The organism is Paenibacillus sp. CF384 (genome assembly GCF_900106745.1).
Taxonomy (GTDB): Bacteria; Bacillota; Bacilli; order Paenibacillales; family Paenibacillaceae; genus Paenibacillus_Z.
In genome coordinates this window covers 346029-398368 of the sequence record NZ_FNNV01000002.1, presented here as the reverse complement: position 1 = coordinate 398368, position 52340 = coordinate 346029, and the positions used below count along the sequence as shown (strand labels likewise).

Annotated in this window: 47 protein-coding genes, 16 tRNA genes and 1 rRNA gene (1 of these 64 only partly in view); 58 read left to right on the top strand and 6 right to left on the bottom strand. The window is 49.6% G+C overall.

Translation table 11 applies throughout. The annotated features are described in order from the left end of the window. The 23 genes from BLW29_RS07460 to BLW29_RS07350 form a co-directional block, all read left to right on the top strand. A 23S ribosomal RNA gene (locus tag BLW29_RS07460) occupies positions 1-88 on the top strand; the annotation flags it as partial. Between the two features lie 116 nt (positions 89-204). Continuing rightward, positions 205-280 (top strand) — tRNA-Asn (locus BLW29_RS07455). A 7-nt stretch (positions 281-287) separates the two neighbouring features. After that, positions 288-378: transfer RNA gene (locus BLW29_RS07450), tRNA-Ser, on the top strand. 5 nt (positions 379-383) lie between these two features. Then, a tRNA-Glu gene (locus BLW29_RS07445) sits at positions 384-458 on the top strand. A 78-nt stretch (positions 459-536) separates the two neighbouring features. Further along, positions 537-612 (top strand) — tRNA-Val (locus BLW29_RS07440). A gap of 30 nt (positions 613-642) precedes the next feature. Continuing rightward, positions 643-719, top strand: a tRNA-Met gene (locus BLW29_RS07435). A 38-nt stretch (positions 720-757) separates the two neighbouring features. Then, positions 758-834: transfer RNA gene (locus BLW29_RS07430), tRNA-Asp, on the top strand. Positions 835-848: 14 nt separating this feature from the next. Beyond that, positions 849-924: transfer RNA gene (locus tag BLW29_RS07425), tRNA-Phe, on the top strand. Positions 925-937: 13 nt separating this feature from the next. Beyond that, positions 938-1013 (top strand) — tRNA-Thr (locus BLW29_RS07420). Between the two features lie 5 nt (positions 1014-1018). Next, positions 1019-1102 (top strand) — tRNA-Tyr (locus tag BLW29_RS07415). Between the two features lie 12 nt (positions 1103-1114). Then, positions 1115-1188: transfer RNA gene (locus tag BLW29_RS07410), tRNA-Trp, on the top strand. Between the two features lie 16 nt (positions 1189-1204). Beyond that, positions 1205-1280: transfer RNA gene (locus BLW29_RS07405), tRNA-His, on the top strand. Positions 1281-1307: 27 nt separating this feature from the next. Beyond that, positions 1308-1382, top strand: a tRNA-Gln gene (locus BLW29_RS07400). A 6-nt stretch (positions 1383-1388) separates the two neighbouring features. Next, positions 1389-1463 (top strand) — tRNA-Gly (locus BLW29_RS07395). 8 nt (positions 1464-1471) lie between these two features. Then, positions 1472-1545 (top strand) — tRNA-Cys (locus BLW29_RS07390). A 23-nt stretch (positions 1546-1568) separates the two neighbouring features. Beyond that, positions 1569-1645: transfer RNA gene (locus BLW29_RS07385), tRNA-Arg, on the top strand. 7 nt (positions 1646-1652) lie between these two features. Next, positions 1653-1734: transfer RNA gene (locus BLW29_RS07380), tRNA-Leu, on the top strand. Between the two features lie 278 nt (positions 1735-2012). Continuing rightward, positions 2013-2306 carry a LiaF transmembrane domain-containing protein gene (locus tag BLW29_RS07375; RefSeq protein ID WP_090977777.1) on the top strand — a complete coding sequence of 98 codons (294 nt, stop codon included), beginning with the start codon at positions 2013-2015 and terminating at the stop codon, positions 2304-2306. A gap of 52 nt (positions 2307-2358) precedes the next feature. After that, positions 2359-3051 (top strand): PspA/IM30 family protein, encoded by a 693-nt coding sequence (locus BLW29_RS07370; RefSeq protein WP_090977775.1) that lies wholly within the window; start codon positions 2359-2361, stop codon positions 3049-3051. Further along, positions 3051-3521 carry a PspC domain-containing protein gene (locus BLW29_RS07365; RefSeq protein ID WP_090977773.1) on the top strand — a complete coding sequence of 157 codons (471 nt, stop codon included), beginning with the start codon at positions 3051-3053 and terminating at the stop codon, positions 3519-3521. Before BLW29_RS07370 ends, BLW29_RS07365 begins: the two co-directional genes overlap by 1 nt. 1 nt (position 3522) lies before the next feature. Next, on the top strand, positions 3523-4212 hold the full coding sequence (locus tag BLW29_RS07360; protein WP_090977771.1) for a PspA/IM30 family protein: 690 nt from the start codon (positions 3523-3525) through the stop codon (positions 4210-4212). Positions 4213-4337: 125 nt separating this feature from the next. Then, the gene (locus BLW29_RS07355) at positions 4338-5483 is read left to right on the top strand and encodes a sensor histidine kinase (RefSeq protein ID WP_256208429.1); all 1146 of its coding nucleotides are present in this window, start codon (positions 4338-4340) and stop codon (positions 5481-5483) included. Next, positions 5440-6117, top strand: coding sequence for a response regulator (locus BLW29_RS07350; protein ID WP_090977769.1), 678 nt, complete (start codon positions 5440-5442; stop codon positions 6115-6117). The genes BLW29_RS07355 and BLW29_RS07350 overlap by 44 nt, the downstream gene beginning before the upstream one ends. A gap of 73 nt (positions 6118-6190) precedes the next feature. On the opposite strand, the gene BLW29_RS07345 is transcribed toward BLW29_RS07350, so the two are convergent. Next, entirely contained in the window at positions 6191-7063 is an 873-nt protein-coding gene (locus tag BLW29_RS07345; protein WP_090977768.1) for an AraC family transcriptional regulator, read from the bottom strand. 162 nt (positions 7064-7225) lie between these two features. On the opposite strand from BLW29_RS07345, the gene BLW29_RS07340 reads away from it, so the two are divergent. From BLW29_RS07340 to BLW29_RS31365, 3 genes are read left to right on the top strand one after another with little or no spacing between them, the layout of a single operon-like run. After that, positions 7226-8740, top strand: a complete 1515-nt coding sequence (locus BLW29_RS07340; protein WP_090977766.1) for an L-fucose/L-arabinose isomerase family protein — start codon at positions 7226-7228, stop codon at positions 8738-8740. Between the two features lie 14 nt (positions 8741-8754). Then, entirely contained in the window at positions 8755-9075 is a 321-nt protein-coding gene (locus tag BLW29_RS07335) for an L-rhamnose mutarotase (RefSeq protein ID WP_090977765.1), read from the top strand. Beyond that, positions 9065-9247, top strand: coding sequence for a hypothetical protein (locus tag BLW29_RS31365; protein WP_177186520.1), 183 nt, complete (start codon positions 9065-9067; stop codon positions 9245-9247). The genes BLW29_RS07335 and BLW29_RS31365 overlap by 11 nt, the downstream gene beginning before the upstream one ends. A gap of 20 nt (positions 9248-9267) precedes the next feature. On the opposite strand, the gene mobB is transcribed toward BLW29_RS31365, so the two are convergent. Beyond that, entirely contained in the window at positions 9268-9783 is a 516-nt protein-coding gene (gene mobB / locus BLW29_RS07325) for a molybdopterin-guanine dinucleotide biosynthesis protein B (protein WP_177186519.1), read from the bottom strand. A gap of 321 nt (positions 9784-10104) precedes the next feature. On the opposite strand from mobB, the gene glp reads away from it, so the two are divergent. Continuing rightward, on the top strand, positions 10105-11388 hold the full coding sequence (gene glp / locus BLW29_RS07320) for a molybdopterin molybdotransferase MoeA (RefSeq protein ID WP_090977836.1): 1284 nt from the start codon (positions 10105-10107) through the stop codon (positions 11386-11388). A gap of 97 nt (positions 11389-11485) precedes the next feature. Here glp and fliD read toward each other — a convergent pair whose 3' ends face one another. Beyond that, the gene (gene fliD, locus BLW29_RS07315; protein ID WP_090977760.1) at positions 11486-12808 is read right to left on the bottom strand and encodes a flagellar filament capping protein FliD; all 1323 of its coding nucleotides are present in this window, start codon (positions 12806-12808) and stop codon (positions 11486-11488) included. Between the two features lie 178 nt (positions 12809-12986). Next, positions 12987-13391, bottom strand: a complete 405-nt coding sequence (locus BLW29_RS07310; RefSeq protein WP_090977758.1) for a hypothetical protein — start codon at positions 13389-13391, stop codon at positions 12987-12989. A gap of 94 nt (positions 13392-13485) precedes the next feature. On the opposite strand from BLW29_RS07310, the gene BLW29_RS07305 reads away from it, so the two are divergent. From BLW29_RS07305 to BLW29_RS07290, 4 genes are all read left to right on the top strand, one after another. Continuing rightward, positions 13486-14289 (top strand): YwmB family TATA-box binding protein, encoded by an 804-nt coding sequence (locus BLW29_RS07305; RefSeq protein WP_090977756.1) that lies wholly within the window; start codon positions 13486-13488, stop codon positions 14287-14289. 123 nt (positions 14290-14412) lie between these two features. Further along, positions 14413-15969, top strand: a complete 1557-nt coding sequence (gene zwf, locus BLW29_RS07300) for a glucose-6-phosphate dehydrogenase (protein ID WP_090977754.1) — start codon at positions 14413-14415, stop codon at positions 15967-15969. A gap of 32 nt (positions 15970-16001) precedes the next feature. Beyond that, positions 16002-16631, top strand: coding sequence for a cyclase family protein (locus tag BLW29_RS07295; protein ID WP_090977752.1), 630 nt, complete (start codon positions 16002-16004; stop codon positions 16629-16631). Between the two features lie 18 nt (positions 16632-16649). After that, positions 16650-18236 (top strand): peptide chain release factor 3, encoded by a 1587-nt coding sequence (locus tag BLW29_RS07290; protein ID WP_090977751.1) that lies wholly within the window; start codon positions 16650-16652, stop codon positions 18234-18236. Between the two features lie 358 nt (positions 18237-18594). Here BLW29_RS07290 and BLW29_RS07285 read toward each other — a convergent pair whose 3' ends face one another. Continuing rightward, positions 18595-19029, bottom strand: coding sequence for an NINE protein (locus BLW29_RS07285; RefSeq protein ID WP_090977747.1), 435 nt, complete (start codon positions 19027-19029; stop codon positions 18595-18597). A 147-nt stretch (positions 19030-19176) separates the two neighbouring features. Between BLW29_RS07285 and BLW29_RS07280 the strand changes: the two genes are divergently transcribed. From BLW29_RS07280 to BLW29_RS07255, 6 genes are all read left to right on the top strand, one after another. Then, entirely contained in the window at positions 19177-20214 is a 1038-nt protein-coding gene (locus BLW29_RS07280; RefSeq protein WP_090977745.1) for a LacI family DNA-binding transcriptional regulator, read from the top strand. A gap of 106 nt (positions 20215-20320) precedes the next feature. After that, positions 20321-21484: a Gfo/Idh/MocA family protein gene (locus tag BLW29_RS07275; RefSeq protein WP_090977743.1), complete on the top strand. Its 1164-nt coding sequence runs from the start codon at positions 20321-20323 to the stop codon at positions 21482-21484. A gap of 44 nt (positions 21485-21528) precedes the next feature. After that, positions 21529-22164 carry a ThuA domain-containing protein gene (locus tag BLW29_RS07270; protein ID WP_090977741.1) on the top strand — a complete coding sequence of 212 codons (636 nt, stop codon included), beginning with the start codon at positions 21529-21531 and terminating at the stop codon, positions 22162-22164. Between the two features lie 83 nt (positions 22165-22247). Then, the gene (locus tag BLW29_RS07265; RefSeq protein ID WP_090977739.1) at positions 22248-23342 is read left to right on the top strand and encodes a Gfo/Idh/MocA family protein; all 1095 of its coding nucleotides are present in this window, start codon (positions 22248-22250) and stop codon (positions 23340-23342) included. Positions 23343-23440: 98 nt separating this feature from the next. Beyond that, on the top strand, positions 23441-24541 hold the full coding sequence (locus tag BLW29_RS07260) for a Gfo/Idh/MocA family protein (RefSeq protein ID WP_090977737.1): 1101 nt from the start codon (positions 23441-23443) through the stop codon (positions 24539-24541). Positions 24542-24613: 72 nt separating this feature from the next. After that, positions 24614-25066, top strand: a complete 453-nt coding sequence (locus BLW29_RS07255; RefSeq protein WP_256208426.1) for a DinB family protein — start codon at positions 24614-24616, stop codon at positions 25064-25066. A gap of 8 nt (positions 25067-25074) precedes the next feature. On the opposite strand, the gene sspI is transcribed toward BLW29_RS07255, so the two are convergent. After that, complete coding sequence (gene sspI, locus BLW29_RS07250) at positions 25075-25314, bottom strand: small acid-soluble spore protein SspI (protein ID WP_090977736.1); 240 nt, start codon at positions 25312-25314, stop codon at positions 25075-25077. Positions 25315-25458: 144 nt separating this feature from the next. On the opposite strand from sspI, the gene BLW29_RS07245 reads away from it, so the two are divergent. The 21 genes from BLW29_RS07245 to BLW29_RS07145 form a co-directional block, all read left to right on the top strand. Further along, entirely contained in the window at positions 25459-26124 is a 666-nt protein-coding gene (locus tag BLW29_RS07245) for a potassium channel family protein (RefSeq protein WP_090977734.1), read from the top strand. A gap of 31 nt (positions 26125-26155) precedes the next feature. After that, entirely contained in the window at positions 26156-26944 is a 789-nt protein-coding gene (locus tag BLW29_RS07240; RefSeq protein ID WP_090977832.1) for a TrmH family RNA methyltransferase, read from the top strand. 233 nt (positions 26945-27177) lie between these two features. Then, positions 27178-27501, top strand: coding sequence for a helix-turn-helix domain-containing protein (locus BLW29_RS07235; RefSeq protein ID WP_090977732.1), 324 nt, complete (start codon positions 27178-27180; stop codon positions 27499-27501). Between the two features lie 503 nt (positions 27502-28004). Beyond that, on the top strand, positions 28005-29747 hold the full coding sequence (locus tag BLW29_RS07230; protein ID WP_090977730.1) for a sensor histidine kinase: 1743 nt from the start codon (positions 28005-28007) through the stop codon (positions 29745-29747). Beyond that, entirely contained in the window at positions 29744-30823 is a 1080-nt protein-coding gene (locus BLW29_RS07225; protein ID WP_090977728.1) for a response regulator, read from the top strand. The genes BLW29_RS07230 and BLW29_RS07225 overlap by 4 nt, the downstream gene beginning before the upstream one ends. 191 nt (positions 30824-31014) lie before the next feature. Then, positions 31015-32721 carry a type 2 periplasmic-binding domain-containing protein gene (locus BLW29_RS07220; RefSeq protein ID WP_090977726.1) on the top strand — a complete coding sequence of 569 codons (1707 nt, stop codon included), beginning with the start codon at positions 31015-31017 and terminating at the stop codon, positions 32719-32721. 246 nt (positions 32722-32967) lie between these two features. Continuing rightward, positions 32968-36570, top strand: a complete 3603-nt coding sequence (locus BLW29_RS31680; RefSeq protein WP_256208425.1) for a fibronectin type III domain-containing protein — start codon at positions 32968-32970, stop codon at positions 36568-36570. Positions 36571-36891: 321 nt separating this feature from the next. Then, a complete protein-coding gene (locus BLW29_RS07210; protein ID WP_090977724.1) occupies positions 36892-38577 on the top strand; it encodes a type 2 periplasmic-binding domain-containing protein in 1686 nt (561 codons plus the stop codon). 74 nt (positions 38578-38651) lie between these two features. Next, entirely contained in the window at positions 38652-39539 is an 888-nt protein-coding gene (locus BLW29_RS07205; RefSeq protein WP_090977722.1) for an ABC transporter permease, read from the top strand. A gap of 22 nt (positions 39540-39561) precedes the next feature. Beyond that, complete coding sequence (locus tag BLW29_RS07200) at positions 39562-40452, top strand: carbohydrate ABC transporter permease (RefSeq protein WP_256208424.1); 891 nt, start codon at positions 39562-39564, stop codon at positions 40450-40452. Between the two features lie 49 nt (positions 40453-40501). Beyond that, positions 40502-41839: a DUF4832 domain-containing protein gene (locus BLW29_RS07195; RefSeq protein WP_177186517.1), complete on the top strand. Its 1338-nt coding sequence runs from the start codon at positions 40502-40504 to the stop codon at positions 41837-41839. A gap of 141 nt (positions 41840-41980) precedes the next feature. After that, complete coding sequence (locus BLW29_RS07190) at positions 41981-43642, top strand: glycoside hydrolase family 140 protein (RefSeq protein WP_090977718.1); 1662 nt, start codon at positions 41981-41983, stop codon at positions 43640-43642. 36 nt (positions 43643-43678) lie between these two features. Continuing rightward, positions 43679-44383, top strand: a complete 705-nt coding sequence (locus BLW29_RS07185) for an SDR family NAD(P)-dependent oxidoreductase (RefSeq protein WP_090977716.1) — start codon at positions 43679-43681, stop codon at positions 44381-44383. Positions 44384-44407: 24 nt separating this feature from the next. Beyond that, a complete protein-coding gene (locus BLW29_RS07180) occupies positions 44408-45454 on the top strand; it encodes a Gfo/Idh/MocA family protein (protein ID WP_090977714.1) in 1047 nt (348 codons plus the stop codon). Positions 45455-45472: 18 nt separating this feature from the next. Then, the gene (locus BLW29_RS07175) at positions 45473-46501 is read left to right on the top strand and encodes a zinc-binding alcohol dehydrogenase family protein (RefSeq protein WP_090977711.1); all 1029 of its coding nucleotides are present in this window, start codon (positions 45473-45475) and stop codon (positions 46499-46501) included. A 53-nt stretch (positions 46502-46554) separates the two neighbouring features. Next, positions 46555-46953, top strand: a complete 399-nt coding sequence (locus BLW29_RS07170; protein ID WP_177186516.1) for a VOC family protein — start codon at positions 46555-46557, stop codon at positions 46951-46953. A gap of 5 nt (positions 46954-46958) precedes the next feature. Beyond that, positions 46959-48248, top strand: a complete 1290-nt coding sequence (locus BLW29_RS07165; RefSeq protein WP_090977708.1) for a four-carbon acid sugar kinase family protein — start codon at positions 46959-46961, stop codon at positions 48246-48248. Positions 48249-48266: 18 nt separating this feature from the next. Beyond that, positions 48267-49190 carry a ketopantoate reductase family protein gene (locus BLW29_RS07160; RefSeq protein WP_090977706.1) on the top strand — a complete coding sequence of 308 codons (924 nt, stop codon included), beginning with the start codon at positions 48267-48269 and terminating at the stop codon, positions 49188-49190. Continuing rightward, positions 49187-49987: an MBL fold metallo-hydrolase gene (locus tag BLW29_RS07155; protein WP_090977704.1), complete on the top strand. Its 801-nt coding sequence runs from the start codon at positions 49187-49189 to the stop codon at positions 49985-49987. The genes BLW29_RS07160 and BLW29_RS07155 overlap by 4 nt, the downstream gene beginning before the upstream one ends. After that, on the top strand, positions 49984-50817 hold the full coding sequence (locus BLW29_RS07150; RefSeq protein WP_218147092.1) for a fumarylacetoacetate hydrolase family protein: 834 nt from the start codon (positions 49984-49986) through the stop codon (positions 50815-50817). The genes BLW29_RS07155 and BLW29_RS07150 overlap by 4 nt, the downstream gene beginning before the upstream one ends. Before the next feature lie 832 nt (positions 50818-51649). Continuing rightward, on the top strand, positions 51650-52340 hold the start of the coding sequence (locus BLW29_RS07145) for a hypothetical protein (protein ID WP_090977702.1). It continues 827 nt past the right edge of the window; only the first 691 of its 1518 coding nucleotides appear in the window; it begins with the start codon at positions 51650-51652; the stop codon falls past the right edge of the window.

The window sequence follows — 52340 nt, the reverse complement described above, 5'->3', positions numbered from 1 at the left end:
CTGGAAGACGACCAGGTTGATAGGTTCGAGGTGGAAGTGCAGCAATGCATGCAGCTGACGAATACTAATCGGTCGAGGGCTTATCCTACGAACATTCGCTCGGATGTTCAACTTCGGACAACATCAGCTAAACAAGACCTTCGCAAAGGTTCGTATCCAGTTTTCAAGGCGCAAGCTTTGAACAAAGTTCCTGAATAACACTGTTCCCTGATAGCTCAGTTGGTAGAGCACTCGACTGTTAATCGAGTTGTCACAGGTTCGAGTCCTGTTCGGGGAGCCATTCATCTGGAGAGCTGTCCGAGTGGTCGAAGGAGCACGATTGGAAATCGTGTAGGCGCTAACCGCGTCTCGAGAGTTCGAATCTCTCGCTCTCCGCCAGATTAGGCCCGTTGGTCAAGTGGTTAAGACACCTCCCTTTCACGGAGGTAACAGGGGTTCGAGTCCCCTACGGGTCACCATTTTCTACAAAAATTCTTCAAAAAAAGACTTGCAATGACACAAGTAAATGAGTTATAGTATTACTTGTCGCTCAGCACGGAGGCTTAGCTCAGCTGGGAGAGCATCTGCCTTACAAGCAGAGGGTCGGCGGTTCGATCCCGTCAGCCTCCACCATTTAACTTCATAAGAAGTACCTTTTAATGACGCGGGGTGGAGCAGCTCGGTAGCTCGTCGGGCTCATAACCCGAAGGCCGCAGGTTCAAATCCTGCCCCCGCAACCAAAACAATTCGGTAGTACATACCGAGCATTTAATAACGCGGAGCCGTGGTGTAGTGGCCCAACATGCCTGCCTGTCACGCAGGAGACCGCGGGTTCGAATCCCGTCGGCTCCGCCATTTCTTCAAAGTTCGGCTCGGTAGCTCAGTCGGTAGAGCAGAGGACTGAAAATCCTCGTGTCGGCGGTTCGATTCCGTCCCGAGCCACCATTTAAGTTCATATGCCGGTGTAGCTCAGTTGGTAGAGCAACTGACTTGTAATCAGTAGGTCGTGGGTTCGACTCCTATCGCCGGCACCATTTTTGGAGGATTAGCGAAGTGGCCAAACGCGGGAGACTGTAAATCTCTTCCTCACGGTTCGGTGGTTCGAATCCATCATCCTCCACCACTTTCTTATCTTAGGGGCATAGTTTAAGGGTAGAACAACGGTCTCCAAAACCGTTGGTGTGGGTTCAATTCCTGCTGCCCCTGCCAATTAATTAGTTGTATGGCGATCGTGGCGAAGTGGTTAACGCACCGGTTTGTGGATCCGGCATTCGTGGGTTCAATTCCCATCGGTCGCCCCATATCAACTACAAAGAATACTTATGCGTTGGGGATTAGCCAAGCGGTAAGGCAACGGACTTTGACTCCGTCATCCCTAGGTTCGAATCCTAGATCCCCAGCCATTTTACGCGGAAGTGGCTCAGCGGTAGAGCATCGCCTTGCCAAGGCGAGGGTCGCGGGTTCGATTCCCGTCTTCCGCTCCATCTTTTATGGCGCCATAGCCAAGTGGTAAGGCAGAGCTCTGCAAAAGCTTTACCCCCAGTTCGAGTCTGGGTGGCGCCTCCACAATTTTTCAAACTTAATATTTTGCGCCCTTAGCTCAGCTGGATAGAGCGTTTGACTACGAATCAAAAGGTCAGGAGTTCGAATCTCTTAGGGCGCGCCATCAATTTGCCGGCGTGGCGGAATGGCAGACGCGCGCGACTCAAAATCGTGAGGGAAACCGTGGAGGTTCGAGTCCTCTCGCCGGCACCATCATGAATAAGACAACCTGTAGGATCAATGATCTTACAGGTTTTTTGTTGTTTATGTGCGTAATAACAATATCGGACAATGGGTCTGGTTGGTCTTTCAGCCTTAAGGTTGGCGTGTTCCCCGCCTGAGGTCCAGTAACAAAAACCGTCGCGGGTCCGTTTTGGAATGTCTGCAAACAACCTACAATAGGAACATAAGCAAGAAACGAAACACAAGAGCAAAGCAAGGCGTAAAGAGAAGTAACAGTATCTAAACAATGAGAGGCGGTGACACAAACAATGAACGGAAAATCTGCATTAGGTGCAATTCTAGTCGTGATTGGTGCATTGATTGTCATGAAGTTTATCGGCATTAATCTTGGATGGATTATCAGTCTACTCATGCCATTCATCTTGATCGGTCTTGGCGTGGTAGGTATTCGTAATAACAGCAAAATCATCGGCGGTATTCTTATCGTAGTCGGAGCTATTATGCTGATTGGCAAATTAGCAGGGTTGTTCGCGCTGCTGCTCGCAGTCGGACTTATCGTATGGGGCGTCTCCTTATTCAAGAATCGTAGAAAAAGTATCTAACGGATGAACGACAACGATTAATTTATAGCAGTGGACGAAGGAGGCAAGAACGATGAGTATCATGCGGAGAGTGCGGGATATGACGGTTGCGACGCTGAATGAGCGTCTTGAGAAAGCGGAAGATCCCGTAAAGCTGATCGATCAGTTTCTCTGGTCGACAAGAGAAGAGATTATCGGGGCAGAGAAGCTTTATCAGCAATGCGCCGGTCATAATAATCATTTGAAAATGCAATGGCTGCAAGCCGAGCAGTTGAAAGAAAAGCGGGAGCAGCAAGCCATTATCGCGCTGAAAGCCGGCGAGGAGCAAGTTGCTCGCATCGCATTGATGGAGAAAGCGTCCAGCGAGGAACGTGCGATGCAGTATCGTGAGCTCTATGATCAATCGCTGCAAGGTACGAGAGAATTGGAAGAACAGCTGCGCGAGCTGCGCAGCGAGTATCAAACCGTGTATGAGAAGCGCGAGTATTTTGCCGCACGGATGGAGTCGCTTCGCTTACAGCAGCGCATGAATGAGCGTTATACAGGCAGCAGCACATACGGTTCGGCCGGACAACAGCCAAGCGGGATGTTCCGCAAGCTGGAAGATCGAATCTCAGATATGGAGCTGGAAGCTCGCAGCTTGCGTGATCTACGCAAAGCAGGGCAAGAGTTTATTACCGAAGCGGGACATACGCTGCAGAACGTGATCGAACGTGAGATGGAGCAATTGAAACGCAAATTACAACAGGAAGGATGGAAGCCGTAATGAAGAAACTGTATCGTTCGCGCCGCGACAAGAAGCTCTTTGGCTTATGCGGCGGTCTAGCCGAAATGCTGAATGTTGATGCGACGCTGCTGCGGATTCTTCTGATCGTGGTGACCGTCTTTACAAGCGGTGCATTAATTCTTGTCTATATTCTGGCTGGATTAGTTGTTCCGAAAGATCCGTACCATTATGGCGGATATGGGCCGGGTGGATATCCTGGCGGAAGCAATTGGAATAACGGGCCGCAGGGCAACCATTACTCGGGACAGGATCAAGGTTTTGGTTATAAAAGCTCGTACAACAACCCGCCTCAGCCACCAACCTCGGGCGGAGCGAATTGGCAGTCGCCGCCGGCACAGTCGGCTTCTAATATAGATGCCATGATGGAAGATTTGGAGAAACGTGCATTGCGCAAAGAAATTGAAGAGCTTCGTGCTAAATTAGCGAAACATGAGAAGGGAGAGTTTTAACATGAGTATTTTCAAAAGAATGAAAGATATGACGAAGGCATCGCTGCATGAGCTGCTTGATAAAATGGAAGATCCGGTTGTGATGCTCAATCAGTACTTACGCGATATGGAGGCTGAGATCCATACAGCTGAGCTTACAGTAGCGAAACAAATGGCAAGCGAGCGCCGCATGAAGCAGCGTCTAGATGAAGCGGTTCGCAGCGGTGTAGACCGTGAAGCGAAAGCAGAGACTGCCCTTCGTGCAGGTCAAGAGGAATTGGCACGCAAGCTGCTTGAGGAGAAAATCTTCTTCGATCAGAAAACAGCGGAATACACGGAGATGCATGCAAGCGCGAAAACGCAAGCGGATGATCTCATGACACAGCTGCACAGCATGAAAGATGAATACTACCAGCTTCGCAACAAACGCAATGAGCTGGCTGCCCGTGCCCAAATGGCGAAGGCGAAGAAACAAATGGCGCAAGTATCTGCTGTACACTCCATCGAGAGCGGCCACGCATCACGCGGCTTTAGCCGGATGGAAGAGAAGATTATGCAATTGGAAGCTGAAGCAGATGTCATGCGCGTTCCATACGGCACTTACAATGCACCAGCGGCTGCTGCAGGCTCTGTAGACCCTGCTAAGCAGCTTCAAATCGAAGAGCAGCTGCAAGCGCTCAAGAGCAAGCTGAACCCGCCTTCCGGCGAGTAAGGCGGATCCAAAGCATTCCCAATAAACGACAAAAGCTACAAACAAGCCATACATGGTCGATGCGCTATTCAGGCATCGACCACTGGCTTGTCTGCGGTTATACATAGATGAGGGGGTACCGCACAGTGAAGGAAGAAGCGTCTTCGCCGAGATCGGAGGCTGAGAAGGAACGGTCTTCAAGGTCGTTGACAGCACCGGCAGCACAAGACAACATGTTTCCGGTGTATCGAAATGAAGGGCGGCCTTCATCCATGCAAACGGAGAAGCGAAGGAATGCAGCAGAGACTGTATTGTGGATACTCGTTATTCTCGGCTTAATCGTACTGGTTCTGCAAGGAACCGGTTATGTGAAGCTGTTTGCCCTGCAAAGTAAAGCAGCGCTCATCGGACTGACGGTCATTGCCCTCTCACTGGTGCTGGCTACCGCGTACAGTTACTTGCAAAGCGTGAAGCTACGAGAGGCGATGAAACGGCTCACGGAGCAGCAGCGCCGCAAACGTCAACGCGTGACATTGCCTGACCAAGAAGGGCAGGCGCAGGCGCCTGAATCCTTCTCGGAAGAGGATGAAGCCTGGACGGAGCAAGTTCGGTTCTCCGCTGTCATTGAGGAGCGGCAGCGTCTTGCACGCGAGCTCCATGATGCGGTAAGCCAGCAGCTCTTCGCCATCTCCATGACGGCAACAGCGGTCAGCCGGACGATGGAGAAGGACTGGGAGCGTGCTAAACGCCAAGTGCAGCTCATCGAGGAGATGGCATCTGTAGCGCAATCGGAAATGCGTGCCTTGCTGCTTCACTTGCGGCCGATTCATTTGGACGGTAAAAACTTGGGTCAAGCTCTGCACAGTTTAATAGACGAGCTGAAACAGAAGGTGCCGATGGTGATTACGTTGGAGGCGGATCCGACGATCAAGCTGGATACGGAAGCGGAAGACCATTTGTTCCGTATCGCGCAGGAGGCGCTATCCAATACACTGCGTCACTCCAAGGCAGAGCACCTCAATATCTATCTGCAGCATGCGGGAGCTTACGTTCGGTTGACGCTGCAGGATGATGGAACCGGCTTTAACCTGGAGGAGAAGAAGCAGACCTCCTATGGATTATTGACGATGGAGGAACGCGTCAATGTGCTCGGGGGCTCGTTGAAATTAATAACTTCACCGGGAAATGGCGTATTAATAGACATATGGGTGCCTGCGGCTGGGCATGATGGAGGAGGAATATCACCGAATGGAAGCGATCGAACGAATGGACAGCATCGAACAACCTATTAAAGTATTGCTTGTGGACGATCATGAGATGGTTCGCATCGGACTTGCGGCTGTACTGAATACAGAGGACGGCATTGAGGTCGTAGGGGAAGCAAGCAACGGGATGGAAGGAATCCGCCTGGCGCAAGCGTATCGGCCGGATGTCGTATTGATGGATTTGGTTATGGAGGGCATGGACGGCGTCGAAACGACCCGCAAGCTCCTGGAGCTCTATCCAGACTGCAAAGTAATCGTGCTCACCAGCTACTTGGATGACGGTAAAATGTATCCGGTCATCGAAGCAGGCGCGTTCAGCTATTTGCTCAAAACTTCCCGTGCGAATGAAATTGCAGATGCAATACGCGCTGCAGCAAGAGGGCAATCCGTGCTGGAATCCCAGGTCGCTGCGAAGATGATGAACCGATTCCGTCAGCCTAAGGCAGAAGCGGTACGTCCGCTTCATGATCAGCTGACAGACCGGGAGATGGACGTGTTGAAATGCGTGTCGAAAGGCTTATCAAACCAAGAGATCGCCGAGGAGCTGTTCATCGGGATCAAGACGGTGAAGTTCCACGTCACGAATATTTTTGCAAAGCTTAGCGTGGATGATCGGACGCAGGCGGCAATTTATGCGCATAAGCATGGTTTGGCGGAGTAGAACGTATAGATGGAAGGCCGTTTCCCGAATTTGAGGAAACGGCCTTTTTTTGGCTTGGCGGTATGATGGAATGTCATAACGATCTCCACTTCTTGCGAAAGGCGAAGGGGGTCAAACCTTCGCGTGCCTTGAACAGATTGATAAAATGGCTGACATTGTCGAAGCCGATTTCATCGGCGATTGCTGCGATGGATTGCGTGGTATATTGGAGCAGCTCTTTGGCCTTCACGATACGGAGATAGATCAGGTAGTCATTAGGGGACATCCCGATATGCTTCTTGAACTCACGGGTGAAATGGTATTTGCTCACGGCTAGTGACCTTGCCAAGGGATCCATCCGAAGTCGTTCTGAGTAGCGACGCTCCATCTCCCGTACGGCATCGGCTATATAGGCCGGCATGGTATCGGAATCGGAATTTCGGACATGAGCGGACAGAATCAGCTCGGTTGCTAATTCAGTCAGAAGCTTGGCGGCTAGAAGCTCTGTATGGATGGTTTTATTCTCGTGAATAGGGATAAGGGCTTGGATGTGATCGAGTAGAGGTGATTGCGGTTGGAGTTGCAGACGGGGATCACCTTGCTGGGCATACAGCTCGTAATAATGTTTACTGGCACCGCCATAGAAATGAACCCAGGCGAACTCCCAATGATCCTGCTCGGCCGTCCGATAATGCTGATGTTCCATGCAGTCGATGAAGAATAGCGAGTCGGCCGTTAAGCTGTAAGTTTGCCCGCCATATTCGAGTCGTCCCTCTCCGGAGACGGTGTAAACAAGCAGATAGGAAGGCAGATGCTGACGTTCTGTAAAATAAGGCGGATGCGTCCAGAAATAGCCGGCTTCCTGCACATACATAAGCGCTGAACGGGCTGCAACGCTTGGCGAAGTAATAAGACGCACGGAATCCGGAGTCCAGCTATGCGAGGCATTCTCCGTATATTGTGGCAAATGCAACTTCCTCCTTCAAAGGGGATTGTCCTTATTATCCGATGCTTCAGAGCAGATAGCAATATTCTGTTATTTTGAAGCAAGATCGCGCGATGTTAGTTTGAATCATAGCGATTACAATGAGGGTATAAATCTATTATTTAGATAGGGGAGGAACCGACATTGTCTCTGCTCACGCCTATCAAGCCGGCAAAGAAGCCTCGCATCGGCTTGTACTCGATTGGTTTGGAAGCTTACTGGCCGCAGTTCCCCGGACTTCGCGAGCGGCTCATGGAGTATGGCAGTCATTTGGAGAACAAGATGTCTCGGTATGGCGAGATCTATAATTTCGGACTAGTCGATTCGGAAGGCAAGGGGAGGCAGGCGGGAGAATGGTTCAATGAGAAGAACGTTGATCTTGTTTTCTGCCATGTGGCTACCTATTCTACGAGTTCGACGGTACTGCCGGTACATCAGTTCTGCAGCAAGCCTGTAATTGTGTTGAATTTGCAGCCGACCGCCCGAATCAATTATGCAAAGTCGACGACAGGTGAATGGCTGGCGCACTGCGTGGCTTGTCCGGTTCCTGAGATATCGAATGCATTTAATCGTGCGGGCATCCGTTTTCGCGTTATTAATGGGTTGCTGGGGCTCGATTATACGCCTGCGATTTCATTGACGGATGAGGTGACCGTTGACCGTCCAGAGGCTGTAAGGGCAATGAGGGAAATTGAAGAATGGATTAAAGCGGCTGGTGTTGTTCGGACACTGCGCCATGCAAGATTTGGTTTCCTCGGCAATACGTACAGCGGGATGCTTGATATGTACAGCGATTTTGCGATGCTCCAAGCTCAGCTTGGGCTTCATGTGGAAGTGCTGGAGATGTGCGATCTCGACCGGTTCGTGAAGGAAGTGACGCAGGAAGAGATCGAAACGAAGCTCGTTGAAGTGGTGGAAATGTTCGAGATTAGCGGGGACTCCCCTTCTGATCCGATTGCCAAGAAGCCGACACAGGAACAGCTGGAATGGTCCGCGAAGGTGGCGGTTGCGCAGGAGAAGCTGGTACGTGCCTATGATCTGGATGCGCTCACTTATTATTATCATGGTCAAGACGGGAATGAATACGAGATGCTGCAGGCTGGTTTTATTGTGGGTCACTCCCTGTTAACCGCACGTGGTATCCCATGCTCAGGCGAAGGGGATATGAAAACGGCTGTCGGAATGAAAATATGCGACATTCTCGGGACAGGTGGAAGCTTCTCTGAAATTGTCGTGGTCGATTATGAGGATGAAACGATTTTGCTCGGACATGATGGGCCGTTCCATATTGCAATCGCCAGCGAGAAGCCGATATTGCGCGGGATGGGCTTGTACCATGGGAAGAAGGGGACTGGGGTTTCTGTTGAAGCGAAAGTGAAGCGGGGCTCCATTACAACGCTGAATGTGACTCAGACCGGGGACGGGAAGCTTGCGATGATTGCGAGCGAAGGTCAGGCCACAAACGGGGAGATCATGCAAATCGGCAATACTCAGACGCATGTGAAATTTGATCTTCATCCGGATGAGTATATGGAGAAATGGTTTGCCGAAGCGCCGACACATCATTGCGCCATTGCGGTTGGGAATCAAGCGGCTCAGTTCAAGAAAGTATCGGAGCTGCTGCAGCTGCGTCATGTGACATTGTGCAAAAACAATTAAGGGAGTGAGCGACGATGCAACGAGTTTCTTTTGTTCTGCAAATCGATGAGCGCAATCGCGAGGCGTATATAGAACGGCATCGGAACGTCGATCCGGAGCTGCTGAAGGCTTTTGGAGAGGTTGGCATTCGAACTTATAGTATTTTTATCGATGGCGGCAAGCTGTTTGCCTATATGGAGGTAGAAGATTTCGAGCAGGCGATGCAGACGCTGAGCACCCATCCGGCGAACGTTCGATGGCAGCAGTTTATGGCGGATTTGTTGGTCAAGCATGAGGACGGGAACATTGTGCGGGAGATAGCTGAGGTGTTTCATTATTCAGGGGATGAAGGGTAGAGCGGGAGTTGTCGGGAAAGGGCGAGGGCGAGGGCAAGAGCAAGAGCAAGAGCAAGAGCAAGAGCAAGAGCAAGAGCAAGAGCAAGAGCAAGAGCAAGAGCAAGGGCAAGGGCAAGAGCAAGAGCAAGGGCAAGGGCAAGAGCAAGAGCGGCTGTTCCGAGAGTCAGGATGACTTTCGGAGCAGTTTTTTTTTTAGAGGAGGGTGAGCAGATGATTATAAATGGCCGGGATATCGTTAATATCGTAGTGTGGGATTGAGGGTAATGAGAGAGCTTTGGCCTGTGGCCAGACTGCCGTCATAATGGGATTCGTCAGTGAAAGCAAGGACTCGTCCTCCGGTGAGCGGAGAAGGATCAGCTTGGGATAATGCTCCTGCTTAAAGCCTTCGACAAGCACGATATCCACATGCTGCATATGGGTAAGCAGGGCGGAAAGCGGCTCTGGGCGCGCGCTGATGACGGCACTGCGGGAAGAAGAACTGATCGCGGTAATGTCTGCGCCGGATTCTTGATGCCGCCATGTATCCGTTCCCGGTGTATCCATCGTGAAATCGTGGGCGTCATGCTTAGCGGTACCCACGGTGCAGCCTGCTTGTTTGAACAGCTTCGTGAGCGCGGTGATCATGGTGGTTTTGCCGCTGTTTTTGTAGCCGACGACTTGGAGGACGAATGGGACGGAACGGCTAGGCGTATCGGAATGAGAGGTCATGAGAGTTGCTCCTTGTTTCGGATTGGACATCCAGCGACGTGTATAAGTTGATTCGAGTATAGCATAAGCGTATCGCGGATTTGCCACATTCTGATACAATGGTGGGATAAGAGAGTGGTGGAGACAGGACAGGACAGAACAGAACAGACAGAACAGGACAGACAGAACATAGAGAACAGGACAGGACAGACAGAACAGGACAAATCCATTGCTAGAGATAAACAAGACGATATAGAGAGATTGAGTGGAGGAGAAGCATACGTGAAGCAGCCGCAGGGAGAGGCGCGTTATCGTAGACGCGCAGTCAAAGTAGAGGAAGCAATGCGGCTCGTGCTTGAGGCGGCTGTACCGGGGCGGCGAGAGCTTGTACCGCTGCGGCAAGCCGCGGGTCGGCGGCTAGCGGAGGCGATTACGGCGACGACGGACTGGCCGCCTTTTGCGCGATCCGGACTGGACGGCTTCGCCGTCCGCAGCGCGGATACGACGCTGGCGTCGCCGAGTACACCGGCGACGCTGCGCGTTGTCAGTTCAGTTGCCGCGGGCGAGCTCGCCTCGGCGGCTGTTGCACCGGGGACGGCCGTCCGCATTATGACGGGCGGACCGGTGCCCTTGGGGGCGGATGCCGTCGTCATGCTGGAGCAGACGGCGGACGCCCTCGTTGACGGGCTGCCGGCGGTGCACGTGAAACGCGCCGCCGAGCCCGGGCAGAACATCGCGCCCCGCGGCGAGGAGTTTCGCTGCGGCAGCGTGATTGCGGAGCCCGGCACGCGGCTGCGGCCGGGCCACGTCGCGCTGCTCGGCACGTTTGGCTACGCCGACGTGCCGGTGTATGCGCGCCCGCGCGTCGCGGTACTGGCAACCGGCGCAGAGCTGCTGCCGGTTGAGGCAGCGCTCGCGCCGGGCTGCATCCGCGACAGCAACAGCGCGATGGTCGCCGCATTGGTGGAACAATGCGGCGGCGAAGCGCTGGTGCTGCGCCGCGTGCCGGACGAGCCGGAAGCTACGGCTCGCGCGATTGCAGAAGCGCTGGCGCAGAGTGAACTCATCATCACCACCGGCGGCGTGTCGGTTGGGGATTATGATGTCATCGCGAGCCTGCTTCGCGGTTTAGAACCAAGCGACGGAGCGGCCGAATCGCCAGCGTTCCCAGCTGTGGATTCGCCTGCCCCTATAGAGGCCAAGCTTCCGCAGGCATCGCGGCTGCTGTTCAACAAAGTGGCCATGCGGCCCGGCAGTCCGACCTCGGCAGCCCTCATGGAGGGCAAGCTGCTGCTTGCGCTGTCGGGCAATCCCGGCGCGTGCTTCGTCGGCTTTGAGCTGTTCGCCAAGCCGGCGATACAGCGCCTGCAGGGAGCGGGCGTTAATGAATCGCTGCCGAAGCAGGTAACGGCCAAGCTAGCGTCTCCTTTTGACAAAGGCAGCCCGCACGAGCGCTTCGTGCGCACGCGGCTAATCTCCCGTGATGGGATGCTCTTCGCAGATCCGCTCGCTTTCAGCAAATCGAGCATGATGGCCTCCATCCCGGATGCCGACGGACTCATTCGTCTGAAGGCGAGTCCGGAAGGAGCAGCGGCCGATACCATCGTCGACATCATTCTACTCTAGGCAGACGACTTCATCGCCTTTCTCCTCCACAACTAACAAAACCCGCCTTGTTGAAGCCGCGACATCAAAGTCGGCTCCAACCGGCGGGTTTACTATTTTACATAAACGAGTTCACGTACAGTCCGCCAAGCGGCAGCTGCAGGTACGACTTCGATGAAGCGCCGTAGAGCGTAAAAGACTGAAACCCGCCGGCCTTCGAACTAATCAAGGCTTCGGTCGGTAGTCCCGTAAATCGATCAAGCGCTTCTTTCAAGCGTGAGGTTAGGCTGCTTCTGCCCGATAGGAGCCGTTTCACCTCATCGGGCTTCGCCTGCATCGCGGTCTCGAGCTTCTCCTGATCCAGCTTTAAACGGCCATCACCATTACGGGATAAGCCGATAACGTCAGCGCCGGAGCTCTGAACAGCATCTTCGATACGGTTCCGCAGCATCGGGTTTAAGTAGCCTGACGCATCTTCATAGATGGATTGAAGGGTATTGATCTCATCGACAATTCCGCTGAGCTGCTTGGCAACCGCTTCTACGTCATGCTCCACGAAGATTGTGAAATCTGCCGGGGCATCCAGCTTCGCGAGCGATACGGTTACTTTCCCTTGTTGCAGGGAAATGTCATTCGACGACGAATCAATGTAAGATTCACCATTTATCCGATACCTTGCGTCTGCTGCATTCACAGCCGTACGTCCAATCCCGCTGGCTGCAACCAGATCTCCTTGCAGATCTTTAATCTCAAAAGAAGACTTCTTACCGGTGTGATCCGAGGCAAGCTCCAGTTTCACGGTACCGGTTGTCCGATCCTCCCGTACGAAAGCGGTCACCCCGAGCTTGACACTGTTGATGGTATCGCGAAGCTTGCCGAGCGCGTTGTCATTCGTCTCTCCGGGCTTAATGAAAGCAGTGTAGGTTTTCACTTCGTTCCCTGCTTGGATGGTGAAGGTATGTGTGCCTGCACTCATGATGGAAGGGGCATTCTTGGTTAAGTCGAAGCTTATGTTCTTCTGAGCCTGCGCCACGGAAACAACTTGAATATCATAAGAGGTGCGTTCTGCACCGAAAGCCGCATGGCCCGCCACTTTACCGTTATCCACGCTGTTCGATACCGCCACAATTCGATTGCCAAAAGCAGTCTTATCCTTCAGCATCATGTCCGTGACAGCCGCTTTAAGCTTGTTTCCTTGAGCCAGCCATGCAGCTGAGCTTCCTGCTGCAGCCTTCAACGTATCTTGAGCTTGTCTTGGCATACCGAAGCTGCCAATCGATCCGAGCAAATTTCCAGAACCGGCCGGAGCCTTCTGTTGTTGACGTGCGAAGGGCCATGAATTGAAATTCGGGTACAGCGCATACCGTTCTACAGGAATGATGGGCTCTTGCGTCCTGCGCACGGTTCCGAATACAGCGGGTATAGCATACGGCATAACCATATTAATGCCCTCCGATCATGTCTGATACGTTTATTTTAAATAAATATTTCCAATTTGTCGATGATTGTTAGCGGTCTTCAGCAAAGATATTTTCGCTCCTATCGGACAAGCTGTCGGCAGACAAAAAGCCCTTACCTCGCAGCATACCACACCAGGCTTCGGGCTTTGACGGCCAACGTTATAGGAGTAGAAAAAGGAAAGCAAGGGACGCCAAATCAATGGCGAATGCCGCTCCGAATGGCGAGTAGCCATAACCGTAGCCATAGTAGGGATCGCCATAATACGGATCATACGGATAGTAAGCCTGCGTTTGCGCGGCTTCCTTCGGTTTAGCTTCCGTTACCGCTTTTTTGCTGCCTTTCTTGCTTTTTACCTTCGAATTCGTCACTTTGCTCTGCTCAGGCGGTTGTGCTTGCGAGCTGACATGCTTTAGAGCGCCTGCTTGTTCATTGAACATCAGCTTGCCGCCATGACAACGACTAAGAATTCCGTAATGTCGTTGACCATCATGCGTAACGGCGCAAACGGCCATGCCGCAAAAGTTCTTTATATGATCCTCATGGAGCGGGTAAATTTGATCCACTTGTAGTTGATACCTCCCCCTGGGTTCTTGGATACAGTCTATTCACCTACAGGCATAAGCGTATGGTTATTTACCTAACGAGGAGTGAAATGATATGGTCGTTTCCCATTCCGAGGACAACATCGTCCCAAGCTTGCGGCGTCCCAAGCGCACCCCGAAGTGGGGCGTTCTGACCGCCCTGCTCGTGCTGCTGGCTGCCGGGCTCTGGGGCGCGTATTATGCCAATGACAAAGAAGCTCCAACCTCTGGACGTGAGCGGCTCCGGCATGATTTTGAGCAAGTTTGGGCGTGGAGCGGCGGTGAATTCGAAGGAGGAGCGGAGCAGGCACACTGGACGTTCCGCTGGGACAGTTCTTCCGATCGAAAGGGAGCGGAGCGTTTGGCGGCTTCGCTTGGTTTTCAATTGGCTGCGAGCTTGGATGGGAATGAACCTGTCGATGTCATGGCTTCTAATGAAGCGGGACATATGAAGTTATGGATTCATACCAAACCTGGCATAGACGAATCGTCTGCCGATAAGCCGTATGAGCTTGTACTGCTGCTGGATGCGGCTGTAGGGACGAGCCGGACTTCAATGGATGAGATGATCGGCAATGTGGAGCAGTCGGCGGAGGGACTTGATATTCAAGGCGGATTTACGGTTCGCGGTATACCGATTCGAGAAGGTGGTGCTGCGCGAATTGCAGCAACAGCGGCAGCCAAGGAGATGGAGTCGTATAACGACGGACATACTGAAAGCATCACGTATTACAGTGAAGCGTTACAAAGCAGCGTGCGAAGCGGGTCCGCGAAAGTGAATCTACAGTTGGCCGAATCTTCTGCATCAGCGGGAGAAGAAGGGGAATTAATCGTCGGAGTGCCTTTAATTACTGGAGATTATTCATTGCCGAATAACTAGAAGTTTGAGAACCGATTGGTTTTTTTTATGATGGCATGAATAGCATCTATGGTCTCAATATGCTAAACTACATAACATGATCTTACCAATCGTTGTATGAAAATACATAAGAGAATGAGGGAAATGACCGAAGTGAGCAAACATGAATCAGTTGCCGCAGAGGGTGCGGTTTATTATTTATTCGGAGCTACAGGAGACTTGGCGCGTAGGAAACTATTTCCTGCGCTATTCAGCTTATATAAAGAAGGCAAGCTGGCCGAGGATTTCGCCGTAGTAGGACTTGCCCGCAGACCGCGGACGAATGAGCAGTTCAGAGCTGACGTGTACGAATCGATCAGCGAGTTTTCGCGTTACAAATCGGATGATGCCGAGCTATGGAACCGGTTCGCCGAGCATTTTGTATACATGTCCCTCGACATTAATAATGTAGATGGATTCCGGGAGCTGGCCCGCTTATCGCAAGGGCTGGATGAGAAGTTCAAAATCCCGGGCAACCGATTGTTCTATTTGGCGCTGGCACCGAATTTGTTCGGACCGGTTTCCTTCAACCTGCGTGACGGCGGTCTGCTGGAATCGTCAGGCTGGAACCGGCTTGTTATCGAGAAGCCGTTCGGTTATGATCTCGAATCCGCGCGCAAGCTCAACAGTCAGCTTAGCCAAGTGTTCAAGGAAGAGGAGATCTACCGGATCGATCACTACTTGGGCAAGGAAATGGTGCAAAACATTGAGGTGCTTCGTTTCTCGAACGCATTTTTTGAGCCATTGTGGAACAATAAACATATCGCTAATGTCCAAATCACGCTATCCGAAACCGTAGGCGTGGAAGAGCGCGGCGGTTATTACGATAAGTCAGGCGCACTTCGTGATATGGTTCAGAACCATATGATGCAAATGCTTGCGATGATTGCAATGGAGCCGCCAAGCAGGCTGCATCCGGAGGATATCCGCGATGAGAAGGTCAAAGCTTTGCGTTCGCTGCGTCCATTCACATCGGCAAGCGAAGTGAATCAGCATGTCATTCGCGGGCAATATGCGGAAGGTTCGGCGAAAGACAAACCGCTTAGCGGCTATCGCCAAGAGGATTCCGTTAATCCGGAGTCGACAACCGAGACGTATATGGCAGCTCGTGTGTACCTCGATAACTTCCGCTGGGCAGGTGTTCCGTTCTATATTCGTACGGGCAAACGCCTTCCGGTGAAAACAACTGAGGTTGTGATCGAATTCAAGAACGTGCCGGACAATATTCTGTTCGCGCGCCGTCATGATCTGGCACCAAACTTACTTGTCATCCGCGTGAATCCGATGGAAGGCATTTATATTAAGATCAACGCCAAGAAGCCCGGCGTCGACAACGTCGTACAGCCGGTTTCGATGGAATTCTGCCAAAGCTGCATGATCGGCATCAATACGCCGGAAGCTTACGAGCGCCTTATCTATGATGCGGCTCGCGGCGAATCCACCTACTTCACTCGTTGGGATGAGGTTGCGCAGGCGTGGTCCTTCGTGGATCGGATCGCAGATGCATGGCGCGAAAACAGCTCCGACCTTCAGCTTTACCCTGCAGGTTCATGGGGGCCGGCAAGCACGGACGAACTCCTTGCTCAAGATGGCTTCCATTGGTGGCCGGTGAACGGGCAAGCTGAGGATAACGTGATCTGGATCTCTGGCGGACCGAAGTGATTGCATGCAAGGCGGTATAGGAGACGTTGACCATGTTTAAAATTTACGATATTTCGATGACCGTCGAGCCATCGATGCAAGTGTTTAATGATAAAGCATCGAACTTGCCGATCATCACGAATGTGTCCAACCATGATAACGGGCAGGCTGTATACGAATCCCGTCTTGATATGAATGTTCACAGCGGTACGCATGTAGATGCCCCTCTGCATATGCTGAAAGATGGCGAGGCGATTGAAACGATCGGTCTGGAGCAGCTCATTGGCCATGCGCGCGTTGTCGACTTGACGCACTGCGAGGCATGCATCACACGTGCAGACTTGGAGCCGCTTCACCTGCAGCGTAATGAGTGGGTTTTGTTCAAGACCCGCAACTCGTTCTCGGAAGCATTTGATTTCAACTTTGTCTTCCTGCGTGAAGACGGCGCTCGGTATTTAGTTGAGCTCGGTATCCGCGGTTTGGGTACGGATGCACTCGGCATCGAGCGCGCACAGCCGGAATATCCGACGCACCGCTCTCTGCTTCGCAATAATGTTATTATTGTCGAAGGATTGCGTCTGAAGGATGTCGCTCCCGGCACCTATTTTATGGCCATTGCGCCGCTTAAGCTTACGGGGCTGGACGCAGCTCCTGCCCGGGCTTTCTTGATTGGCGGCATGTAAAGGACGAAGGGAACTATCATGAGTAAAACAATGACCGATGAGATTAAACAAGAAGTAGAGAAAAGGCGTACATTCGCCATCATCTCTCACCCGGATGCGGGAAAAACGACACTAACGGAGAAGCTCCTTCTATTCGGGGGTGCCATTCGTGAAGCCGGTACGGTTAAAGCGCGTAAAGCAAGCCGCCATGCGACGAGCGACTGGATGGAAATCGAGAAGCAGCGGGGGATCTCCGTTACGTCTTCCGTGATGCAGTTCGACTATAGCGGTCATCGCGTTAACATTCTCGATACACCGGGTCACCAAGATTTCAGTGAAGATACGTACCGTACGCTGACTGCTGCCGACAGCGCCGTCATGCTTATCGACGTCGCGAAAGGCGTCGAGGCACAGACGATTAAGCTGTTCCAAGTGTGCAGCAAGCGCGGTATTCCGATCTTCACCTTCATTAACAAGCTCGACCGCGAAGGGCAAAGTCCATTTGAATTAATGGAAGAGCTTGAGCGCGTGCTTGGTATTCGGGCGGTTCCGATGAACTGGCCGATCGGCATGGGACGCGAGCTCTGCGGCGTCTACGACCGGATGAAGAACCAAGTGGAGCTGTTCCAAGGCAACGATCATTCCACGATTGAAGTCGTGAAGGTGAAGGATTATAACGATCCTCATATCCGCGAGATGGCGGGCGACTTCTTGACGGAACAGTTGATTCAAGATCTAGAGCTGCTTGATGTAGCGGGGGATCAGTTCGATTACGATAAAGTACGTGCAGGAGAATTGACACCGCTATTCTTCGGAAGTGCGGTTAACAACTTCGGCGTACAGACGTTTCTGGAGAACTTCCTGGAGCTTGCTCCTTCGCCGACACCGCGTCAGAGCACAAGCGGTCCAGTCGATCCGATTAGCGAGAAGTTCACAGGTTATGTCTTCAAAATCCAAGCGAATATGAACCCGGCTCACCGCGACCGGATTGCGTTTCTACGCATTTGCTCCGGCCGTTTCGAGCGGGGCATGAGTGTTCGCCATGTGCGTAACGGCAAGGATATCAAGCTTGCACAACCGCAGCAATTTCTGGCGCAGGATCGGGATATCGTCGAAAATGCGTATCCGGGTGATATTATCGGGTTGTTCGATCCGGGTATCTTCCGAATCGGCGATTCTCTCTCACAAGGCGGGGACGTCGTATTCGATGAGCTGCCAACCTTCTCGCCGGAGCTGTTTGCGAAAGTTACCGTGAAGAACGCACTTAAGCATAAGCAATACCAGAAGGGTATCGATCAGCTGACGGAAGAAGGAACGATTCAAGTGTTCCATTCCACAGGCAACTTTGATGAAACCATTCTAGGCGTTGTCGGACAGCTGCAATTCGAGGTGTTCGAGCATCGGATGCGTTCGGAATACGGCGTCGACATTCAGCTGCACCGGATGCAGTTCCAGTTTGCCCGCTGGATTGTCGATGACAAGATTGACCCTTCCAAGTACCGGATTAATTCCACGCTGGTGAAGGATAAGAAAGACAACTACGTAGCCTTGTTCGAGAACGAATATGCAATGCGTACCGCAATGGATAAGAACCCAACCTCCAAGTTCTTGGAGATGGCTCCTTAATGAAATGAAGACCTCAATTCCGTTCGTTCGCTGACGGGGTTGAGGTCTTTTTTTGTCCCAGATTGTGAAACTATTTTAGGGTGATAAAAAGTGTTGCAAAAAAGGCAGCATTTGAACGTAATATAAGCTCGACATAAGCAAATGTTGCGCAAAGTGCAACATTTTCGGAGCAATCAGCTAATATGGGGCATATTTGCTTAGAAATGTTGCATTTTCTGCAACAATATCTACTTCAGTACCCTCTCGAGAGAGAAAATGTTGCAGTTCCTGCAACAATGATGCACTCGCTCGAGCAGCATTTGAGTGGGGTACCGTTTAAGCTGAACTCCCATGACAGTATGGTTGGGTATGTTTCTTTTCAATCAATCAAATCCTCGATGCAGCGGCCAGCAAGCTGCTCCATTCGGCGATAATGCTCAATAGCCGCCAGAATCTCCTGCTTCAGAACTTCATTGTAGGAACGAATCATCCCGGGAAGCAGGAACAAATCGGCAATGTTCCAAACCAATAGGACGAGTTCCGAAAGGACACATAAGACAAGCGATAGCTTCGTATAGTTCGATGTTGAGGCAGTGGCAGCAGTGACTCTACTGCCAATATAGAAGAGTATCGCAGCAACGAATAGGAGCAACTGCGCGCTGCCTGAGACGATCCGCCTCAGATAGAAACGGTGCAGCCCAAAATGGCCGCCGATCAGCATCACGTAAGCGGTCGATGTTGATTTCTCGGTATCGCGGAGCTCGGAGTTCAGGAGGAGCAGTTCATTGAAGGTCAAGTCATGTTTGGTAAGCATGACGTCTTCTTCCCCTTTGCACTAGCGGTTCGAAATAGGACAGAAATCCTACTGTTACAGTACCAAAAAGGATTGACACGAAACCGCTTGCATGAGAAAATGTACGCGTGTACATTGGATCATTAACTTGGATGGGAGGAAGGACTTATCCGTAAAAAAGTCGCTGAATTAGCAGGAGTGTCGGAAGCGACGGTATCGCGTGTGCTGAACGGCGCCGGGACGGTGAAGGATGAGACGGCTAAACGGGTAGTGGATGCCGCCAAGCAGCTTGGGTATGTGCCAAGCGCGCTTGCACAGCGGTTTGCGCTGCGCAGAAGCGGTAATCTTGGCGTTATTTTGCCGCTATTGCCTAAGGTGAATCTCTTCTCGACTTACTACTTCTCTGAAGTATTGAGCGGGATCGGGGTTACGGCCAAGCAGCGCGGGTATGATTTGCTGCTCTTGTTTCGGGAAGCTGACGAGCCGCGGGACTACGCGAATCTGTTTCGGACGCAGAAGATTGACGGGTGCATCATCTTAGGCGCTCAAGACGTGCCGACGGAACGTGAGGCGCTTGCCGAGCTCAAGGAAGGGGAACATCCCTTCTGCCTCGTTAATCAGCGCTTTGAGGGAGAAGCCTTCAACACGGTGGATGCCGATCAGCAAATGGGCAGCCGTCATGCGGCCAGACATCTTCTGCAGCAAGGCTTTCGGAAGATCTGTTTTCTAAATGGTCCTGCGGAATACTCGAACAGTTTGGATCGGTTGAAGGGTTTCCGGCAAGCGCTCGTTGAAGCGCAGGTGCCTTACCAAGCCGAGCATGTGCTGATTGGGAATTATAGCCGCAAGAGCGGTTACCAGCAGGCTGTAAAGGTAGCAGAGCTCATTCGCAGCGGTGATATCGATGCGGTGATTGCCGCGAACGACCGTATGGCAATCGGGCTCATGCAGGGTCTTAAGGAGCTGGGCATACGCGTAGGCGAGGACGTTGCGCTTGTTGGCTGCGACGATTCCGATGTCTCGCGGATGACAGAGCCGCCGCTGACCTCCATTCGTGTTCCGTTCTATGAAGTTGGCTGCGAGGCGGCCTCCCGCCTGCTTGACATGATGACGGAGACAGAACCATCGTCCCCTTTTGAAGTGAAGCTGCCTGTGAAGTTGATTGAAAGGGCTTCCTCCAAGACAACGAGAACGACGACCAAATAACGTGATCCCTAGGTGATAGGTGAGGTGTACCTAGTGGTTCATGCTTGATAACTGAGGAAGTTTCACAGTAGGGTTAACCTAATTTTATGAGAGGCGGAACCAAACGATGAGCAATATTCGAGTAGGCATGATCGGTTACAAATTTATGGGAAAAGCCCACAGCAACGCCTATAGAGCGCTTCCGATGTTCTTCCCGAAAGTGACTCGCCCGCAGATGGCTGTTATTTGCGGACGGGATGCAGTCGGCCTTGAGCAAGCGCGTGAACAGTTTGGCTGGGAAAGCGCGGAGACGGACTGGCGTAAGCTTGTTACGCGCGATGATATCGATCTGATTGATATCAATGCACCAAGCGATGCCCATAAGGAGATTGCTATTGCTGCCGCTGAAGCGGGCAAGCATATATTCTGCGAGAAGCCGTTGGCGCTTAATCTGGCCGATTCGATCGAGATGCTGAATGCGGCGGAGAAAGCCGGCGTGAAGCATATGGTGGGCTTTAACTACCGGTTTGCTCCGGCTGTGCAGTTGGCTAAGAAGCTGGTGTCCGATGGCCGTATCGGCGAAATCTATCATTTCCGCGGATTCTTCCTGCAGGACTGGATCGTAGATCCGCAATTCCCGCTGGTATGGCGTCTGCAGAAGGAAATTGCCGGCTCCGGCTCGCATGGTGATCTCGGTGCGCATGTCATCGATATGGCGCGCTTCCTCGTCGGCGAATTCCAAGAAGTAATCGGGATGAGCGAAACGTTCGTGAAGGAGCGTCCTCTTCCGACGGCGATGACCGGTCTGAGTGCAAAAGGCGATAAAGACGCGCCGCGCGGCCAGGTAACCGTAGATGACGCGACCTTGTTCCTTGCGCGTTTCGCAAATGGCGCGCTTGGCAGCATCGAAGCGACGCGCTTCGCGCCGGGTCATCGTTGTACGAATTCGTTCGAAATCAACGGCAGCAAGGGCAGCATTAAGTTTGATTTTGAACGCGTGAATGAACTGGAAGTGTATTTCACCGACGATGCAGCCGACGTTCAAGGCTTCCGCCGCGTCATTGCAACCGATGCACCGCATGCTTACAGCGAGGCTTGGTGGCCGGCTGGACATACAATTGGCTATGAGCACACGTTCACGCATGAGATGCACGAGTTTATGCTGGCACTGGCTGAAGATCGTCAGCCTGTTCCGAACTTCGTGGACGGCGTAGAATGCCAGGCTGTTCTGGAAGCTGTCGATAAGTCGATTGCCGAACGCCGCTGGGTAGCGATCTCGGAATTAAGATAAAGAGAACGATTGCGGATTAACTATTGAAGCAGAGGATGGGAAGCATGAGAAAAGCATTAATCGTTTGGGGCGGCTGGGATGGTCATCAGCCGGAGGAAGTAGCGGGGATTTTCGCTGATTTGTTGAACAAAGAAGGCTTTGAAGTAACGGTGTCGGATACACTGGACGCTTACAAAGACGAGGAACTGATGGCACAGCTTGACCTCATCGTTCCTGTATGGACAATGGGTTCCATTACGCAGGAGCAGCTTCGTCCCTTGCTAGATACGGTACGTGCGGGCTGCGGCATCGCGGGCTGTCACGGCGGCATGGGCGATTCCTTCCGCAACGATGTCGATTATCAATTCATGGTTGGCGGGCAGTGGGTCGCTCACCCGGGCAATGACGGCGTCATCTACGACGTCAACATGGTTTCTGAAGACAATCCGCTTACAAGCGGCATCGGTGATTTTGAAGTGTGCACGGAGAAGTACTATATGCATGTGGACCCGGCCAATGAAGTACATGCGACGACTTCGTTCGGCGATGTGAAGATGCCGATCGTTTGGACGAAAACATGGGGCGAAGGACGCGTGTACTACAATTCATTGGGGCATCAAGCGAACATCGTGGCTATGCCGCAAACACTTGAATTGATGCGTCGCGGATTCCTGTGGGCGGCACGCAGCCAAGAAGCTTAATAGAGCGATAGCAATAGCAGTTGATAGCCGAGGACTTATTCTAGAATCATTCTGATTTCTACTTATAGGAGGAATGGCGTTTCATGAAACCAGTTAAAGTCGGTATTATTGGCTGCGGCAATATCAGCCACGTTTATTTTACGAATTTGAAAAGGTACCCTCAGGTGGATCTTGTCGCAGCGGCGGATATTGATATCGAGCGTGCGAAAGCACGTGCCGCAGAATTCAATCTGAGCAAAGCTTATACGGTTGAGCAATTACTGAATGATCCGGAAATCGAAATCGTTGTTAACTTGACGATTCCGAAGGCACATGCATCTGTATGTTTGCAGGCGCTTGAAGCGGGCAAACATGTTTATGTAGAGAAGCCGATTGTCGTTACTCGCGAAGAAGGCAAGCAAGTGCTGGAGCTGGCGGAGAAGAAAGGTCTGCGCGTCGCTAGCGCACCTGAGACGTTCCTAGGCGGAGGCATCCAAACCTGCCGTAAGCTGATTGACGAAGGCGCAATCGGGATGCCGGTATCCGCGACAGGCTTCATGCTCTGCGGCGGCCACGAGAGCTGGCATCCGGATCCGGAGTTCTACTATGAGATCGGCGGCGGTCCGATGTTCGATATGGGACCCTACTACTTAACGGCTTTCGTTACGTTGCTTGGTCCAATTCGCCGCGTTACCGGTTCGGCACGGATTACGCATGCGGAGCGGACGATCACAAGCGAGAAGAAACGCGGCAAGCTGATCCAAGTAGAAACGCCTACGAATATTACAGGCGTTCTTGACTTCGAGAGCGGCGCAATCGGTACGCTGCTGACAAGCTTCGATGTACCGGGCGGCACATCGCTGCCGAACATCGAGATTCACGGCAGCAAAGGGTCGCTGATCGTCCCGGATCCGAACGGCTTCGGCGGCACTGTGAAACTGCGCCGTGCAGGCGGAGACTGGGAAGAGATCGAGCTGACGCATGGCCATACCGACAGCAATCGTGGTATTGGCGTTGCCGACATGGCTCGCGCGATTCGCGAAGGCGGGGAGCACCGTGCTAACGGCACGATGGCCTACCATGTGCTGGAAGCGATGCACGGCATTCACGATGCTTCGCGCGACGGGAAGCACTATGTGATGGAGAGCACTTGCACTCGTCCTGAGCCCATGCCTGCACTTGATGCCCAGCCTCAATAACGATAATATGGAATAAAGATATGCAGCTTGCCCGTTCGTTTGGGCGGGCTGATCATGTTCACACATCGATTTCTGTTACATAAAAGGAGAACTCGTTCATGAAACCAGTGAAAGTCGGCATTGTGGGCTGCGGCAATATCAGCCAAATTTATTTTACGAATTTGAAGAAATACCCGGAGATTGATCTTGTTGCTGCGGCAGATATCGATTTGGAGCGCGCGAAGCAGCGTGCAGAGGAATTCGGTCTCGCTAAAGCTTATACCGTAGAGCAGCTGCTTGCAGACCCTGAAATCGAGATCGTCGTTAACCTGACAATTCCGAAAGCTCATGCGTCTGTTTGCTTGCAAGCACTTGAAGCAGGAAAACATGTGTATGTGGAGAAGCCGCTTGCGGTTACTCGCGAGGAAGGCAAGAAGGTGCTGGCTCTCGCAGCCGAGAAGGGCTTGCGCGTCGCCAGTGCACCGGAAACATTCCTCGGCGGCGGCATTCAAACTTGCCGTAAGCTGATCGATGACGGCGCGATCGGTACTCCGATCTCCGTAACGGGATTCATGCTTGGCGAAGGACCAGAAGGCTGGCATCCGGATCCGGAGTTCTTTTATGAAGCCGGCGGCGGTCCGATGTTTGATATGGGGCCATACTATTTGACAGCTTATATCGCGCTGCTGGGTCCGTTCCGCCGCGTAACAGGCTCGGCTATCATTCCTTTCCCTGAGCGTACGATTACGAGCGAGAAGAAGAACGGCAAGATCATTAAAGTAGAGACGCCTACGCATATTGCCGGCGTTATCGATTTCCAAAGCGGAGCGGTAGGAACCTTGATTACGAGCTTCGATTCGAAGGCAGGCACATCGCTTCCGAACATCGAGATTCATGGCAGCGCAGGCTCCCTGCTCGTGCCAGATCCGAATATGTTTGGCGGTACCATCAAGCTGCGCCGCCTTGGCGGCGAATGGGAAGAGGTTCCGTTCACGCACGGCAATACCGATAATAACCGCGGCATCGGCGTAGCGGATATGGCGCGCGCGATTGTCGAAGGCGGCCAGCACCGTGCGAACGGAGCCATGGCTTATCACGTTCTTGAAGCGATGCATGGCTTCCATGATGCTTCCCGTGACGGCAAGCACTACGTGATGGAGAGCACTTGCGAGCGTCCGGAGCCCATGCCGGCGCTTGAGAGCGATACAGCTGCAGTGTAAGCTGCACAGAAAAAGACATTCAAACCGCGTCATGGTTTGAATGTCATTTTTCTATCTATAGGAGGGGCTTTAATGATTTCGAATGCCATAAACAGCATGGAAGCTATGCTGGATTCCGTGCCGCTGCGATTCCGATCGCTCGATCAAGCTGCTGCCGTGCAGCCGCTCACCGAGGGGAAATGGTCGCGCCTGCAGCTGCTTGGACATCTATGCGATTCATCCATCAATAATTTATGCCGATTCGTTCAAATCGATGGGCATACTGAAGCCATACCGGTCATCGTTCCTTACGACCAAGAGAATTGGGTGAAAGCTCAGCGGTATATAGATGCTCCCCCAGAAGAGGTGCTTGCGCTATGGGTGAGTCTGAATCAATCGGTCTTGCGTGTCATTACAGGTCTATCGCCAGCAAGTTTAGCGCGTACCGGACAGTTTCCAAGCGGAACTACGGTCACGCTGGAGTGGCTGATCGAAGATTATGTGGCTCATATGGAGCATCATTTACAGCAAATATTCGGGCATTAAGGGCGTAGTCAGCTTGGGCTCGGCGATGCACTTTCTGCCGCTGGATGAAGCTCGTCGTAGAGCACCTGTACCATGCGATTGTGATCGGCTTCGCCGCAGTTTTTCCAAATCATCTCAAACAGTACGCCTAGTCCAGGGAGTGCTTTCTCATCGCTTCCGATGGAGCCTTCAATGACGTCGGTCAATTCTTCCCCTGTTAAATTTTGTACCCGACGAACGATTGCCTGCCGCAAATCAAGATTGTTCAATCTGATCCCTCCATCACATACAGATTCGAGGTTTAATATCTCCTTACGACCTTGATTTCATGCCGGAGGATGTAGCGTATCTTTCGGATATATAAGGAAATTGTGCTATAATAAGCTCAAATTGCTTCAAGGGGGATGAAAGTCTTGCCGAATAAGCAGTACGCGGTAATTGGCATGGGGCGGTTTGGCACAAGTGTCGCTCAATCGCTGTCTAAGCTTGGCTTTGATGTGCTGGCGATCGATTCGAATGAGCAGAAGGTCGAAGACGTTTCCGCTTGGGTAACGCATGCGGTTACGGCAGATTCGACGGACGAGGATGCATTGCGATCACTTGGGCTGCGCAACTTCGATGTCGTCGTTGTGGCGATCGGCGCAGACATTCAAGCGAGCATACTAACGACGCTTATTCTGAAGGAGTTTGGCGTTCCACAGTTGATTGTAAAAGCGCAAAGTGAACTGCATGGCAAGGTGCTGACTAAGATCGGCGCGGATAAAGTCGTGTTTCCGGAGCGGGATATGGGGATGAGGGTTGCTCATCATTTGATCTCTCCCAACATCTTGGAGTACATCGAGCTGTCCAAGGATCACAGCATTGTCGAGATCAAGGCACCTTCGTTTACCGTCGGCAAAAACTTGAAGCAGCTGGATATACGCGCCAAATACAAATGCAATGTACTCGCGATCAAGACAGGGAGCGAGCTCAATATTTCTCCCCTAGCGGAGGATGTCATTAAAGCAGACGATGTACTGGTTATTGTGGGCAAGAATGAACTTTTATCTGAATTAGAGCTTGATTATGCGGAAGGCTGATAATAGCGTGCAAACGAACAATAAACGAATGATGAGCATTACATCTGTGCAAAATGAAAAAGTAAAAGCGATGGCTGCCTTGCTGGAGAAGAAGCACCGCGACCGTTCGGGCCGCTTCATTATCGAAGGCGTCCACTTGGTGCAGGAAGCGCTGCTTGCCGGTGCCGATGTGGAAACCATCGTAATCGATATGGAACGCGGTGTACCGGGCGAACTTCGTACCCTGCTGAGCCAAACGGACTGTGAGCTGATCGAAGCGACTCCGGCCGTGATGGCCAAATGTACAGGAACGGACTCTCCGCCGCCGGTGTTCGGTGTGGCTGCAAAGCCCTATGCGGATCGTTCGAAGCTGTATCAGCAGGATTCGCTGGTCGTGGTGCTGGACGGCGTACGCGATCCCGGCAATGTCGGCACGATTATCCGCAGCGCGGACGCGGTCGGCGCTCATGCCGTAGTCCTCGGACAAGGCTGCGTCGATCTCTACAACCCGAAGACGGTGCGCTCGACGATGGGCTCGTTGTTCCATCTTCCGGTCATTGAAGGCGATCTGAGCGAGCTGCTCCCGGAAGCAAAGAAGCATGGGATCTCCCTTGTGGGGACGAGCCTGCAAGCCTCGGCTACCTGTTACAGCTATAACTGGAGCGGGCCAACGTGGCTGCTGATGGGCAGCGAATCGCAAGGATTATCAGCGGATGTGCTGGGGCTAGTGGATACAAGCATTATCATTCCGATGCATGGGCATTCGGAATCGCTGAATGTGGCGATGGCGAGTACGATTCTGTTGTATGAGGCGCTAAGGCAGCGGCGGTATGCGGAGTAACTACAAGATGTGTGTGGGTTATACCATCAAATGAGACTGTTTATAAGATTATTTGAGACAAGTTATAACATATTAGAGAATGTGAAACTCCCCGTGAATCAAGGCTTCTGGGGAGTTTTGCTTAAGAATATGATTTTGCAGATTCCATTTTTAAGCATGAAAATGAGGGGCTCATTTCTATATCATATGTTGAGACAATCCCGAACAAATTACGTTTGGTGGAGGCGTTCAAAGTGTATGACATTGGGGGAAACATTAGACGTCTACGAAAGCTGAACATGCTTAATCAGAATGAGTTCTCACGAAAGATTGGAATTTCACAAGGAAGTTTAAGTGATATCGAATCAGGAAAATGTAAACCTTCAATAGACACTGTAGTTTCAATTCATCAAACGTTTAATTGTTCTTTGGAGATGCTTCTTGCGGGTAATGAACGTTTAGGAGATAAAGACTTATCAGATTTAGAGTCTCGACTGCTACATGTATATAGGGAACTAGATCTTAAAGATAAAATTGAAATTTTAGAAATTGCTTCTCTTAAACTCAGAATACAATAATGGTTAGTTATTATTACTATAGGTTCATATATAAAAAAGTCCCGAGGTATATTACCTTGGGACTTTTTTATATCACTTAGTGACTCAGAAAGGGGGAGGTAAATAGTTTTGCTATCATTATGATTAAGTTCAGCGGCTACTGATCAAGGTGTTTAGCCGATCATGTAAGAGGTGCAATAGCGATTAAGGCCACTGCACCTTTTATTTTCAGTCGTCCCTCCGTAGATAAGCTAGAATTATAGAACGACTACTGAAAAATGAAGAGAGTGAAGAGACTTCAAATGGAAAATGAATACTTCGGTTGAAGGGTGTTAGACCTATTACTGAAGAACTAGTGAGACGGGTCGAACATATTAAAAGTATCATTGTGAATTATTAAAAATCTACTAGTAAGTCATCAAGCTTTGTTTTTCGCCCTTTATTGACAAAAAACCCGTACTAAGAGTAAGGTAATCTTGCATGCGCTTACAATATACTTTGCCCTTGCAGGAGAATCGATACCAATGAGCTATCTGTTAGCTAATTTTAAGAGGCTGTATCCGGAAACTTTGAGAACACGACTTGCAATTTTTCTGATCATAGCCGTGTTGACTCCTATCGTACTACTCGGATTTATTTCATATTATTGGATTTATCGTGTCCAAATTGATAAAGTGCAGATGGACTTGCAAAGTATACTAGACAATGAAACCACCCAGATGCAAGGTGCTTTGGATGACTTGAGCCGAGCTTCCCAGTTACTAACGAATAACGGTGGCATTGGTGAAGATGTGCTCGCGTATGCATCAGAAAAAGATATGTATAAAAAGGCGAAGCTGTTTCAGGGTATAAATAAAAGCATAGACAACATCTATTTCTCTAGCCCTTCAATCGGGTTTTTATTCTTTTATATGCCAGGAAGTGAAGGCTCCTATTTTTTTTCGAATGAACAAGTTCGAAGCGACTTTTCCGCTCGGTCATTGCCTGTTTTTCTACACGCTAATAAACTGACTTATTATGGTATCCACCCTACCGCGATTTCTGCTTCGTCCGGATACAATGTGCTATCACTTGTACGCACACTAGAGGATGATGAACATAACCCTGTCATGTACGTGTACTTAGAATCAAGAGAAGAGAATCTTAAATTGTTACTGTCGCAGATGAGGTATAGCATGTCAGTCAAGCATGTTGTCGAGACACAGGACGGACGGATCGCATACAGTGATTTGCCACAGAAATACCCGATAGGCACCTCTTACGGCAAGTCGACCAAAACTGACCAATATAAAGAGTTCTCATCTTCAAATCCTAAAGGTTGGAAAATGCATGTACTTGTAACACGAAAGGAGTACATGCATGAAGTGAACCGTTGGCGATTTCAATTTCTTTCCCTCTCCATTTTGTCCGTTTTAGTTACAGCGCTGCTCTTTTTCACAATTTGGAAAATGGTGTACAGACCAATGTACCGAATCAATCTGGTGATCAGTCGATTCGACTTCAAGCGTAACCAAGGAAAGCTCGTTCGTACAGGCATGCGCGAGTTTGACGCCATTCTGCAGAACTTCTATTCCATGAGCGACCGAATTATTGATTTGCTAGATGAGGTCGAGACGAAGGAACGGAAGAGAGGACAATTAGAAGTGGAGAAGCTGCTCATTCAGATTAATCCTCATTTTATCCAAAATACGCTGAACACTATTCAATGGATCTCTCGCATGAACGGTCAAACAGAAATCGTAAGGCTGGTTACATTGTTCACCAACGTTCTGCATTATAATTTGGGTAAGAAAAATATTATGGTAACGGTCGAAGAGGAGCTTGCAGTGCTAAGGGATTATGTCGAGCTGCAGAGCATCCGTTACGATTTTCACTTCGAAGTGAATTTCGATGTTGATCAATCTTTACTTCAAGTGCAAATTCCACGCTTCATACTTCAACCGCTTGTCGAGAATGCGTTATATCATGGGTTAAATCATGAAAAGGGTTCTGTCCAAGTTATGATATCTTATGATCAGGACGACTGGTTGAGGCTTGCTGTTCATGACAATGGCCAGGGCATGTCCCAGGAGCAATTGACCCGGTTACTAGAGAACGACGAACGTTCGCGTAAAACCGGTCTCGGAATTGGGCTTCGTTACGTCACCCAGATGGTCGACTTCTATTATGGCGGACGGGGACGGATTGATGTGCAAAGTACACTCGGCGAAGGAACCTCGATTATGCTTGTCCTGCCGCCCGACCACAAAGGAGGGAATTCGCAATGATTCGTGCTTTGATCGTCGATGACGAGAGTTTGGTTCGCAGAGGGGTCCGATTCATGCTGCCGTGGGAGAAGTTCGGCATTTCCGTCGATGGGGAAGCATCAAACGGGGAGAAAGCACTACTTTATCTCGAACAAAACCAAGTCGAGTTGTTGATTACTGACCTGACCATGCCGGGCATGACGGGATTAGAGCTTATGGAAGCCGTCGAAAAGCGTTTTCCGCGAGTGGCAATCGTCGTCTTGACATGTCATCGCGATTTCGAATATATCCAAGAAGCGATGCGTCTCGGAGCAATTGATTATATCGTGAAGACACAACTGGAGAGTCAGGATCTGGACGAGTTGTTAGAAAGAATCGTAAAAAGAATGGGCAGGGTAAAAGTGCGAGAGCTCGAGGCAACAAGTTCGCAGATTCCTTTAATGGAGAAGCCAGACGAATCATCAAAACAGGATCAACTTCTGCAAGCATGGTCGTCGTTGCAATGGGTTATTGTGGCAGGCAAGCATCGTGAAATTGCTGATCGTATTGCTGAATTCGTATTGTCATGGGCGAACCGTAAAGCAATGCTTACAAGCTTACATGCGGTATGGGTCGCACGTCTGCCGTGGGTAGCAGAATATGAAGGGCAAGCCAGAATCCACAATGCTTCGGATTGGGCTGAGCTACGGGAATGGCTAAAGGAGTTTCAGCTGAACGTTCAGACAAGATTGCGCAACATGCTTTATTCCGAGGATATTTTGTCGCTCATCCTACGATCACTTGATGAAATTCATCGATCAGCCGGCCAGAAAATTACACAGGCGACGATCTGTTCGGAACTACATTTGAGCCGTAGCTACTTTAGCCGGAGCTTTAAAGACATTGTAGGCACTCCATTCGTAAGTTATGTACAATTTGTCAATATCAGGTACGCTCAGTATTTACTAGAGAGCACGAACTATCCTGTCTATGTCATTTCTGACAATGTGGGCTTTCAGGACGAACGGTATTTCAGCAAAGTATTCAAAGAGAAGACGGGCATGCTGCCTACCGAATACCGAATTAGTCTTCGAGACAGCTCTTCGACACCTCAATAGAGGTGTCGTTTTGTATTTTGACCTCATCCTGCGAACGATTTGCTCTAGAGGTTAGACAAATGTCTTCCGAACGGAACGAGAGTGCAAAAACATCGGCATGAGAAGATAAAAATCTGTACGTCCTTAAGAATGATAAGGCTTACAATTTCAATGTAGCGGAAATTAATACTCTTAAAAAAGGAGTTGTAAACATGGGGAAGGTCAACAAGGTTTTACTACTACCGCTTATAGCAATGTTGGCTTTTGTAACCGCTTGCAGTGAAGGGGCGAACAACAAGGAATCAAACACAGGGAATATTACGAAATCAAACGAAGCAGTAGAGACATCTAAAAGTAACACGACAAGCAATACAGACAACACAGACTCATCGGAGGAAGTTCCGGATCCAATGGGGCCGCTGCCAGAGAAAGTAACCGTTAATCTCGTCAAAAAAGTGAGGGACGGTGCCGACCATATCCCGAATGGTGAAAGTTTAACGGGTAACCGATGGGTTGATCTTGTTAAGAAACAACTCAACGTCGATGTGAATTTTCTGTGGAGTCAGAAAGAACCGGCTTACACCGAGAAGATTAAACTAGCAATCGCTAGTGATGATTTGCCAGATATTTTCACGGTAGATTATACGACTTACATGCAATTGATTAATGACGACATGATCGAGGATCTGACGCCTTATTATGAGAAATACGTCGGAGATGCGCTGAAGACCGTACTAGCATCAGACGGGGGTAAATCCATTGAGACGTTGACCAGAGACGGCAAGATTTATGGCGTCGCATCAATGGGGCAAGTCGACAATTCGTCTAGTCTAGCTTGGGTTCGTAAAGACTGGCTTGACAAGTTGGGGTTGAAAGAGCCAACGAATATGGCGGATTTGGCAACGGTCGTCGAAGCGTTCAATAAGAATTACGGAACAACAGGTATTCCGGGCCAAGAAGACTCCGGCAACGCGCGTAACATGTTCGGTTTCGAAGCATTGGCTCTTGCTTACGATGCGAAGCCATTCTTGTGGACCAAGGATGCATCAGGCAAGGTCGTTTATGGCTCGACCCAGCCTGAAATGAAGCAGGCACTTGCGAACATGCATGAATTGTATGCAAAAGGAGTACTTGACAAAGAGTTCGCAACTACAAAAAGCGATCAGTTCGCGCAGAAAGTTTCCAGCGGTAAAGCAGGCGTCTTTCTCGGTGCATGGTGGTCGGGCTGGTGGCCAATTGTCGACCAGTTGAAGAACGATAAAGAATCACAATGGCGTGCATATACCATAAAGGATGGGAACGGACAATTTTACGGCAAGCAGGAACCGCCAGTAGGCGAAATTGCGGTCGTCAAGAAAGGCTTTAAGCATCCGGAGTTGCTTTACAAAATATTGAATATTCAGCAAGAACCTACTATGGATCCATATAAGAATGAAGTGCTTGAAAACAAAATAGCTTGGAACGGTTGGGTTGTGGATTTCCCGCTCTGGCAAGCCGATCTCGGTGTCCAATATAACAAGAACTTGGCAGCAATGATTGATGGGGCGTCCAAGGACACGCTCGGAAACATGCCGAAGGATCAAATCGAGAATGTAGCCAGATTGTTTGAGAATTACAGCAAGGGCGATCAATGGATGAAAGATAATCCGGATGTGACAGGGGAGCTTGTCTCTCGAATCTACGGTATGGGAGCACTGGTTAAGGAATCTGCCAACAACAAGTTATTCAGTGACTTCTACGGTGTAACACCGACGATGGAGAAACGTTGGGTGAATTTGACGAAGTTGGAGTTGGATGCGTTCTTAAAAATCATTTTGGGTAATGCGCCAGTGGATTCATTCGATCAGTTTGTTAAAGATTGGAATGCTCAAGGCGGGGAAAGCATCACGAAAGAAGTCAACGAGATGCTTGGCGAGTAAGGCTACTAATGTAACGAGAGTTTGCGCTGAACTGGGCTTTACGGTTTGGCGCAACTCGTTAAGGAGTCCTAGATATGAAAAGAAAGCAAAGCTTTCAGTACTACGCGGAAAAATGGGTAACGCTTCAATTTAGCTTGGAGATTGTGAAGTAGTACACAATTAAACAAGGGATGGTGACAGTGCTTGAAAAAGATCATTAGTTTACTTTTATCGGCATTCATTCTAGTTTTGGGCGGGGGGGACGTAATGGCGGAATCTTGGATTCCCCTCCCGGTCAAAACATCGACGACACCAGGTGCGGGAAATGCGGGAGGCGAAGGCGGCCAATGGCCGCAAGGGATAGCGATTTCACAATCAGATCCGAACTTCATGCTGTACGGAACAGACGTTGGGGGATTGTACCGTAGTACTGATGGAGGAGCGAATTGGGAGCCAGCTAACATTGGCTACGATTCTAGAGGCAACTCGGGAGTTGCGATAGATCCTCGAAATGCGAACCGAGCGATTGCCGTTGGTGCGAACTCTGGCCCTTCAGCTTGGAATGGATTGTATCTGACAACTGATAAGGGCTTGTCTTGGACGAGTGTTAGACCTGAGAACATTAGTGGTTATCGCGACTTCCGTGATCAAATTGCTTATGATCCGAGTAGTTATGATGCAGTCGCAGGTTATACAAAGACGGTTTATTGGTCGAGAGTCGCCTCGGACATTACCAGTTGGGGAACCCCCACAGTCGATCCAGCAATTTATAAATCAACAGATGGTGGCAGCACATGGACCAAGCTAGCGAGTACATCTACTTATGCCGGCGGAATTTTGCGAGTACATCCGACCTCTGGAGCTATCTATTCCGCAACCAGTACTGGGTTTTATAAGAGTACTAATGGTGGCGTAACGTTCACGCTCAAGAGCTCGGGGGCGGCTAACGGACTTGATATCGTACCAACTTCAGGGTATGGGAATTACGTGTTTCTTAGCAAAGCAGACGGTTTATATAAATCGATCGACAGCGGGGAAACTTTCGTAAAAGTTACGTCGTCCACTTACCCGACAATTAATCCTTATAATTTAAAAGTAAGCCCTGTGGATCCGAACCGGATGGCCATAGCAGCAAATGAAGGAGCATATGACCATAAACGTTACTACACGTCCGACGGGGGAGCGACTTGGACGGTTTCTACTTACGATAATTCAAAAAGTGTCATTCCATATAATAATCGTCAAGCTGTCTTTACCTGGCATCCAACGAACGCTTCTGTTGTATGGTCATTTGGGGGAGACTATATGACCAAAAGCACAGACGGAGGCGCAACATGGGTATGGGCCAATAATGGAAATAATGGCATTATGACGGGCGGTTACTTCAGTTTCAACGTCTATAACGACAATATCGCCTACTTGGGTTCCCAGGATTATGACGGTATGTTGACGACAGACGGAGGAGCAACTTGGAAAATTACAAATTTAATGCAGCAAGTCTGGGGTGGGTGGGTTTACGGTGCATATGCAGCCACTGGTAATCTCTATTATGGAGGCGTACCGCCTGTAGGCAATTATAATGGTCCCCGAAATCTCTTCATTACTCGAGATAACGGCGGGACGATAACGAATACAGGCATCGTTCTATCTGGAGACCCAGTATCATACCAAGATCCCGTTAACAGCAGTATTTTGTTTGCTTGGAATAAGAGGAGCACGGACAACGGGTATAACTGGACAACGATGAGTGGCGCAACAGGAGTGTTTACGCATAATCCGACGGGTTCGAAGGAGCTTTATGGTGCGAACGGAAGCAGTCTGGTGCGTTCCACAACCCAAGGCGCATCATGGACGACGTTATCGACTTTGCCCGCAGACATTTTAGATGTGCAATACGATCAAGTGCGTAACCGAGTATATGCCGTTACACAGGATCGTCTATATAAGTATGATATCTCTACTTCGACGCTGACCGAAATAACCTCTTCTGTTCCAGTCGATCAGATGGGAAATCGGCACATCATTACGGTCGCGGTCGACCCTGGGAATACGGATATCGTCTACGTTGGTGGCCCTGGTAACACGTACACGACTGATGCATCCGTCGTGCGTTCTACTGACGGTGGTTTGACATGGACTATTCTTACGCGGAATACGCGCGTTCCGAATCCGCAATTCGGCAAGGATGGTGCTCGCGAAGCCGGGGTAATCCGTGTGCAGCCTTCTACTGGCTATGCTTTTGTCGGTACCGGCTGTTTCGGAATTTGGAAGATTGCCAGACCAAGTGGATCTTCCGATACTTCTGCTCCAACAACGCCGACTGCACTGACATCGACTTCACATACAGACACCACGGTCAGCTTGAGCTGGACTGCTTCTACCGATAACGTCGGTGTGACGGCATATGATGTGTACTACGGCACGACACTTGCTGGCAGCACATCATCGACGAGTTATACAGTTACAGGCTTAACGAATGCAACTGCCTATAGCTTCACGGTCAAAGCGAAGGATGCTGCAGGTAATGTATCGGCAGCGAGCAGCGCAGTGAATGTTACGACTTCGGCTTCAAGCGGCTACACGGAAAACTTCGATGACAACCTCGCTCAGAACTGGTCGGCGGACAGTGCCAACTGGTCGGCGACAGCCGGTGCTTACAAGCAAACGAGCTCGACATCCTATCAGAAGGCAATCTATAACGGTGCGACTTGGGATTCCAGCTATGCGTATAGCGTTAAGCTTTATTCACCTTATGGTTCATCTACAAATAAGTACGGTGTACTCTATAACTACGTAGACGCGAACAATTATTACGAGTTGACGCTTGCTCCTGCATCGACTAACGCTAACTTGTACAAAATTGTTGGAGGTACACGTACCTTAGTGCAATCTGTACCTTTCACCGGTGCACAGAATACGTGGTATACCGTGGAGATTATTCGGAACGCAGGGAACACGACGGTAAAGGTAAACGGGACGACGTATTTTAGTGGCGTATCGCAAACCGAGCTTGGGGCAGGCAAGATTGGCGTATCTGCTGAATGGAACACCGCCAGTTTCGATGATGTAACCGTAAGTTCTTCCGATACGACAGCCCCCACGGCCCCAACCGCTGTAACTTCGCCGTCACATACAGATACGACGGTTAACCTGGGTTGGACCGCATCTACTGATAACGTAGGTGTTACGGGATACGATGTCTATTACGGCTCGACGCTTACAGGCAGCACCGCATCGACGAGCTACACCGTGACGGGTCTTAGCCCCAATACCGCATATAGCTTTACGGTCAAGGCGAAGGATGTCGCAGGAAATGTATCGGCAGCGAGCAGCGCAGTGAATGTTACGACTTCGGCTTCAAGTGGCTATACGGAAAACTTCGACGACAACCTCGCACAGAACTGGACGGCGGACAGCGCCAGCTGGTCGGCGACAGCAGGTGCTTACAAGCAAACGAGTTCAACGAGCTACCAGAAGGCCATCTATAACGGTGCGACTTGGAATTCGACTTACACTTACAGCGTTAAGCTTTATTCGGCTTACGGATCATCTTCCAATAAATACGGTGTAATCTACAATTATGTGGACGCGAACAATTATTACGAGCTGACGCTTGCTCCTGCCTCGACGACCGCCAACTTGTACAAAGTTGTCGGTGGTACGCGTACCTTAGTGCAATCCGTACCTTTCACTGGTGCACAATTTGCGTGGTATACCGTGGATATTATCCGCAACGCTGGGAGCACGACAGTAAAGGTAAACGGGACGACTTATTTTAGTGGAGTATCGCAAAACGAACTTGGAGCAGGCAAGATTGGCGTGTCTGCTGAATGGAATCTTGCGAGCTTTGAAGATGTAAGTGTTCAATAATGAAATGATATAAGTATGCGGCTCCAGTCTCGAAAGCGGCAGGGGCCGTATGAATATTTCAAAGAGGCTTGCAGTAAGGTATAATGCCGACCGAATACCAGTTCAGCCTGCGAGATAACCCCGACACCTCAATAGAGGTGTCGTTTTGCTATAGATCCATACTACGAACAATGTGCTCAAGAGGTTAGATGAATGTGTTCCAATCGTAACGAGAGTACAAAAACAACGGCATTAGAAGATATATCACTCTACGTCACATGTACTGATAGGGCTTACAATTACAGAGCAAGATAAAAAAATATAAAAAAGGGAGTTGTAGAAATGGCAAAAGTGAGAACGGCAATACTCCTGCCACTCATAGCAATGCTGATGATTGTCACCGCTTGCAGTAAGGACACCACGAATGACAAGACGCCAAACACAGCGTCCAACACAAGTTCTAATGCAACTGTGGATTCGACGGACAATCATTCAATATCCGAAGAAGTTCCGGATCCAATGGGGCCGCTGCCAGAGAAAGTAACCGTTAATCTCGTCAAAAAAGTGAGGGACGGTGCCGACCATATCCCGAATGGTGAAAGTTTAACGGGTAACCGATGGGTTGATCTTGTTAAGAAACAACTCAACGTCGATGTGAATTTTCTGTGGAGTCAGAAAGAACCGGCTTATACCGAGAAGATTAAACTAGCAATCGCTAGTGATGATTTGCCAGATATTTTCACGGTAGATTATACGACTTACATGCAATTGATTAATGACGACATGATCGAGGAGCTGACGCCTTATTATGAGAAATACGTCGGAGATGCGCTGAAGACCGTACTAGCATCAGACGGGGGTAAATCCATTGAGACGTTGACCAGAGACGGCAAGATTTATGGCGTCGCATCAATGGGGCAAGTCGACAATTCGTCTAGTCTAGCTTGGGTTCGTAAAGACTGGCTTGACAAGTTGGGGTTGAAAGAGCCAACGAATATGGCGGATTTGGCAACGGTCGTCGAAGCGTTCAATAAGAATTACGGAACAACAGGTATTCCGGGCCAAGAAGACTCCGGCAACGCGCGTAACATGTTCGGTTTCGAAGCATTGGCTCTTGCTTACGATGCGAAGCCATTCTTGTGGACCAAGGATGCATCAGGCAAGGTCGTTTATGGCTCGACCCAGCCTGAAATGAAGCAGGCACTTGCGAACATGCATGAATTGTATGCAAAAGGAGTACTTGACAAAGAGTTCGCAACTACAAAAAGCGATCAGTTCGCGCAGAAAGTTTCCAGCGGTAAAGCAGGCGTCTTTCTCGGTGCATGGTGGTCGGGCTGGTGGCCAATTGTCGACCAGTTGAAGAACGATAAAGAATCACAATGGCGTGCATATACCATAAAGGATGGGAACGGACAATTTTACGGCAAGCAGGAACCGCCAGTAGGCGAAATTGCGGTCGTCAAGAAAGGCTTTAAGCATCCGGAGTTGCTTTACAAAATATTGAATATTCAGCAAGAACCTACTATGGATCCATATAAGAATGAAGTGCTTGAAAACAAAATAGCTTGGAACGGTTGGGTTGTGGATTTCCCGCTCTGGCAAGCCGATCTCGGTGTCCAATATAACAAGAACTTGGCAGCAATGATTGATGGGGCGTCCAAGGACACGCTCGGAAACATGCCGAAGGATCAAATCGAGAATGTAGCCAGATTGTTTGAGAATTACAGCAAGGGCGATCAATGGATGAAAGATAATCCGGATGTGACAGGGGAGCTTGTCTCTCGAATCTACGGTATGGGAGCACTGGTTAAGGAATCTGCCAACAACAAGTTATTCAGTGACTTCTACGGTGTAACACCGACGATGGAGAAACGTTGGGTGAATTTGACGAAGTTGGAGTTGGATGCGTTCTTAAAAATCATTTTGGGTAATGCGCCAGTGGATTCATTCGATCAGTTTGTTAAAGATTGGAATGCTCAAGGCGGGGAAAGTATCACGAAAGAAGTCAACGAGATGCTTGGCGAGTAAGGCTACTAATGTAACGAGAGTTTGCGCTGAACTGGGCTTTACGGTTTGGCGCAACTCGTTAAGGAGTCCTAGATATGAAAATAAAGCAAAGCCTCCATTATCACGCAATGCTACTGCCCGGAATTGTCATCCTGCTCATATTCAGCGTGTACCCGATGTTCGGAATCGTTATGGCATTTGAAAGTTTCAATCCGAGCAAAGGATTCTGGGGATCGAGATGGGTCGGGCTTGAAAACTTCCATTATATGTTTGAAATTCCTGATAGTTATCAAGTCTTTAAGAATACCATCTTTATTGCGTTCGGCAAAATCATTGCTAATTTAGTGGTCTCATTGTTTTTCGCGCTGATTCTAAATGAGCTAAGGTTTAAAACGATGAAACGCGTGATACAAACAATCGTCTACTTACCACACTTTATTTCCTGGGTTTTACTTGGAGGGATTTTGGCGCAGATGTTCTCCTTTGACGGGATCGTGAATCAAATAGGTGGTTTATTCGGGGCAGAACCAGTGCTCTTTATGGGCAACAACCATTGGTTCCCAACGATCCTAATCGGAAGTGATGTTTGGAAGGAATTCGGTTTCTCCGCGATCGTGTTTATCGCCGCGCTGACGGGAATTAATCCTTCTTTATATGAATCGGCAGCGATAGACGGAGCGGGCCGTTGGCAGCGTCTGCGTTACGTCACAATTCCGGGGATCTCCACAACAGTCGTGCTCATCACGACGCTCGCATTGCAGAACGTTCTGAACGCAGGTTTCGAACAAATCCTTAATTTATATAATCCAGTCGTCTATCAATCCGCGGATATTATTGATACTTACGTGTACCGGGTGGGCCTAATTGAATCGCAATTCGAACTTGCAACTGCAGTAGGACTTCTGAAGTCCATCGTTAGCTTTATTCTGATTGTCATCTCGTACCGATTAGCCGCGAGGTACGCGAACTATCGCATCTTCTAGAACAGAGTAGAGGAGGAGCCTCGTGATATACGAAACTACAATAAAAAGAAGAGCGGAAGACGCGTTTGTAGTCGGAGCGCTTCTGCTAATTGCCGCCATCAGCGTGTTTCCTATCCTACATTTGTTCGCTTTATCCTTTAGTGACAGTGGGGCGGCGTCGGCCGGCAAAGTAACGATTTTTCCAGTGCAGTTCAATTTGGCTGCGTATAAGGTGGTCGTAGATGATCACTTGTTTTTTAAAACATTTCTTAACTCCTTAAAGCGAGTCGGACTCGGTGTAGCCGTTCAGTTTCTAATCACGGTGTTGATGGCTTATCCACTCTCCCGCAGCGTTAATCAATTCGGGAGCCGAAACATTTATATGTGGTTCGTGGTCTTCACGATGCTGTTCAGCGGCGGACTTGTTCCTTGGTATATGACTATACGAGATTTGCACTTGCTTGACTCGATCTGGGCACTCGTGCTGCCTGGAGCAGTCCCTGTGTTTAACGTCATTCTGCTTATGAACTTTTTTCGGAACTTGCCCAAGGAGCTTGATGATGCAATGGCAATAGATGGAGCTGGACCTTGGATGGGGCTAGTGCGAATGTATATCCCGTTATCGCTGCCTGCCATCGCAACAGTCACACTGTTCTCAATGGTTGGCCATTGGAATGCTTTCTTCGACGGTTTGATTCTAATTCATAGCGAAGAGAAACAGCCCCTGCAAACTTATTTGAATCAAATCGTCGTGCAGATGAATTTGAACAGTGCCAATATGACCGAAGATCAACTAAATACGCTGATGAAGCTATCAAACAAAACGGTCAACTCAGCCAAAATATTCATAAGCATGCTGCCGCTGTTTATTATATACCCTTTCTTGCAACGATACTTTATTCACGGTATTACGCTTGGATCGGTCAAAGAATAGGGAGGTCTAGAATCGAATGAATATACGAATGTTGGAGCAGTACTGGGATGTGGAAAAAACGATGCGTAATCCACATAAAGGCTGGTACGTCCATCAACTAGACAACACCCTTAAGTATTATGGCACTTCCTTTGAGGAAGATCCGCTCGAGGACTTTCCAGGTCTGGACCATTTGTACTTGCGTCTTGCATGGAGTTATCTCGAACCTGAAGAGGGGGTTTATCGATGGGAGGTTATCGATAATGAGATCGAGCGCTGGGTCAAGTCTGGGTTGTCGATAGCCTTTCGAATCACCTGTAAGGAGACTCATGACAATCAAACATTCGCGACTCCTCGCTGGGTGATGGAAGCAGGGGCTAAAGGTTTGTTCTTAAGCGGGGAAGGCTGCAATATATGGGAGCCTGATTATGGAGATCCTATTTTTCTCGAAAAACTAGAAGCATTTCACAAAGCATTCGCTGCCCGTTACGATGGTCAATCCTGGCTCGCATATGTCGATATCGGCAGCTATGGGGATTGGGGTGAAGCTCATACATCGTTTGGGAGTAAGCAGGATTGGCCGGTTGATATCATAGTTGCTCACTTAGACCTTCATTGCCGTTGCTATCGGCATGCGCAATTGGTGATTAGCGATGATGTCGCGAGTGCACGCAATCAATCTAACGACGAACCTGAATATATCTTGTTGGCAATTCGGGAAAGAGGTATCACGCTTAGAGATGACGGGATTTCCGTAGAATGGTTTGCTGAGCGCTTTGGCGAGAGCACGTTGCGTAATCCCGAGTATTTCGAGCCTTTCTGGCGAGATAAACCGATTGTATTGGAATTGGAGCATTATCATTTTGCTGTCCGAACAGATTGCTGGCAGGAAGGTATTCCATTAATGCATGCTGTACGAGAAACACATGCAACTTACGCCGGCTTCCATGGATACCCAAGAAAGTGGCTGGAAGAGAACCGAGATTATGCCGCCCGGCTGTCAAACCAACTTGGCTATTGGTTTTTTCCGAAGAGCGTCTCGTATGCCGACAAGTGGTCAAGCGGCAGCAAAGAACGTTTGCGTATCGTATGGCAGAATCGAGGAAGTGCACCGGCATATCATGCTTATAAGTTGTTTCTTCGCATGAGTCAGACCGACATGCCGCATATGAGCCAGATACTGGAGCTGGAAGGTTCGAATTGCCGTAATTGGATGCCGGGATGTGTTTTTGGCGAGACGTACCGAGTTGTCGTCCCGGAAGAATGGGAGCAAGGGACGTATTCCTTATCAATAAAACTGATTTATTCCAATGAAAGCGATGTTTCTAGAGCAGTTGAGCTAGGGTTGCAGGACGCACTTCGTGATCAAGATGGGTTTTACAAGATTGGGAATGTGGAAGTGATGTAAAAGGGCAGAACAATCGTAATGTTAAACGACAAAACGTAGTTAAGCGGTATATCACAATAATTACGTGGCGTAACTAGGGGCCTTAGTCACGACTATGACTGGGGCTCTTTACTATAGAATGTCAGGAGGTCGATTAGACGGATGGTAATCAGCAAGCAAGAGCCACTAGATATCACAGCGAATAAATGGAAACTTATTGAATTTGGACTGGCCACATCCTTCACCTATGTCAATCCTTTCTGGGATGTGCAGGTTTACAGTGAATTCCGACATGAGGATGGGAGTATTCAAAAGGTATCTGCATTCTATGATGGCCAGGATGAAAAAGGGCTCCATTGCTGGAAAATCAGATGGTCGCCGGAGAAGGAAGGCAAATGGCACTGTAGGATATTCTCCTTACCGGCGAATGAAGAGTTGGCGAGAGAGTTTTCGCTAAGCACCGGTAGACCTGATCCTGGCAGCAGGGGATTTCTTCGCGCTGATTCATCAGCAGCTTCCTACGGATTCCACTTCGATAATGGTGAGCCGTTCTTTCTGTTCGGGGATACACAATACAACATCTTTGGGGCAGCTTATTGCGGAGTCGACGTGGAATCGATTCTGAAAAAACGACGTTCTCAGGGTATCAATTACATTCGAGCACGCATGCAGGTCAGCCCGTATCATCCAGACATCAGAAATCAATGGCAGACAAAAGATTGTTGGCCGTGGGGAGGTAGTCCCCAATGGCCTGAATTTATGAAGTTGAATCTGGACTACTTTAAAGCAGTGGATCAGATAGTTGCCCTAGCCTCGGAACTGCGAATGGGCTTTGAAATCATTTTGCAGGGATGGCTGATGGAATTTCCGTTTAACGACAGAAGCAAATTTATTGCTGAGTATGAATCTTTTTGGCATGAATACATCATCGCAAGATATGCCGCTTACGATTCGGTTTATATTTGGTGCCCGGCCAATGAGTACGAATACTACCCTGTGGGATTGCCGGCAAGATATAACAAAGAAGCTAACCGCTGGATCATTCGATTATCCGAGCAGATTCGTTCATTTGATCCGTATGCACATCCGATCGGCGCACATAACTGGGAGCAGAAGCTGTCGCTGCATGAGAGACTCGGTCATTGCGAGATGATAGACGTCTATCTCATTCAAACGAATTGGGCCTCTCAGGTACTGGATTCGCCAATACCGTCATCGCGATGTGCTGGACTGGAGGGTGACTTGAACCATCATTCCGGAGGCAGGATGAAAGCGAGTATTTGCGCGGAATTCGGCTACGAAAGAGCAGACGGGCTCCTGACCGCAGCCATTCATCAGCAATTGGACCACCACCATACCCGAAGAGGTCAATGGAGAGCTGGTTTCAGCGGTTATCCAATCGTTCATGGTTTTGATAACACATGGGGACCGCATATAAGACTCGAAAAGGAGTCGGTAGGTACCAGTTATCTGCTCCCTTACTATCGATTCATGACGGAAATCGTTTCATTCAACCGTCTATCTCCTGCCCCTGAACGCATTTCAACAGCGAGCGGAACTGAAGCGGAGGGCACCTTGCCGTTATGTCTAGCCGACAGGGAGTTCGGTGTGATTGCGATTTACTTTCCGACTTCAGGTGCGTGCGAATTATCTGCTGAAGCGGAGGAAAGCGCATGGTATAGATGGTTTAATCCGCGAACAGGAGAATTAGCGGAATACGAGCGCTGCAATGGCGTATCCTTCTCAACTCCAGAGGCGGCCACTACAGGGGATGATGAAGAAAGCGATGATTGGGTGTTACTCATAACACGAGAGTGCCATTAGCCTACGCTTTACTTAAACAGTAAGGGAGATAGCATTATGAAGCTTAGTAATCAAATCGCAATTGTGACTGGTGGAGGACGGGGAATAGGCAGGCAAACGGCGATTGATCTGGCTCAAGAAGGCTGCAAGGTCATGATTGCATCCCGTTCGGAGAGTGAGCTTCAGGAAACGGTTGCAGTAATTCGAGAGTTCGGCGGAGAAGCGGACAGGTTCGTCGGCGATTTGACGAGGCAAGAAAACGCACAAGGGCTGATGAAGGCTACACTCGAACGTTTCGGTCCTCCGACTATTCTTATCAACAACGCTGGGGTATTGCGCGTCACCCCTTTTGAAGAAATAACCATGGAAGAATGGGACAGCGTCATGGATGTCAACTTGCGTAGTGTCTTTATTCTAAGCCAGCTTGCGCTTAAAGAGATGATGAAGCATCGGAGAGGATACATCATTAACATATCATCCACGGCTGCATTAGATGTCTCGAGCGCGCACGCTTCGTACGGTGCATCCAAAGCTGGCGTCGGAGGATTAACTCAGTCTCTACGCAAAGCGGCCAGCCCCTACGGCATTAAAGTGAGTGCGGTGTATCCAGGAATGACCGAAACCCAGATGGTCAAGGAATTCCATGAGAAGAACGAGGAATCTTCGTGGCTCCTTCCACAGGATATTTCCGATTGCATCATGTTTTTATTGCGAACGAGCGAGAGATGCCTAATCAAAGATTTAATTCCGGTCAATCGATAAATAACTCGCGAAGGAGGAGCAAGTTTGACTTGGAAAATTGGAGTTGTCGGCACAGGCTTCTGGTCCGAGAAGCATTTGCAGGCGTGGGAGCGCATGCCTAACGTTAAGATTCATGCCTTGTGTAACCGGAGCCGCGACAAAATGGCAGATAAAGGCCGTCGTTACGGCGTACCAGAAGATAGGCAATATACCTCGCTTGATGAGATGCTGGCGGATGCGGACATCGAAATCGTAGACATCGTAACGGGGCCAGAGACGCATCTATCTTTCGTTGAGAAATCAGCGCGAGCGGGAAAGCATATTCTTTGTCAAAAGCCATTCGCTGAATCGTTTGAAGAAGCTCAGCGGATCGTGCGTTCGGCGAGCGAGGCGGGGGTACGCCTCATGGTAACGGAAAATTGGCGTTGGCTGTCCATTTTTCAGCATATAAAGCAGGTAATAGACTCCGGTGAACTGGGTCAAGTACTCGTCGCCCGATATATGCACTCCGACTTTTTTACAATGCGCATGTCAGAAGAACGGACAGTTGCGCAGCCATTCTTAAAAAGCATGCCCCGTCTCATGTTCTATGAAATGGGCGTCCATTGGTTCGATACGTGGAGATTCCTTTTCGGGGAGCCAAAGAGGATCTACGCGGAATTCCAACACAATAGCCCTTTTGTCGTTGGAGAGGACTCCGGCATCGTGACGTTGGCACATGAAGGCTTCTATGGATTTCTCGACATGAGTTGGGCGACTCGCCGGGAGTTGTGCGGATCACTCGAGAAGGATAGCGTGCAAGCACATCATATAGAGCATTTCGTTATCGACGGAGATCGTGCAACTTTGAAAATGCACGGTGATGGCAGTATCACGGTCATCGATTCGAGTGGGGATAGGAGAGTTGTTTGTGGTCCGACACCGCTCGATCACGAGGAAAGCCACTTCCGGTTATCCACGCATTTTATTGAATGTCTGGATATAGGGAAGCCATTCCAGACTAGTGGAGAAGATAACCTGCTTACGCTAAGACTTACTTTCTCCGCCTATGAAAGTGCGGAGAAGCACAAAGCAATTAATTTTGAATCATAACCAAGAAAGGTGACAGGAATGAAAGCGGCGATTATGACAGCTCCATATACAATCGGGATACAGGAAGTGGAGAAACCGGTGTTGAAGGCTGGCGAGGTACTTATCCGAATGAAAGCGGCGGGCATTTGTGGTGGCGACGTGCACTATTACGACGGAACGCATCCTTATGCGGTGTATCCGCAGATCTACGGCCACGAGCTTTCAGGCGTTGTTGTGGAGACGGGAAACGGGACGACTAAGCTGAAGGTCGGGGATCGCGTCGTCGTTGAGCCTGCTGTCCCCTGTGAGAAATGTTATCCTTGCCGAATCGGCAAATATAACTGTTGTATCAAGATTGATATGATTGGCGGTTTCCGGCCGGGAGGGTTCGCGGACTACGTTGCGGTACCTGAAGCATATGCTCATCCGATGCCAGATGGGATGACGTACGAGGCGGGGGCTCTCTGTGAGCCGTTTACGATTGGTTCCCAGGTCGTCCATCGTGCGGGGATGCATGACGGTGCTACAGTCGCCATTCTTGGCGTCGGACCAATCGGGCTGACGGCGCTCATCCTCATGAAAAGGCTATTTAATGTCAAAGTGTTCGCGGTCGACGTCGTACCCGAGCGACTCGAAAGCGCTAGGCAGTTCGGAGCAGACGTGCTAATCAATCCCCGGGAGCAAGATACGCAGAAGACAATTGATGAACAAACAGGCGGGGAAGGTGCAAACATTGTAATCGAATCCGCGGGTCTTAAGCTGACGATGGAGCAGGCGATCCATATCGTTAGTCCGGGAGGGCGTATCGTAATCGTCGGACTGACGAATGATCAAGTAGGCTTTCCCGGAATCTTGTTTACGAAGAAAGAAGTTGAAATTCTCGGAAGCCGTAACAACGCTGGCAGGTTCCCGGAAGTAATGAATTTCCTGCATGAGAATCCGGATATCGTAGAGGCTTTCATATCGGCCAGGATGACGTTTGCTGATATTGCTGAAGGGTTACACATCGCTAAGACCAAACCGAACGAGGTCAACAAAATCATTCTCACATTTGACGAACCGAATTAATCGTAGCGTTGAGACTATACTTAGTTTGAAAAATGGGAAGGGAGTTATCCAAATTGATAGAGAACATAGATCATATCGCCATCGCGGTCTGGAACATTGATAAAGCTTTGCCTTTTTACACCGAGCAGTTGAAGTTAAAAGTGATCGAAGATGAATTACTTCCGTCGGCTGGCGTTCGTCTCGCTTATTTAGACGGCGGGTCAACCATGATTCAGCTCGTTCAGCCAATTGGGGATACGCCAATTCGCAAATTTCTAGAAGAAAAGGGTGAAGGGCTTCATCATCTTTGCTTTGGAGTGACTAATATTCCCGATGTCTTGTCCGATTTAGACGGAGAGCAGATGACCAAGGTCGTAATGGGAGGCAGGAAAAAAAGGGCAAGCTTCCTTAGCCATCAGCCGAATGGCCTGCGAATTGAACTGACGGAAATGGAACCGTTCGGAGGGGAGTGAACGGGATGAAGAAGGAAACGCGAAAATGGGTCGTATTTGACGACGATCCTACCGGAACGCAAACGGTTTCCGGTGTCGATGTCATCTTAATGCCATCGCGAGGCGCCTTCAGACGTTTCCTATCTGGAAGCCGTCAGTCAGTATACGTGCTGACAAATACGAGGGCGATGCCTGAAGAGGAAGCAATAAAGTATTTAAGTATGCTCAAAGAAATCATGGATCAAGAAGCGGAACGACTCGGTTCTCTCATTGGCTACATACTGAGAGGCGATTCGACTTTAAGAGGGCATGTTTTCTCGGAAATGGACGTGTTTCGCGGAGATAATACGGTAGGGTTGTTTGTCCCAGCGTTTCCGGAATGTGGACGCGTTACGTTAGGTGGCATCCATTATCTGGTTGAAGGCGATCATCGTATTCCTACGGCATATACCGAGTTTGCCAAGGATACCGTGTTTGGTTATAAGAGCGAGACGATCGCGGAGTGGGTTGCAGAGAAAGGGAATGACTGGAATTCGATGCTAGTTCCAATAGCCAGAATCCGGACGGAAGGAGCCTCTGCAATTACAAAAGCGCTTCTGGTTGCGGAGCCAGGCACGGTTGTTATTCCTGATGCAGAAACGATCGATGATGTCCGGGTTATCGTAGCCGGATTGGCTGATGCCGAAGCAGCGGGAAAGGAGATTGTCACTCGCGGAGCCTCGACATTTGCAGCTGCCAGATGTGGCTTAGAAGCGTTGGAGCTGCCGGGAATACCGGGAGGAGAAGAACCGGGACGTCTGCTTGTTGTTTGCGGTTCGCATACGGAGGCATCGACCCGTCAGCTCGGGCAATTGACACGCTCTCTTGGAGTTGAACCCGTCATAGTGCCGACCGAGCGTTTATTTGCAGAAGGGGTTGCTGTTCTCGTACCTGAGCTTGCGGAACGGTTAAAGCAGCAGATTGACGCCAACGGCATCGCGGTGCTGGCTTCGGAGCGAGTGAGGGAAAGCAGACACGGAGATTTGAAGCACGGCGCGAAAGTGATGAGTGCCCTTACTAAGACGTTGAAGGCAGTCGCTCCATGTTGCGACGCTGTTGTCTCCAAAGGAGGAATTACTTCGGCACAAATCGCTTATGACGGTCTGCAAGCGGAAGAAGCAGAAGTTATCGGACAGTTGGAAGCCGGCATCTCGTTATGGCGTTTAAAAACACCGAAAGAATGCAGAGCGTGGTACGCAGTTATTCCGGGCAATGTCGGTGATGACAACACGATAGTCCGTGTCGTCCAAAAAATGAATTCGTCCTTATTCAAATAGCTAATTGGAGGGTTAACAATGATTGCAGTTATAGGAGCAGGAGCAATGGGTGGGATGCTCGCAGCAAGATTGAAACAGGCTGGTCATGAGGTCACTCTGGTGGATGTATCTGAAGCGCTTGTTAATCAAATAAATGAGTATGGACTTGTTGTCTCGACGAAAGATGGTAATGCTGAAACGATTCATGTTCCCGCAACTAGCAACCTGTCTGATGTCGGAATCGTCGACACCGTGTTCTTCTTTGTCAAGGCGCAGCACACCGTTTCCGCGGCGGAGTTGGCATTGCCATTAGTCGGAGAGGATACCACGATCGTCAGTCTGCAAAACGGATGGGGCAATGCGGATACTCTGTCCGAGCAGTATCAAGCAGATCGTATCGTTGTCGGCATTACTTATCACAGCGCGACTGTCATCGGCTTGGGTCATGTCGCGCATACAGGAATGGGGGCGACATTCGTTGGGCCATATGTAGACGGAGCAAGCCTGGCACGAGCGGAGCGCATAGGCTTATTATTGAACGATGCAGGCATTCAGGCCCAGGTCACCTCATTTGTTAAAACCGAAGTGTGGAAAAAACTTATTTTAAACGCAGCCACATTGCCGACCTCTGCTTTGACTGGCTTATGTGCCGGAGACCAAGGTGAGTCAGGTAAGTTGCTCGAACTTGTCGATGACCTAGCCAAGGAAGCGACGGCCGTTGCGCGTGCGTTAGGTTACGACATCGACGCTGACGAGCGCGTGACCCGCATACATACCATTTTAAGCGGGGCGGGAAAAGGGAAATCATCCATGCTGCAGGATGCAGAGGCGCGCCGAAAAACGGAAATTGAAGTGATTAATGGTGCTGTAGTCAGAGCTGCGGAGCGCACAAACGTGGCTGTTCCGCTCAATACGGCGATGGTCGCACTCATCTCTGGTTTGGAGAAGGGGTGGAGAGGATGACGACTACAATTCGTTTCTTGGGTATGGCCGGGTATGAAATTATTAGCGACAAGCACCGGATTCTGATCGATCCATTTCTCTCCGGAAGCCCGCATGCGCCTATACACCACGAGGAACTGGAGCGACCGGATGTCATTCTCATAACTCACGCAGCTTATGATCATTATGGCGACGCGGCTGCGATTGCTGCGCGTACCGGCGCACCAATCGTTTGCGGCAATGACGTTAAACTCATGCTTATGGACGAAGGCATTCCGTCAACGCAAATCCATCCGACGATATGGGGAATTGTTGTCGAGGTCGGCGGCGTCATCGTGCGACCGGTTGAAAGCCACCATTGGTCTCATGCGAGGCTGAAGGACGGTCAATACATTTCTGGCGTTCCGATGGGCTATATTGTTGAGCCTGAGCCAGGCGTCCGTATTTACCATTGCGGTGATACGGCAATTTTCGGTGATATGAAGCTTATTTCGCAATTGTACGATCCGACAATTGGTCTGATGGGCTGCGCCAATTCTCAAGACTTGCTCGCTCGTGCGAATTTTGCTGGACGTTTGCTGACTGGTGAAATGTCTCCGCGTGAAGCCGCGTTGGCTTCGGAATTTCTTGGATTGAAAATTGCTGTTGCCTCCCACTATCTTGATTTGTCTAACCCGACAGAACGTGGCGAGGTCGAACAGTTTCTTGCGGCAGTTCCGGAGTTCGATACGACCGGTAAACGTCAAGCGTTCTACATGGAAGTCGGTGAAACTATTGCCGTTGAAGGTGAGTCTGTCCGAAGGGGGATTAAGGTATGAGACTCATTACTTGCGAAACAAAGGGACGCGAATGTGTCGCAGTTGAGATTGATGGGGGAGTTGTTCCAACTACATACTTGGATATGAAGCATTTAATCCAAGACGGTAAAGAAGGGCTAGACAGAATACGCAGGGAAGCGGAGATAGGTGCATTGGTTAGCGATTATCGCCTACTCGCTCCGATAAAAGGGAGTTCCAAAATACTCTGTGGAGGTATTAACTATCTCAATCATAAGGAAGAAAACCCTAGGGCTGTCTTTCCGAAGCGCCCTTCCGTGTTCGGCAAGCTGCCATCATCCGTGTCGGGACCGGGCGATCCCATCGTGCTGCCGTACGAAGAGTGCCAAGCGGACTATGAGGTTGAGCTGGCCTTCATAATTGGAAAGCAGGCAAGGGGAGTAAAAAAAGCAGAAGCACTCAGCTATGTATTCGGCTATACCGTCGTTAACGATGTCAGCGGACGTGAAATGCAATTCAGCCTGCAGCACGAGACGCTGGGCAAAGGTATTGACACTTTCTTTCCTATGGGACCTGCAATTGTTACATCTGATGAATTAATCGATCCGTCCAATCTCAATATCCGCAGCTATGTGAATGGCGAGTTACGACAGAATGCAAGTACGTCCATGATGCTGTTTGACATTCCGACCTTAATTGAAGCCATTTCAGCCTTCACGACGCTTGAGCCGGGGGATGTGATTTCAACTGGAACTCCTGCCGGCGTCGGCACCTTCCGTAATCCACCTGCGTATCTTGTTCCCGGTGATACTGTCGTCGTCGAAGTAGAAGGAATTGGCAAGCTCGAAAACCAGGTGATCGCGGGATGGTAATAAACAAAAACCAAATCTGCAATTTTCGTTATGGTTCTCCGGATTCGCTGCCGGAGCGCTGCGTATTGCGCTCCGGTCCGCTTACTGCTATCCTCGAGGATGGCAGGTTGTGGTATATACTGAACGTGCTCAATTAGAATGAGTTATGGAAATATTAGAAAAAAGTCCAGAGGTACATTCCTCGGGGCTTTTTTTGTATCTTGATTAGTTACTGAACGCAAAATAGACTAAAGGCTGTCTCACGAATCGGAGCGATCAGCAACAACACTGTATCGCAGAACTACTATACCGGCACTGATGATGCATGCGGCATACTCGTAATTTCGTGACCTACAATAATCTGGATCCGAACAAATCGGAGACAAGTAACAAATGTAATACTCCAAAGTTACATTTTCGACAATGAGCGTTTCACCAACGCGAGATCGGATTAAAAATGACAATATTGGTAACAAGTTTGGTAGAGCGGCAGACTGCATTTCATTATGATAAAGACGGTCCCAGACTCGCGCCGAAGCCAGTCATCGCGGTTCAGAAGCTCCCTGCCGTATCTCCTCTTAATAATTAATTCGCCTCTAATAAGCACTCAGTTTCTCTCTAGCCGATCGTCGTCAACAGACTGACAGGGATATCCTGCGTTTTAGGAAAATTGAAAGCGCTCTTAATGACAATGAGATTTGAAAGCGCTTTTAATAGCAACTCGCTTCATCTAGTTTTGTGCATGCGGATGTAGTACGAGAGGAGGGGATATTGGAATGGAATGAGCGAAGGCTGCAGACATTGAGCTCAAAGTTATGGAAGCGATCATTTATTCGTAAACAGGAGGGATATTATGTTAAAGAAATCAATCAGTAAGCTGTTGATTGCTTGTACTTTTGCCGTTTCCTTGTTTGCCTTTACAACTTCAGTCGGCGCTGTTAGCCCGACAACACCATATAGTTCATGGGTAAACCCAGATCTAACTGCTTCAACGGCAACGATTCAGGGGGCAGAATACGAGTTGTATCATGATCAGGATACATTTGCAAAAATAGCGAGAGACCTCCCGATAATGAAAAACGACTACAACATTAATACGCTGAATTTATACAATCTGGAGACCCTCGATATAAACGAAAAGAATGCGTTATTCAATCAAATGTCACTGTTGGGAATGAAAAGTGTCCCAAGAATTGAATGGATTGGGGACGTGAATAGCTTTAGGTTTGATCAAGCTCACGCGGATGCTGTAGTTTCCTATTATGATTCAATGCTTCAGTATCTTGTAGCTAAGAGCTCGCAGGTTGTCTATTTTGCCGTAAATATTCCGAATGATAACAGTATAATTGCCGGAAACTACGGCGGGTTTAACTCGCAAGCATGGAAGAATGGTCAGAAGGATTATGCGGGATACCTGTATCTAGCGTTGACAAACAGGCTTAACCAATTAGGGTACGCCAATCCTAAATTATTCATTAGTATTCACTACGGCTGGGATAATTCATGGGATGTCCCTGTATATGATTCGTCCAAAGCGGATGGCT

Bases quoted from the DNA above. Each gene is read 5' to 3' on its own strand.
- BLW29_RS07375 (WP_090977777.1), top strand. From the start codon at position 2,013: ATGAACGGAAAATCTGCATTAGGTGCAATTCTAGTCGTGATTGGTGCA.
- BLW29_RS07370 (WP_090977775.1), top strand. From the start codon at position 2,359: ATGAGTATCATGCGGAGAGTGCGGGATATGACGGTTGCGACGCTGAAT.
- BLW29_RS07365 (WP_090977773.1), top strand. From the start codon at position 3,051: ATGAAGAAACTGTATCGTTCGCGCCGCGACAAGAAGCTCTTTGGCTTA.
- BLW29_RS07360 (WP_090977771.1), top strand. From the start codon at position 3,523: ATGAGTATTTTCAAAAGAATGAAAGATATGACGAAGGCATCGCTGCAT.
- BLW29_RS07350 (WP_090977769.1), top strand. From the start codon at position 5,440: ATGGAAGCGATCGAACGAATGGACAGCATCGAACAACCTATTAAAGTA.
- BLW29_RS07335 (WP_090977765.1), top strand. From the start codon at position 8,755: ATGCAACGAGTTTCTTTTGTTCTGCAAATCGATGAGCGCAATCGCGAG.
- BLW29_RS31365 (WP_177186520.1), top strand. From the start codon at position 9,065: ATGAAGGGTAGAGCGGGAGTTGTCGGGAAAGGGCGAGGGCGAGGGCAA.
- mobB (WP_177186519.1), bottom strand. From the start codon at position 9,783: ATGACCTCTCATTCCGATACGCCTAGCCGTTCCGTCCCATTCGTCCTC.
- glp (WP_090977836.1), top strand. From the start codon at position 10,105: ATGCGGCTCGTGCTTGAGGCGGCTGTACCGGGGCGGCGAGAGCTTGTA.
- fliD (WP_090977760.1), bottom strand. From the start codon at position 12,808: ATGGTTATGCCGTATGCTATACCCGCTGTATTCGGAACCGTGCGCAGG.
- BLW29_RS07305 (WP_090977756.1), top strand. From the start codon at position 13,486: ATGGTCGTTTCCCATTCCGAGGACAACATCGTCCCAAGCTTGCGGCGT.
- zwf (WP_090977754.1), top strand. From the start codon at position 14,413: ATGACCGAAGTGAGCAAACATGAATCAGTTGCCGCAGAGGGTGCGGTT.
- BLW29_RS07295 (WP_090977752.1), top strand. From the start codon at position 16,002: ATGTTTAAAATTTACGATATTTCGATGACCGTCGAGCCATCGATGCAA.
- BLW29_RS07290 (WP_090977751.1), top strand. From the start codon at position 16,650: ATGAGTAAAACAATGACCGATGAGATTAAACAAGAAGTAGAGAAAAGG.
- BLW29_RS07285 (WP_090977747.1), bottom strand. From the start codon at position 19,029: ATGCTTACCAAACATGACTTGACCTTCAATGAACTGCTCCTCCTGAAC.
- BLW29_RS07275 (WP_090977743.1), top strand. From the start codon at position 20,321: ATGAGCAATATTCGAGTAGGCATGATCGGTTACAAATTTATGGGAAAA.
- BLW29_RS07270 (WP_090977741.1), top strand. From the start codon at position 21,529: ATGAGAAAAGCATTAATCGTTTGGGGCGGCTGGGATGGTCATCAGCCG.
- BLW29_RS07265 (WP_090977739.1), top strand. From the start codon at position 22,248: ATGAAACCAGTTAAAGTCGGTATTATTGGCTGCGGCAATATCAGCCAC.
- BLW29_RS07260 (WP_090977737.1), top strand. From the start codon at position 23,441: ATGAAACCAGTGAAAGTCGGCATTGTGGGCTGCGGCAATATCAGCCAA.
- BLW29_RS07255 (WP_256208426.1), top strand. From the start codon at position 24,614: ATGATTTCGAATGCCATAAACAGCATGGAAGCTATGCTGGATTCCGTG.
- BLW29_RS07240 (WP_090977832.1), top strand. From the start codon at position 26,156: ATGAGCATTACATCTGTGCAAAATGAAAAAGTAAAAGCGATGGCTGCC.
- BLW29_RS07230 (WP_090977730.1), top strand. From the start codon at position 28,005: ATGAGCTATCTGTTAGCTAATTTTAAGAGGCTGTATCCGGAAACTTTG.
- BLW29_RS07225 (WP_090977728.1), top strand. From the start codon at position 29,744: ATGATTCGTGCTTTGATCGTCGATGACGAGAGTTTGGTTCGCAGAGGG.
- BLW29_RS07220 (WP_090977726.1), top strand. From the start codon at position 31,015: ATGGGGAAGGTCAACAAGGTTTTACTACTACCGCTTATAGCAATGTTG.
- BLW29_RS31680 (WP_256208425.1), top strand. From the start codon at position 32,968: ATGGCGGAATCTTGGATTCCCCTCCCGGTCAAAACATCGACGACACCA.
- BLW29_RS07210 (WP_090977724.1), top strand. From the start codon at position 36,892: ATGGCAAAAGTGAGAACGGCAATACTCCTGCCACTCATAGCAATGCTG.
- BLW29_RS07205 (WP_090977722.1), top strand. From the start codon at position 38,652: ATGAAAATAAAGCAAAGCCTCCATTATCACGCAATGCTACTGCCCGGA.
- BLW29_RS07190 (WP_090977718.1), top strand. From the start codon at position 41,981: ATGGTAATCAGCAAGCAAGAGCCACTAGATATCACAGCGAATAAATGG.
- BLW29_RS07185 (WP_090977716.1), top strand. From the start codon at position 43,679: ATGAAGCTTAGTAATCAAATCGCAATTGTGACTGGTGGAGGACGGGGA.
- BLW29_RS07175 (WP_090977711.1), top strand. From the start codon at position 45,473: ATGAAAGCGGCGATTATGACAGCTCCATATACAATCGGGATACAGGAA.
- BLW29_RS07165 (WP_090977708.1), top strand. From the start codon at position 46,959: ATGAAGAAGGAAACGCGAAAATGGGTCGTATTTGACGACGATCCTACC.
- BLW29_RS07160 (WP_090977706.1), top strand. From the start codon at position 48,267: ATGATTGCAGTTATAGGAGCAGGAGCAATGGGTGGGATGCTCGCAGCA.
- BLW29_RS07155 (WP_090977704.1), top strand. From the start codon at position 49,187: ATGACGACTACAATTCGTTTCTTGGGTATGGCCGGGTATGAAATTATT.
- BLW29_RS07150 (WP_218147092.1), top strand. From the start codon at position 49,984: ATGAGACTCATTACTTGCGAAACAAAGGGACGCGAATGTGTCGCAGTT.